46 protein-coding genes and 7 tRNA genes (2 of these 53 cut by a window edge) are annotated in these 57671 nt (G+C 67.3%); 20 read left to right on the top strand and 33 right to left on the bottom strand.

Features of this window, described 5'->3' with window-relative positions; translation table 11 throughout:
- Together tsf and rpsB are read right to left on the bottom strand one after the other, a co-directional pair.
- Positions 1-356, bottom strand: partial view of a translation elongation factor Ts gene (tsf, locus tag CFB47_RS11845; RefSeq protein WP_089440440.1) — the 5' end (the start) only. 526 nt of this gene lie to the left of the window's left edge; the window shows 356 of its 882 coding nt (coding positions 1-356); it begins with the start codon at positions 354-356; its stop codon lies off the left edge, out of view.
- A gap of 162 nt (positions 357-518) precedes the next feature.
- A complete protein-coding gene (rpsB, locus tag CFB47_RS11850; RefSeq protein ID WP_006752149.1) occupies positions 519-1259 on the bottom strand; it encodes a 30S ribosomal protein S2 in 741 nt (246 codons plus the stop codon).
- A 378-nt stretch (positions 1260-1637) separates the two neighbouring features.
- Here rpsB and map point away from each other — a divergent pair, with 378 nt between their 5' ends.
- Genes map through CFB47_RS11865 form a run of 3 tightly spaced genes read left to right on the top strand, consistent with a single transcriptional unit; the run spans position 1638 to position 7098 of the window.
- Positions 1638-2453: a type I methionyl aminopeptidase gene (map, locus tag CFB47_RS11855; RefSeq protein WP_012328760.1), complete on the top strand. Its 816-nt coding sequence runs from the start codon at positions 1638-1640 to the stop codon at positions 2451-2453.
- A gap of 45 nt (positions 2454-2498) precedes the next feature.
- Complete coding sequence (locus CFB47_RS11860; protein ID WP_089440441.1) at positions 2499-5075, top strand: [protein-PII] uridylyltransferase; 2577 nt, start codon at positions 2499-2501, stop codon at positions 5073-5075.
- A gap of 16 nt (positions 5076-5091) precedes the next feature.
- Complete coding sequence (locus tag CFB47_RS11865) at positions 5092-7098, top strand: pseudouridine synthase (RefSeq protein WP_089461233.1); 2007 nt, start codon at positions 5092-5094, stop codon at positions 7096-7098.
- A gap of 90 nt (positions 7099-7188) precedes the next feature.
- On the opposite strand, the gene def is transcribed toward CFB47_RS11865, so the two are convergent.
- The 5 genes from def to CFB47_RS11890 all read right to left on the bottom strand — a co-directional run bounded on the left by def (position 7189) and on the right by CFB47_RS11890 (position 15901).
- Entirely contained in the window at positions 7189-7722 is a 534-nt protein-coding gene (gene def, locus CFB47_RS11870) for a peptide deformylase (RefSeq protein WP_039342702.1), read from the bottom strand.
- Positions 7719-9794 carry an NAD-dependent DNA ligase LigA gene (gene ligA, locus CFB47_RS11875; RefSeq protein WP_089461234.1) on the bottom strand — a complete coding sequence of 692 codons (2076 nt, stop codon included), beginning with the start codon at positions 9792-9794 and terminating at the stop codon, positions 7719-7721. Before ligA ends, def begins: the two co-directional genes overlap by 4 nt.
- Positions 9795-9938: 144 nt before the next feature.
- The gene (locus CFB47_RS11880; RefSeq protein ID WP_089461235.1) at positions 9939-11222 is read right to left on the bottom strand and encodes a cell division protein ZipA C-terminal FtsZ-binding domain-containing protein; all 1284 of its coding nucleotides are present in this window, start codon (positions 11220-11222) and stop codon (positions 9939-9941) included.
- Between the two features lie 85 nt (positions 11223-11307).
- Entirely contained in the window at positions 11308-14820 is a 3513-nt protein-coding gene (smc, locus tag CFB47_RS11885; protein ID WP_089461421.1) for a chromosome segregation protein SMC, read from the bottom strand.
- A gap of 139 nt (positions 14821-14959) precedes the next feature.
- On the bottom strand, positions 14960-15901 hold the full coding sequence (locus CFB47_RS11890; RefSeq protein ID WP_089456429.1) for a DMT family transporter: 942 nt from the start codon (positions 15899-15901) through the stop codon (positions 14960-14962).
- Between the two features lie 159 nt (positions 15902-16060).
- On the opposite strand from CFB47_RS11890, the gene dapC reads away from it, so the two are divergent.
- From dapC to cls, 6 genes are all read left to right on the top strand, one after another.
- Entirely contained in the window at positions 16061-17293 is a 1233-nt protein-coding gene (gene dapC, locus CFB47_RS11895) for a succinyldiaminopimelate transaminase (RefSeq protein ID WP_089456430.1), read from the top strand.
- A 47-nt stretch (positions 17294-17340) separates the two neighbouring features.
- Positions 17341-18168, top strand: coding sequence for a 2,3,4,5-tetrahydropyridine-2,6-dicarboxylate N-succinyltransferase (gene dapD / locus CFB47_RS11900; RefSeq protein ID WP_014896723.1), 828 nt, complete (start codon positions 17341-17343; stop codon positions 18166-18168).
- A complete protein-coding gene (locus tag CFB47_RS11905) occupies positions 18168-18536 on the top strand; it encodes an ArsC family reductase (protein WP_069248286.1) in 369 nt (122 codons plus the stop codon). The genes dapD and CFB47_RS11905 overlap by 1 nt, the downstream gene beginning before the upstream one ends.
- 90 nt (positions 18537-18626) lie before the next feature.
- Entirely contained in the window at positions 18627-19766 is a 1140-nt protein-coding gene (gene dapE, locus CFB47_RS11910) for a succinyl-diaminopimelate desuccinylase (RefSeq protein ID WP_047850710.1), read from the top strand.
- Positions 19767-19777: 11 nt separating this feature from the next.
- Complete coding sequence (gene prmB, locus CFB47_RS11915) at positions 19778-20686, top strand: 50S ribosomal protein L3 N(5)-glutamine methyltransferase (RefSeq protein WP_089440447.1); 909 nt, start codon at positions 19778-19780, stop codon at positions 20684-20686.
- Between the two features lie 108 nt (positions 20687-20794).
- The gene (gene cls / locus CFB47_RS11920; protein WP_089440448.1) at positions 20795-22234 is read left to right on the top strand and encodes a cardiolipin synthase; all 1440 of its coding nucleotides are present in this window, start codon (positions 20795-20797) and stop codon (positions 22232-22234) included.
- Positions 22235-22297: 63 nt separating this feature from the next.
- Here the strand turns inward: cls and CFB47_RS11925 are convergent, their stop codons facing one another.
- On the bottom strand, positions 22298-22777 hold the full coding sequence (locus CFB47_RS11925; RefSeq protein WP_089440449.1) for a glutathione peroxidase: 480 nt from the start codon (positions 22775-22777) through the stop codon (positions 22298-22300).
- A 136-nt stretch (positions 22778-22913) separates the two neighbouring features.
- Here CFB47_RS11925 and CFB47_RS11930 point away from each other — a divergent pair, with 136 nt between their 5' ends.
- Complete coding sequence (locus CFB47_RS11930) at positions 22914-24851, top strand: ATP-binding cassette domain-containing protein (protein WP_089461236.1); 1938 nt, start codon at positions 22914-22916, stop codon at positions 24849-24851.
- A 200-nt stretch (positions 24852-25051) separates the two neighbouring features.
- Here CFB47_RS11930 and CFB47_RS11935 read toward each other — a convergent pair whose 3' ends face one another.
- The 3 genes from CFB47_RS11935 to alr form a co-directional block, all read right to left on the bottom strand.
- A complete protein-coding gene (locus CFB47_RS11935) occupies positions 25052-25318 on the bottom strand; it encodes a DUF2866 domain-containing protein (protein WP_039342663.1) in 267 nt (88 codons plus the stop codon).
- A gap of 146 nt (positions 25319-25464) precedes the next feature.
- Complete coding sequence (gene radA, locus CFB47_RS11940) at positions 25465-26841, bottom strand: DNA repair protein RadA (protein WP_089456623.1); 1377 nt, start codon at positions 26839-26841, stop codon at positions 25465-25467.
- 11 nt (positions 26842-26852) lie between these two features.
- Positions 26853-27923, bottom strand: a complete 1071-nt coding sequence (gene alr, locus CFB47_RS11945) for an alanine racemase (RefSeq protein WP_089440451.1) — start codon at positions 27921-27923, stop codon at positions 26853-26855.
- A gap of 218 nt (positions 27924-28141) precedes the next feature.
- Here alr and lplT point away from each other — a divergent pair, with 218 nt between their 5' ends.
- Positions 28142-29449: a lysophospholipid transporter LplT gene (lplT, locus tag CFB47_RS11950; protein ID WP_089440452.1), complete on the top strand. Its 1308-nt coding sequence runs from the start codon at positions 28142-28144 to the stop codon at positions 29447-29449.
- 58 nt (positions 29450-29507) lie between these two features.
- Positions 29508-30317, top strand: a complete 810-nt coding sequence (gene thiD, locus CFB47_RS11955; RefSeq protein WP_089461237.1) for a bifunctional hydroxymethylpyrimidine kinase/phosphomethylpyrimidine kinase — start codon at positions 29508-29510, stop codon at positions 30315-30317.
- 18 nt (positions 30318-30335) lie between these two features.
- Here the strand turns inward: thiD and CFB47_RS11960 are convergent, their stop codons facing one another.
- From CFB47_RS11960 to tsaB, 4 genes are read right to left on the bottom strand one after another with little or no spacing between them, the layout of a single operon-like run.
- Positions 30336-31301: a DUF1853 family protein gene (locus CFB47_RS11960; RefSeq protein WP_089461238.1), complete on the bottom strand. Its 966-nt coding sequence runs from the start codon at positions 31299-31301 to the stop codon at positions 30336-30338.
- A complete protein-coding gene (locus CFB47_RS11965) occupies positions 31298-32335 on the bottom strand; it encodes a uracil-DNA glycosylase (protein WP_089461239.1) in 1038 nt (345 codons plus the stop codon). Before CFB47_RS11965 ends, CFB47_RS11960 begins: the two co-directional genes overlap by 4 nt.
- A complete protein-coding gene (gene rimI / locus CFB47_RS11970; RefSeq protein ID WP_089440456.1) occupies positions 32322-32822 on the bottom strand; it encodes a ribosomal protein S18-alanine N-acetyltransferase in 501 nt (166 codons plus the stop codon). The genes CFB47_RS11965 and rimI overlap by 14 nt, the downstream gene beginning before the upstream one ends.
- Positions 32819-33586 (bottom strand): tRNA (adenosine(37)-N6)-threonylcarbamoyltransferase complex dimerization subunit type 1 TsaB, encoded by a 768-nt coding sequence (tsaB, locus tag CFB47_RS11975; protein ID WP_089461240.1) that lies wholly within the window; start codon positions 33584-33586, stop codon positions 32819-32821. Before tsaB ends, rimI begins: the two co-directional genes overlap by 4 nt.
- Before the next feature lie 148 nt (positions 33587-33734).
- On the opposite strand from tsaB, the gene CFB47_RS11980 reads away from it, so the two are divergent.
- The 3 genes from CFB47_RS11980 (at position 33735) to aceA (ending at position 37632) form a co-directional block, all read left to right on the top strand.
- Positions 33735-34004, top strand: a complete 270-nt coding sequence (locus CFB47_RS11980; protein WP_031399394.1) for an acyl-CoA-binding protein — start codon at positions 33735-33737, stop codon at positions 34002-34004.
- A 358-nt stretch (positions 34005-34362) separates the two neighbouring features.
- On the top strand, positions 34363-35913 hold the full coding sequence (locus tag CFB47_RS11985; protein WP_089440458.1) for a DEAD/DEAH box helicase: 1551 nt from the start codon (positions 34363-34365) through the stop codon (positions 35911-35913).
- A gap of 411 nt (positions 35914-36324) precedes the next feature.
- Positions 36325-37632, top strand: coding sequence for an isocitrate lyase (aceA, locus tag CFB47_RS11990; RefSeq protein ID WP_089456438.1), 1308 nt, complete (start codon positions 36325-36327; stop codon positions 37630-37632).
- A 199-nt stretch (positions 37633-37831) separates the two neighbouring features.
- Here aceA and CFB47_RS11995 read toward each other — a convergent pair whose 3' ends face one another.
- Positions 37832-38266, bottom strand: coding sequence for a universal stress protein (locus tag CFB47_RS11995; RefSeq protein WP_031399397.1), 435 nt, complete (start codon positions 38264-38266; stop codon positions 37832-37834).
- Between the two features lie 159 nt (positions 38267-38425).
- Positions 38426-39331, bottom strand: coding sequence for a LysR family transcriptional regulator (locus CFB47_RS12000; RefSeq protein ID WP_089461241.1), 906 nt, complete (start codon positions 39329-39331; stop codon positions 38426-38428).
- Positions 39332-39485: 154 nt separating this feature from the next.
- Between CFB47_RS12000 and CFB47_RS12005 the strand changes: the two genes are divergently transcribed.
- Positions 39486-40247: a haloacid dehalogenase type II gene (locus CFB47_RS12005; protein WP_039342629.1), complete on the top strand. Its 762-nt coding sequence runs from the start codon at positions 39486-39488 to the stop codon at positions 40245-40247.
- 67 nt (positions 40248-40314) lie between these two features.
- Complete coding sequence (gene aceB, locus CFB47_RS12010; RefSeq protein ID WP_089440461.1) at positions 40315-41907, top strand: malate synthase A; 1593 nt, start codon at positions 40315-40317, stop codon at positions 41905-41907.
- Between the two features lie 133 nt (positions 41908-42040).
- On the opposite strand, the gene CFB47_RS12015 is transcribed toward aceB, so the two are convergent.
- Positions 42041-42454 (bottom strand): gamma-glutamylcyclotransferase, encoded by a 414-nt coding sequence (locus CFB47_RS12015; protein ID WP_089440462.1) that lies wholly within the window; start codon positions 42452-42454, stop codon positions 42041-42043.
- A gap of 258 nt (positions 42455-42712) precedes the next feature.
- Between CFB47_RS12015 and CFB47_RS12020 the strand changes: the two genes are divergently transcribed.
- Positions 42713-43588 carry a helix-turn-helix domain-containing protein gene (locus CFB47_RS12020; protein WP_089456624.1) on the top strand — a complete coding sequence of 292 codons (876 nt, stop codon included), beginning with the start codon at positions 42713-42715 and terminating at the stop codon, positions 43586-43588.
- Positions 43589-43614: 26 nt separating this feature from the next.
- Here the strand turns inward: CFB47_RS12020 and CFB47_RS12025 are convergent, their stop codons facing one another.
- The 9 genes from CFB47_RS12025 to gltX form a co-directional block, all read right to left on the bottom strand.
- Positions 43615-44079, bottom strand: a complete 465-nt coding sequence (locus CFB47_RS12025; RefSeq protein WP_027787064.1) for a GNAT family N-acetyltransferase — start codon at positions 44077-44079, stop codon at positions 43615-43617.
- A gap of 354 nt (positions 44080-44433) precedes the next feature.
- Positions 44434-44510: transfer RNA gene (locus CFB47_RS12030), tRNA-Asp, on the bottom strand.
- 73 nt (positions 44511-44583) lie between these two features.
- Positions 44584-44659 (bottom strand) — tRNA-Glu (locus tag CFB47_RS12035).
- 66 nt (positions 44660-44725) lie between these two features.
- Positions 44726-44802: transfer RNA gene (locus CFB47_RS12040), tRNA-Asp, on the bottom strand.
- Between the two features lie 78 nt (positions 44803-44880).
- A tRNA-Glu gene (locus CFB47_RS12045) sits at positions 44881-44956 on the bottom strand.
- A gap of 63 nt (positions 44957-45019) precedes the next feature.
- Positions 45020-45096: transfer RNA gene (locus tag CFB47_RS12050), tRNA-Asp, on the bottom strand.
- 79 nt (positions 45097-45175) lie between these two features.
- A tRNA-Glu gene (locus CFB47_RS12055) sits at positions 45176-45251 on the bottom strand.
- Between the two features lie 138 nt (positions 45252-45389).
- Positions 45390-45465 (bottom strand) — tRNA-Ala (locus tag CFB47_RS12060).
- Positions 45466-45593: 128 nt separating this feature from the next.
- Positions 45594-47003, bottom strand: coding sequence for a glutamate--tRNA ligase (gene gltX / locus CFB47_RS12065; RefSeq protein ID WP_089456440.1), 1410 nt, complete (start codon positions 47001-47003; stop codon positions 45594-45596).
- A gap of 279 nt (positions 47004-47282) precedes the next feature.
- On the opposite strand from gltX, the gene CFB47_RS12070 reads away from it, so the two are divergent.
- Positions 47283-48197 carry a patatin-like phospholipase family protein gene (locus tag CFB47_RS12070; protein ID WP_089425949.1) on the top strand — a complete coding sequence of 305 codons (915 nt, stop codon included), beginning with the start codon at positions 47283-47285 and terminating at the stop codon, positions 48195-48197.
- A gap of 150 nt (positions 48198-48347) precedes the next feature.
- On the opposite strand, the gene CFB47_RS12075 is transcribed toward CFB47_RS12070, so the two are convergent.
- From CFB47_RS12075 to CFB47_RS12100, 6 genes are all read right to left on the bottom strand, one after another.
- A complete protein-coding gene (locus tag CFB47_RS12075; protein ID WP_089440464.1) occupies positions 48348-49025 on the bottom strand; it encodes a C40 family peptidase in 678 nt (225 codons plus the stop codon).
- A gap of 128 nt (positions 49026-49153) precedes the next feature.
- Positions 49154-50776, bottom strand: coding sequence for an ABC transporter ATP-binding protein (locus tag CFB47_RS12080; RefSeq protein ID WP_089461242.1), 1623 nt, complete (start codon positions 50774-50776; stop codon positions 49154-49156).
- Positions 50773-51870 (bottom strand): ABC transporter permease, encoded by a 1098-nt coding sequence (locus tag CFB47_RS12085; protein WP_089461243.1) that lies wholly within the window; start codon positions 51868-51870, stop codon positions 50773-50775. The genes CFB47_RS12080 and CFB47_RS12085 overlap by 4 nt, the downstream gene beginning before the upstream one ends.
- Before the next feature lie 48 nt (positions 51871-51918).
- Positions 51919-52962, bottom strand: coding sequence for a microcin C ABC transporter permease YejB (locus tag CFB47_RS12090; RefSeq protein WP_089461244.1), 1044 nt, complete (start codon positions 52960-52962; stop codon positions 51919-51921).
- A gap of 52 nt (positions 52963-53014) precedes the next feature.
- A complete protein-coding gene (locus tag CFB47_RS12095) occupies positions 53015-54886 on the bottom strand; it encodes an extracellular solute-binding protein (RefSeq protein ID WP_089440467.1) in 1872 nt (623 codons plus the stop codon).
- 142 nt (positions 54887-55028) lie between these two features.
- Positions 55029-55394 (bottom strand): hypothetical protein, encoded by a 366-nt coding sequence (locus CFB47_RS12100; RefSeq protein WP_089456444.1) that lies wholly within the window; start codon positions 55392-55394, stop codon positions 55029-55031.
- Positions 55395-55692: 298 nt separating this feature from the next.
- On the opposite strand from CFB47_RS12100, the gene CFB47_RS12105 reads away from it, so the two are divergent.
- Positions 55693-57671, top strand: partial view of an efflux RND transporter permease subunit gene (locus CFB47_RS12105; protein WP_089461245.1) — the 5' portion only. 1240 nt of this gene lie beyond the right edge of the window; only the first 1979 of its 3219 coding nucleotides appear in the window; the start codon lies at positions 55693-55695; its stop codon lies off the right edge, out of view.

Raw genomic sequence — 57671 nt, forward strand, 5'->3', positions numbered from 1 at the left:
GAGCCGTCGAGCGGCAGCGCCGACAGTGCAGCCACGTCGGCCGGGTTTTGCGTCGCGACGAGTTCTGCAACCGTCTTCGAGAATGCGAGGAAGTCGTCGTTCTTCGCGACGAAGTCGGTTTCGCAGTTCAGTTCGACCAGCGAGCCTGCGTTGCCGCCGACGAACGATGCGACGACGCCTTCTGCCGTCACGCGCGATGCCGCCTTGCTCGCCTTGTTGCCGAGCTTGACGCGCAGCAGCTCTTCAGCCTTGGCCAGGTCGCCGTCGGCTTCCGTCAGCGCCTTCTTGCACTCCATCATCGGTGCGTCGGTCTTTGCGCGCAGTTCTGCCACCATGCTTGCGGTAATTGCCGCCATCATTCGCTCCTTGAGTCTGTATTCACAACGCCGCCCGCTTGGACGCGAACGGCCGAGATTCGTTTCCGGACCCGCACCCATTCGGCGCGATCAGGTCCGGCGCACAAGCTTAAAAAAAGGGGGCCTGTTGAGAGCCCCCTTTTTGCGCCGGCTCGGGGCCAGTTACGCGTTTTCCTCGACGTACTCGTCGTCGCCGCGTGCGGCCTGGACCACTTCGTTGACCGCGTTCGCACGGCCTTCGAGGATCGCATCGGCCACGCCTTCGGCGTACAGCGCGACTGCCTTGCTCGAGTCGTCGTTACCCGGGATCACGTAATCCACACCTTCCGGCGAGTGGTTCGTATCGACCACGGCGATGACCGGCACGCCCAGCTTGTTCGCTTCGGTGACAGCAATCTTGTGGTAGCCGACGTCGACGACGAAGATCGCGTCCGGAATGCCGCCCATGTCCTTCACGCCGCCGATCGACTTTTGCAGCTTGGCGATTTCGCGTTCGAACAGCAGTGCTTCCTTCTTGCTCATCTTTTCGAGCTCGCCTGCCTCGACTGCCGCTTCCATGTCCTTCAGGCGCTTGATCGATACCTTCAGCGTCTTGAAGTTGGTCATCATGCCGCCGAGCCAGCGTGCGTTGACGAACGGCATGCCTGCGCGCTGCGCTTCCTGGGCGATCGTGTCACGCGATTGACGCTTCGTGCCGACGAACAGGATCGTGCCGCGGTTCGCTGCCAGCTGGCGCACGTACTTCTGTGCGTCCGTGAACATCGGCAGCGTCTTTTCGAGGTTGATGATGTGAATCTTGTTGCGGTGACCGAAAATGAACGGAGCCATCTTCGGGTTCCAGAAGCGCGTCTGGTGACCGAAGTGGACACCCGCTTCCAGCATTTGGCGCATCGTAACTGCCATGTAAATTCTCCACGAGGGTTGGGTCTTAAGCCGGCCGCCGTACCGCCGCGCGATCCCACCCCGAAGGGCGCGAATGCCGCGCGGCCGGCACCCTGGTTGCGCCGGCTTGCGATTCGACACGTGCAAGCGCCCGTGCCGTAAGCCTTCCATCCACCCTGCCGCCCCAACATGGGGCAAGCGCGGCAATTGGATATCGACTTAGCCAAAGAGTATAGCACGCCGATTTGTCCGCTCTCAAGTCGCTCACCACTTTCGCTTGCCGCGCGGCAGCCGGCCGGACAATCCGCGAAAACCCGCATCCGCACCGCCGGCAGGGGCTGCGACGCCTGCCAGAAGGTGCGATAATCCGTCAATTCACCGCATTCCAGGCATACCTCGATGGCTATTACGCTCAAAAACGAACACGATATCGCCGAGATGCGCGTCGCCTGCCGTCTCGCGAGCGAAGTGCTCGACTTCATCACGCCGCACGTCGTCGCGGGCGTCACGACCGCCGAACTCGACCGCCTCTGCCACGAGTTCATGCTCAATGAACAGGGCACGATCCCGGCGCCGCTGAACTACCAGCCTCCCGGCTACCCGCCGTACCCGAAGGCCACCTGCATTTCGGTCAACGACGTGATCTGCCACGGCATTCCCGGCGAGAAGGTGATCAAGAACGGCGATGCGCTGAACATCGACATCACCGTGATCAAGAACGGCTACTTCGGCGACACGAGCCGCATGTTCATCGTCGGCGAGGGTTCGATTCTCGCAAAGCGCCTCGTGCAGACCACCTACGAATGCATGTGGCTCGGCATCGACCAGGTCAAGCCGGGCGCGCACCTCGGCGACATCGGCTACGCGATCCAGAAGCACGCGGAAGCGCAGGGCTACAGCGTCGTGCGCGAATACTGCGGCCACGGCATCGGCACGGTGTTCCACGAAGATCCGCAGGTCGTCCACTATGGCCGTCCGGGCACCGGCATCGAACTGAAGGCCGGGATGATCTTCACGATCGAGCCGATGATCAACGCCGGCAAGCGCGACATCCGCACGATGCCCGACCAGTGGACGGTCAAGACGCGCGACCGCAGCCTGTCGGCGCAGTGGGAGCACACGGTGCTCGTCACCGAAACCGGCTACGAGGTGCTGACCGTGTCGGCCGGCACGCCGGCGCGCCCGGTGTTCGCGCAACCGGCCGCCGCCGTCTGAGCGCCGTCGCGCCAGCCCGCCCCACCCGCACCTGAACGGCCGCCCATGAGCGCTCACGCAGCCCCCTCGCCCGAAGCGCTGTCGCGGCGCGCCGAATTCAAGGCCGCCAAAGCGGAGATGCTCGAGCGCTTTCGCCGCGCGGCGAACGTCGCGTCGCTGATGCACGCGCTGTCGAAACTCACCGACGAAGCGCTGAAGCGCGTGTGGGACGACTGCGGGCTGCCCGCGACGCTCGCGCTCGTCGCCGTCGGCGGCTACGGGCGCGGCGAGCTCGCGCCCTATTCCGACGTCGACATCCTCGTGCTGCTGCCCGATGCGCACGATCCGGCCCTCGACGCGCGCATCGAGCGCTTCATCGGCATGGCGTGGGATCTCGGCCTCGAGATCGGCAGCAGCGTGCGCACGGTCGCGCAGTGCATCGAGGAGGCGTCGCAGGACGTCACGGTGCAGACCTCGCTGCTGGAAGCGCGCCGCATCGTCGGCAGCACCGCGCTGTTCGAACGCTTCACGGTGCGCTACCACGAGGCGCTCGACGCCCGCGCGTTCTTCACCGCGAAGGTGCTCGAGATGCGCCAGCGCCACGCGAAGTTTCAGGACACGCCTTACAGCCTCGAGCCGAACGTGAAGGAAAGCCCCGGCGGGCTGCGCGACCTGCAGACGATCCTGTGGATCGCGCGCGCGGCCGGTTTCGGCAGCAGCTGGCGAGAGCTCGACACGCGTGGCCTCATCACCGATCGCGAGGCGCGCGAGCTGCGTCGCAACGAAGGTTTCCTGAAAACGCTGCGCGCGCGGCTGCACGTGATCGCCGGCCGCCGCCAGGACATGCTCGTGTTCGACCTGCAGACGCAGGCCGCCGAAAGCTTCGGCTATCGGGCGACGCAGGCCAAGCGCGCGAGCGAACAGCTGATGCGCCGCTACTACTGGGCCGCGAAGGCCGTCACGCAGCTCGCGACGATCCTGATCCAGAACATCGAGGCGCAGCTCTTCCCCGCGACGAGCGGCATCACGCGCGTGCTGTCGCCCGACCGCTTCGTCGAGAAGCAGGGCATGCTCGAGATCGTCGACGACGGCGTGTTCGAACGCCACCCCGACGCGATCCTCGAAGCGTTCCTGTTGTACGAGACGACCCGCGGCGTGAAGGGCTTATCGGCCCGCACGTTGCGCGCGCTGTACAACTCGCGCGAGATCATGAACAACACGTGGCGCCGCGATCCGCAGAACCGCGACACGTTCATGCGGATCCTTCAGCAACCCGAAGGAATCACGCACGCGTTCCGGTTGATGAACCAGACGAGCGTGCTCGGCCGCTACCTGCTGAACTTCCGCCGCATCGTCGGCCAGATGCAGCACGACCTGTACCACGTGTACACGGTCGACCAGCACATCCTGATGGTGTTGCGCAACATCCGCCGCTTCGCGGTGGCCGAGCACGCGCACGAATATCCGTTCTGCAGCCAGCTGATCGGCAACTTCGAGCGCCCGTGGGTGCTGTATGTCGCGGCGCTGTTCCACGACATCGCGAAGGGCCGCGGCGGCGACCACTCGACGCTCGGGATGGCCGATGCGCGCCGCTTCTGCCGCGAGCATGGCATCGCCGGCGACGATGCGGCGCTGATCGTGTGGCTCGTCCAGCATCACCTGACGATGAGCCAGGTCGCGCAGAAGCAGGACACGAGCGACCCGGAAGTCATCAAGCGCTTCGCGGAAGTCGTCGGCAACGAGCGGTACCTCACCGCGCTGTACCTGCTGACCGTCGCCGATATCCGCGGCACGAGCCCGAAGGTGTGGAACACGTGGAAGGGCAAGCTGCTCGAGGATCTGTACCGCATCACGCTCGCGGTGCTCGGCGGAGCCAACCCCGATGCGCATTCGGAGCTGAAGTCGCGGCAGGAGCAAGCGCTCGCGCTGCTGCGTCTCGAGACCGTGCCCGACGACGCGCATCGCGCGCTGTGGGATCAGCTCGATGTCGGCTTCTTCCTGCGTCACGACGCGGCCGACATCGCGTGGCAGACACGCGTGCTGTACCGGCACGTGAATGCCGAAACCGCGATCGTGCGCGCGCGGCCGTCGCCGATCGGCGACGCGCTGCAGGTGCTCGTGTACGTCAAGGATCGCCCCGACCTGTTCGCCGGCATCTGCGCGTATTTCGACCGCAACGGGCTGTCGGTGCTCGACGCACGCGTCAGCACGACGCGGCACGGCTATGCGCTCGACAACTTCATCGTCACGCAGACCGAACGTGACGTGCGGTATCGCGACATCGCGAATCTCGTCGAGCAGCAACTCGCGTCGCGGCTCACCGAAACCGCGCCGCTGCCGGAGCCGTCCAAGGGCCGCCTGTCGAGGCTGTCCCGGACGTTTCCGATCACGCCGCGCGTCGACCTGCGGGCCGACGAGCGCGGCCAGTACTACATCCTGTCCGTGTCGGCCAACGACCGGCCGGGCCTTCTCTATTCGATCGCGCGCGTACTCGCCGAGCATCGGATCGGCGTCCACGCGGCGCGGATCAATACGCTCGGCGAACGCGTCGAGGACATCTTCCTGCTCGCGGGTGCCGGCCTGTCCGACAACCGCCTGCAGATCCAGCTCGAAACCGAATTGCTGCGTGCGATCGCAGTCTGAATGAATCCCAGCGTTTATGCGCACCAAATTAACCGTCAAGAATCCGAAGCCGGCGTCGCCGACCCGCGCCCCTGTCCGCTCCGGCAGCCTCGTCGCCCGCAAGGCGGTGCGTCCCGCCACGCCTCCCGCCGGCGACAAGCCGGCCGGCCCGAAGAAGGCGTCCCCGGCCGGCGCCGGCGAACGCACGTTCAAGCCGCGCGCTCCCGCGGGCGCCGAGCGCCCGGGCGCCGATCGCGCACCGGCCAAGCGTGCGCCGCGTGACGGCGGTGCGGAACGCGGCACGCGCGCCCCTTATCGCGACAACGCGGCCGGGGAAGGCGCGAAGCGCAGCTTCGGCGACCGCCGCACGTCGTCCGATCGTCCGCCGCGCCGCGATGACGACGCGCGGCCGCGTCGTGCAGGTGGCGAAGGCGGCGCACGCGCGCCGTATCGCGACAGCGCAGGCGGTGAAGGTGCAAAACGCGGCTTCGGTGACCGTCGTACGTCGTCGGATCGTCCCCCGCGCCGCGATGACGACGCACGGCCGCGTCGTGCAGGTGCCGAAGGCGGCGCGCGCGCGCCTTATCGTGACAACGCAGGCAGTGAAGGCGCGAAGCGCAGCTTCGGTGACCGTCGCCCGTCGTCGGATCGCCCGCCCCGCCGCGATGACGATGCACGTCCGCGTCGCGCAGGTTTCAGTGAAGGCAACGCACGCGCGCCCTATCGCGACAACGCAGCCGGCGAAGGCGCAAAGCGCAGCTTCGGCGACCGACGCACGTCGTCCGATCGTCCGCCGCGCCGCGATGACGATGCACGTCCGCGTCGGGCAGGTTCCAGTGAAGGCAACGCGCGCGCACCGTATCGCGACAACGCATCTGGCGAAGGCGCGAAGCGCAGCTTCGGCGACCGCCGCACGTCGTCCGATCGCCCGCCCCGCCGTGATGACGACTCACGGCCGCGTCGAGCCGGTTCCAGTGAAGGGAACGCACGCGCGCCTTATCGCGACAAGGCAGCCGGCGAAGGCGCAAAGCGCAGCTTCGGCGACCGTCGCCCATCGTCCGATCGCCCGCCGCGCCGCGATGACGATGCCCGCCCGCGCCGCGCCGGCGCCGACGACGGCAAGCGCCCGTCGTATCGCGACAAGCCTGCCGGCGAAGGTGCGAAGCGCAGCTTCGGCGACCGTCCGGCCCGCCCCGCACGCGACGGCGAGCGCCGCTCGTTCGGCGCCGTCAAGACCGCGCAACCGGTCAAGCGCGCCGCCGCCGACGTCGACTACGGTGACGAATCGGGCCTGATGCGCCTGTCGAAACGGATGTCCGAGCTCGGCATGTGCTCGCGCCGCGAAGCCGACGAATGGATCGAAAAGGGTTGGGTGCTCGTCGACGGCGAACGCATCGACACGCTCGGCACCAAGGTCCGCGCAGACCAGAAGATCGAGATCGACGAACGCGCGAGCGCCGCGCAGGCCGCGCAGGTGACGATCCTGCTGCACAAGCCGGTCGGCTACGTGTCGGGCCAGGCGGAAGACGGCTACGAGCCCGCTGCCGTGCTGATCACGCGCGCGAACCGCTGGAGCGGCGACCATTCGCCGGTGCGCTTCTCGCCGCAGCACTTGCATGCCCTCGCACCGGCCGGCCGCCTGGATATCGATTCGACCGGCCTGCTCGTGCTGACGCAGAACGGCGTGATCGCGAAGCAGCTGATCGGCGAGCAGTCGGACATCGACAAGGAGTACCTGGTACGCGTGCGCTTCGGCGAGCGGCTCATCGACATCGACCAGCACTTCCCCGCGGAGTCGCTCGCGAAGCTGCGCCACGGCCTCGAGCTCGACGGCGTCGCGCTGAAGCCCGCGATGGTGAGCTGGCAGAACGGCGAGCAGTTGCGCTTCGTGCTGCGCGAAGGCAAGAAGCGCCAGATCCGTCGCATGTGCGAGCTGGTGGGCCTCGACGTGATCGGCCTGAAGCGCGTCCGGATGGGCCGCGTGATGCTCGGCGCACTGCCGCAGGGTCAATGGCGCTATCTGTCGGCCGACGAGACGTTCTGATCGCGGGCGGCTACACGTGCACCATGCAATGAGAAAGCCCGCGCAAGCGGGCTTTTTTCTTGTCTGCGAGACGCCGGCAAAGCCGGCCGATCAATCGTCGGAAGCCGGATCGAGCCCCGGGAACAGCACTTCCGTGAAGCCGAAGCGCGTGAAGTCGGTGATCCGCATCGGATACAGCTTGCCGATCAGGTGATCGTATTCGTGCTGGACGACGCGTGCGTGAAAACCGTCGGCCACGCGGTCGATCTTCTCGCCGTACTGGTCGAAGCCGCTGTAGCGCACCTTCGCGTAGCGGCTGACGACGCCGCGCATGCCCGGCACCGACAGGCAGCCTTCCCAGCCCTCTTCCATGTCCGGCGGCAGGTACTCGATCTTCGGGTTGATCAGCACGGTCTCGGGCACCGGCGGCGCGTCCGGGTAGCGGTTGTTGTTGCCGAAGCCGAAGATGATGATCTGCAGCCCGATGCCGATCTGCGGCGCGGCCAGGCCGGCGCCGTTCGCGTGGTGCATCGTCTCGAACATGTCCGCGACGATCTCGTGCAGTTCGGGTGTATCGAACCGCTCGACCGGCTTGGCGACTTCGAGCAGGCGCGGATCGCCCATCTTCAGGATCTCGCGAATCATGGCGTATTACCCTCCAGGAGTTGGTGCAGGCCGTCTTCGTCCAGCACGGGGATGCCGAGTTCCTCGGCCTTCGCGAGCTTGCTGCCGGCTTCGGCGCCCGCGACCACGTAATCCGTCTTCTTCGATACCGAACCGGCCACTTTCGCGCCCGCCGCTTCGAGCATTTCCTTCGCGGCATCGCGCGTAAGCGTCGGCAGCGTGCCCGTCAGCACGACCGTCTTGCCGGCCAGCACGCCCTGCGGCGCCTTCGGCGCGGGCGGCCCTTCCGGCCACGTCACCTTGCCCGGCGCGCGCAACTGCTCGATCACGGTCCGGTTGTGCTCTTCCGCGAAGAACTGATGGAGTGACTCGGCGACGATCGGCCCGACGTCGTTGACCTCGAGCAGCTCTTCGATCGATGCGTCCATGATCGGCGTCAGCGAGCCGAAATGCTTCGCGAGATCCTTCGCGGTCGATTCGCCGACGTGACGGATACCGAGCCCGTAGATGAAGCGCGCGAGCGTCGTGTGCTTCGCCTTCTCGAGCGAGTCGAGCAGGTTCTGCGCCGATTTCTCGGCGAACCGGTCGAGCTCGGCGAGCGTCGCAAAGCCGAGATTGAACAGGTCGGCCGGCGTGCGCACGAGATTCAGCTCGACGAGCTGGTCGATGATCTTCTCGCCGAGCCCGTCGATGTCGAGCGCGCGGCGCTGCGCGAAGTGCCACAGCGCCTGCTTGCGCTGCGCCGGGCAGAACAGGCCGCCCGTGCAGCGCGCGATCGCCTCGTCCGGCAGGCGCTCGATCTTCGAGCCGCACACCGGGCATTCGGTCGGCATCACGAATTCGACGGCATCGGCCGGGCGCCGGTCGAGCAGCGCGCCGACCACCTCGGGGATCACGTCGCCCGCGCGGCGCACGATCACGGTATCGCCGATCCGGATGTCCTTGCGGCGCACCTCGTCCTCGTTGTGCAGCGTCGCGTTCGTCACAGTCGCGCCGCCGACGAACACGGGCTCGAGGCGCGCGACCGGCGTGATCGCGCCGGTGCGGCCGACCTGCACGTCGATCGCGACGAGCCTGGTCAGCGCTTCCTGTGCGGGGAACTTGTGCGCGAGCGCGAAGCGCGGCGCGCGCGACACGAAACCGAGGCGCTCCTGCTCGTCGCGCCGGTTGACCTTGTAGACGACGCCGTCGATGTCGTACGGCAGCGACTCGCGCTTCTCGCCGACCCGGCGGAAGAAGCCGAGCAAGCCTTCGGCCCCGTGCACGACCGCGCGCTCGCGGTTCACGGGCAGGCCGAGCGACTCGTACCAGTCGAGCAGCGCGCTGTGCGTATCGGGCATCGGCATCCCGTCGAGCACGCCGATCCCGTATGCGAAGAACGACAGCGGACGCTGCGCGGTGATCTTCGAGTCGAGCTGGCGCAGGCTGCCGGCCGCCGCGTTGCGCGGGTTCGCGAATTCGCGCTGCTCGGCCGCCCGCTGGCGTTCGTTCAGGCGTGCGAAATCGCGCTTGAACATCAGCACCTCGCCGCGCACGTCGAGCACGGCCGGCACGTTCTTGCCCTTCAGCTTCAGCGGAATCGAGCGGATCGTGCGCACGTTCTCGGTCACGTCCTCGCCCGTGGTCCCGTCGCCGCGCGTCGACGCCTGCACGAATACGCCCTGCTCGTAGCGCAGCGAGATCGCGAGACCGTCGAACTTCAGTTCGCATGCGTATTCGACGGGCTCCGTCACCGAGCCGGCAAGATCGGTCGTCTTGTCGAGCGCGTCGGCGACACGCTTGTCGAATGCGACGATGTCCTCGTCGGCGAAGCCGTTGTTCAGCGACAGCATCGGCGCGTCATGGACGACCGGCGTGAAGCCGCCGGCCGCCTCGCCGCCGACACGCTGCGTCGGCGAATCGGGCGTCACGAGTTCCGGATGGTCGGCTTCGAGCTGCTGCAGTTCGCGGAACAGCCGGTCGTATTCCGCGTCGGGCAGATCCGGCTGGTCGAGCACGTAGTAGGCGTAGTTCGCGCGCTCGAGTTGGTCGCGCAGCCACGCGGCACGCGCGTCGGGCTGGCTGGCTGGCGGTTCGGCTTGGGTTCGGGCCATGCTGGCGGCAGAGTCGTTCTGAAAAATCGGAATTCCGATTATCTCAGTTTGACGCCGGAGCGGGGGCACGCTGCAGTGCACACGAGCACGGTGCATTGCAGCGACGAGCGCCGGCGCCGTAAGCCGTCGCCCGCCGGGCGCGCGTTACTGGCTGAAGAGCCGGCGCGTGACCGGCGAACCGGCCGGGATACCGGCTTCCTCGAGCTTCGCGTACAGCTTCATCAGTTGCTGATCGATCGCGACCAGCGTCGATTCCGGCAGCGGCCGCCGCGAATCGTCGACGACCCGCGCGCCGATCCGCTCGGACAGCGATTTCGCGTAGTCGCACATCAGCCGGAACGGCAGGATGTCCTCTTCGGCGACCGGCACGTCGAGGACCAGCGTGACCATGTTGCCGCCCTTGTACGTGAGGTCGTCGCGCAGGAAGTTCGTGTCGCCGAACTGCAGCATGAACACGGGGTTCTGCTTCGCGTCGAGCTTCACGAAACGCGTGCCGTCGCGCGACAGCAGCAGCCCGTCCTGCGACGCGACCGCCTGCACGTAGTTCGCCGACCACGGCGCGCCGTCCGACATCACGTTGATCGACAGCTGCGCGTCGCACTGCGCGGCAAACGCGTCGAGCTCGCGCGCCATCGCGACCGTTTCCATCATGTCCGGGAATTCCGGCGCGCCGTCGATCGCGTCGGCGAACTGCTGGACGCCCGTCACGAATTCGGAGAACTCGAGCTCGTTCAGCGCACCGCTGCGGTTCGCGAGCTGCGCGGCCGCGCGCAGCTCCTCGTAGCGCACGCCGTTCTGCAGCAACTCCCACTGGCCGCCTTCCGGCTTGCCTTCGATGTGCACGGGCTTGCTGCCCGCGCGGCGCAGCCGCTGCGCGGCCGGCAGGATCTTGTCGCCCGGCAGCGACCCGCCGAGGCGGATCGGCACGATGCAGTCGATCCGGCGGTCGACGATCGCCGGCGGAGCCGACGAGATCGTCGTGGCGGCCGGCAGCACGGGTTCGGCCGGCTCTGCCGGTTCAGCGTGCGTGTCGTGCGCGGCAGCCGGTGCGGCTGCTTCGCCGGCAACCGGCTCGACCGACTCGGCCGGTGCATCGCCGCCGGTCGCTTCGGCCTGCAGATCGGCCGGCGTGTCGGCCGGCGCCGCGCCACCGAACGTCGGCTCGACGCGCGCGACTTCGGCCTGCGCGCCGCCCGTGGCGGCCGCCGGGGCCGGTGCCGCGGGCTCGCGCCGCACCGGCTGGCGCACCGGCTCGATGAACGGCAATTCTTCGTCGCGCTCGGGGCGGTTCATCGCCTCGGCCGCTTCCTCCGGCATCGGGCGCGGCATCCTGCGCCGCACCTTCGCGCCCTGCCATGCGTTGTAGACCACGACGCCGCCCACCACGACGGCGCCCGCGCCGATCAAACCGAGTGTCAACTCGTCCATGCACGCTCCATCAGCAATTCTTGTTCGTCGGAACCGCGAACGGGCGCCCATGCGCCGCGCGAACGCGGTCCGGTTTCGTCAAACGTCAATTCTGGGCAAAACCCGCGGCGGTTTCCATGTCCACCGCAACGATCCGCGACACGCCCTGCTCCTGCATCGTCACGCCGATCAGCTGCTGCGCCATTTCCATCGCGATCTTGTTGTGCGAGATGAACAGGAACTGCGTCTTGTCGGACATCGCGCGCACGAGATTCGCGAAACGCTCGGTGTTCGCGTCGTCGAGCGGCGCGTCGACCTCGTCGAGCAGACAGAACGGCGCCGGGTTCAGCTGGAACATCGCGAACACCAGTGCGGTCGCGGTCAGCGCCTTCTCGCCGCCCGACAGCAGGTGGATCGTCGCGTTCTTCTTGCCCGGCGGCTGCGCCATCACCTGCACGCCGGCATCGAGGATTTCGTCGCCCGTCATGATCAGCTTCGCCTGGCCGCCGCCGAACAGGCGCGGGAACAGGTCGCTGAAGTGACGGTTGACCTCGTCGAAGGTGCCCTGCAGCAGCGTGCGGGTTTCCTGGTCGATCTTGTGGATCGCGTCCTCGAGCGTCGTGATCGCGTCGATCAGGTCGGCCGACTGCGCGTCGAGGAACACCTTGCGCTCGCTCGCGGCCTTCAGCTCATCGAGCGCGGCCATGTTCACCGGGCCGAGCGCGTTGATCGCGTTGTTCAGGCGCGTGACCTCGCCCTGCAGGTACGACGGCTTCAGATCCGGCGTGAGCTTCGCGGACAGCGCCACCTCGTCGACCTCGGCCGTCACGAGCTGCTCGGCGAACTGCTCGACCGACAGGCGCGCGGCTTGCTCCTTCAACTGCAATTCGGTGATGCGGTCGCGCAGCGGCTGCAACGAGCGCTCGGCGACGAGGCGCTGCTCGTCCGACGCACGCAGCTTCGCGGTCAGGTCGTCGAGTTCGATCCGCGCGGCCTGCAACGCCTCTTCCTTCACCGCGCGAATCTCGAGCGCGTCCTGCAGGCCCGTGTGCGCGGTCTGCTCGTTGATCGTCTCGAGCTCGGCGCGTGCGTCTTCGAGCGACGCGGCGACGCGCTCGCTCTGCTCGTGCGCGACCTGGATGCTGCGCTTGAGCTCGTCGATCCGCGCCACGGCATTGCGTGCGGCGAAGCGCGCGTCGGTCGCGCCGCGCTCCAGGTCACGCGCTTCCTGACGCGCCTGCGTCAGCGATTCGTCGAGCGCTTCGAATGCGAGCTGATTGTCCTCGAAGCGCGCCTGCAGTTCCGCCAGTTCGCCGTCGAAACGCTCGAAATTCGCTTCCGATTCCGCGCGCATCGCACGCTGCTCTTCGATCTGCGCGCCGATTTCCTCGAGTTCCTCGCGAATCTGCGTGCTGCGCTGCGTGTAACGTTCGTGCGCCTGGGCGAGCTTCAGCACGTCCATCTGCAGCGCATGCACGCGCTGCGTCGCACGCTCGGCCTGTGCACGCACGTCGCCGAGCGCCTGCGTGGCCTGCGTGTGCGCGGCTTCCGCGCGGACAGCGGCCGTGCGCGCCTCGTCGGCGAGCAGTGCCTGCGCACGCACCTGGCGCGTCAGGTTTTCGATTTCCTGCTGGCGGGCCAGCATCCCGGCCTGCTCCGAATCGGCCGCATACAGCTGCACGCCGACGCGCGTGACGATATGGCCGGCCTTGACGACGAACGCGCCGCCTGCCGGCAGCTGCGTGCGCGTCGCGAGCGCCTGCGCGACGTCGTCGGCGACGTACACGTTGCCGAGCCAGTCGTTCAGCACCGCGCGGATGCCCGCATCGTCGATGCGCACGAGCGACAGCACCGGGCGCAGGCCGGCCACGGCCGCCGGCGGTTCACCGGCCGCGGGCGGCGCATAGAACGCGAGCTTCGCGGGCGGTGCGTCGGTGGCAAAAGCCTTCACCCAGTCGAGATTCGACACTTCGAGCGCGGCCAGGCGCTCGCGCAGCACGGCCTCGAGCGCGGCTTCCCAGCCGGCTTCGACGTGCAGCTTCTTCCACAGACGCGGCAGCGCGCCGAGCTCGTGCTTGTCGAGCCACGGCTGCACCTTGCCTTCGGTCTGCACGTTTTCCTGCAGCTGCTTCAGCGCGGCGAGACGCGCCTCGAGCTGGTGAATCTGCGCGGCTTCGGCCTGCACGCGCTCCTGCGCGGCACGGCGTTCGCCATCGAGGCGCGGCACGGTTTCCTGCGCGTCGGCGAGGCGCGCCTGCGCTTCGGCCAGGATCTCTTCCTGCTCGGCCAGCTGCATGCGCAGCTCCTCGAGCTGCGCCTCGTCCGGCGCATCGAGCCCGCCCGCTTCGCTCTTCAGGCGCTCATGGCGCTGCTGCAGCTGCTGGAGCTGCTGGTCGGCGTTGCGCTGGTGCGCGGCTTCGAGCTTCAGCGACTGTTCGGTCTGCGCGATCCGCGCGCGCTCGTCGTTGAGCTGCGCCTGCGCATCGCGGAATTTCGCTTCGAGCGCCGGCAGCGCATCGTGCTTCGCGGCGGCATTGTCTTCGGCGAGCGCGGCCTTCTCGTCGGCCATCGCGCGCGCTTCCTCGGCTTCCTCGAGTTCGTCCTGCGCCTTCTCGGCCTGCGCGCGCCATTGCTCGCGCTGCGCATTCAGTGCGGCGATCTGCGCCTGCACGCGGTTGCGCGATTCGACGATGAACTTGATCTCGGCTTCGAGGCGGCTCACCTCGGCGTTCGCTTCGTAGAGCGAGCCCTGCGCGCCCTGCATCGCGTCGCTTGCCGAGTAATGCGCGACGCGCAGCGTCTCGAGCTGCGCCTCGACCTCGCGCAGCTTCGCCGTTTGCGCCTCGAGGTCGATCTGCGCCTGTTCGATCGCGCGCTGCTGCTTCTGCTGCTCGCCGGCGGCCTCGTTCTTGCGCAGCAGCCACAACAGGCGCTGCTTCTCCTCGCCGTCGGCGACGAGTTCCTTGTACTTGGTCGCGACGACGGCCTGCGCCTCGAGCTTCTCGAGGTTCGCGCCGAGTTCGCGGACGATGTCCTCGACGCGGGTCAGGTTCTCGCGCGTGTCGTGCAGGCGGTTCTCGGTCTCGCGGCGGCGTTCCTTGTACTTCGACACGCCCGCGGCTTCCTCGAGGAACACGCGCAGCTCTTCCGGCTTCGCCTCGATGATCCGCGCGATCATGCCCTGCCCGATGATCGCGTATGCGCGCGGGCCGAGGCCGGTGCCGAGGAAGATGTCCTGGATGTCGCGGCGGCGCGCCGGCAGGTTGTTGATGTAGTAACTCGACGTGCCGTCGCGCGTCAGCACGCGCTTCACGGCGATCTCGCCGTACTGGCCCCACTGGCCGGCCGCGCGGCCGTCGGAGTTGTCGAAGATCAGTTCGACGCTGGCCCGGCTGCCGGGCTTGCGGGCGGTCGAGCCGTTGAAGATCACGTCCTGCATCGATTCGCCGCGCAGCTCGGAAGCGCGCGACTCGCCGAGCACCCAGCGCACGGCGTCGATGATGTTGGACTTGCCGCACCCGTTCGGGCCCACCACGCCGACAAGCTGGCCCGGAACCTGGAAATGCGTGGGATCGACAAAGGATTTGAAGCCAGCGAGTTTGATCGAGCTCAGACGCACGGCGGTATCGGATGTGAAGAAGGTGTGAAACGGACGGAGCCGCACTGCGCGGGGCCCGACGGCCCATGCGCGCGATGCGCTCCGGAATTCAAAAGCGGGGCCGCGCGCATACAGCGTTGGGCCCCGCAAACGGCTTCCATCATACCATCGCGCGTGCGCCGTCCCGACCGTCGCCGGGTTTGTCCGGTGCCGGCGCGGCACGATGGACCCGGCTCGACAGCAGCGTCGCCAGCACGATGCACGCGCCGCCCGCCCACTCGCGGGCGGTCGGCAGCTCGCTCGCGAACACCCAGGCCGACAGCGCGGTGATCACGATCTCGAACAGCATGATGATCGACGCACGGTTGGCCGGCACGCGCGCCAGCCCGTACTGCACGAGCAGGTTGTTCGACGCCATCGTCACGCCGATCGCGACGATGATCAGCGCGGCCGTGCCGAGGTGGCCGCCCGCCGGCGCGGCCGGGATCCCCTCGAACAGCGATGCGATCGCACCGAACACGGCCGCGCCGCCGAACAGCGTCGCGGTGCGCATCTCGGCACGCATCTCCGGCAACTCGCGACTCGCCTTGATCACGAGCACGTTGCTCATCGCGAAGCTCAACCCGGCCGCGAGCCCGGCCCATTCGGCCGGGGTGGCCGGCAGCGGCAGGCCGAGCGTCGGCGACCACAGCATCAGCATCGCGCCGCCGATCGACAGCGCCGCGAGCCCGGCGCCGGCCCAGGTCAGCCGCTCGCGCAGCAGGAAGTGCGCGTAGATGGCGGTCCATGCGGGGGTCAGGTAGAACAGCAGCATCACGCGCAGCACTTCGCCGTGGATCGTCCCCCACACGAACCCGAGGTTCGTCACGCCGGCCGTCACCGCGATGCCGGGCAGCACCCAGTGCCAGCGCAGCGTCGCGATCGTGCGATGCCGCGCGACGATCACGAACAGGAAGGCGACGAGGCTCGTCAGCGCGCTCGCCAGCGTGCCCGTCACGCCGAGCGACGCCAGGATCCGCAGCGGATACCAGATCAGGCCCCACACCGACGCGCCGATCAGGATGGCCAGCGTCGGCAGGCTGCCGCGTACCGCGTTATTCATTTGGTTCAATACCCTTTATTCGACCGGCTCGGCCGCCGTTCCGGCAGGCCGTGACCGCATTCCGTCACGCTATAATCGTCCGTTGCGACCCGCGCGCCATCGGCGCCCGTTCGCAGCCGTGCGGCGCGCCCGCCGCTTCTTTCGCTCCAACCGGCCGCGATGGCCGCTTCGCCCGTGAACCCTCGACTCGACTCGCTCCAGCCCTATCCCTTCGAAAAGCTGCGCGCCCTGTTCAAGGACGTGACGCCCTCCGGCGCCCTCAAACCGATCAGCTTCGGCATCGGCGAGCCCAAACACGCGACCCCGGCGCTGATCCGCGACGCCGTGGTGGCCGCGCTCGACGGTCTCGCGTCGTACCCGGCCACCGCCGGCTCGGACGCGCTGCGCACGTCGATCGCACACTGGCTCGAGCGCCGCTACGGGCTGCCGGCCATCGATCCGGCCACGCAGGTGCTGCCCGTGTCGGGCTCGCGCGAGGCGCTGTTCTCGCTCGCGCAGACGGTGATCGACGCCCGCCCGTCCGAACAGGGCGAGAAAGCGATCGTACTCTGTCCGAATCCGTTCTATCAAATTTACGAAGGCGCGGCGCTGCTGGCCGGTGCCGAACCCTATTTCGCGAACAGCGACCCGGCCCGCAACTTCGCGTGCGACTACGCGTCCGTGCCCGACGCAGTCTGGGCGCGCACGCAGCTGCTGTACGTCTGCTCGCCGGGCAACCCGACGGGCGCGGTGCTGACGCTCGACGACTGGCGCGAGCTGTTCGCACTGTCCGACCGCCACGGCTTCGTGATCGCGTCCGACGAGTGCTATTCGGAAATCTATTTCGACGAAGCGGCGCCGCCGCTCGGCGGCCTCGAGGCCGCGCACCGCCTCGGCCGCGGCTTCGAGCGGCTCGTGATGCTGTCGAGCCTGTCGAAGCGCTCGAACGTGCCGGGCATGCGCTCGGGCTTCGTCGCCGGCGACGCAGCGCTGCTGAAGAAATTCCTGCTGTACCGCACGTACCACGGCGCGGCGCTGTCGCCGGTCTGGCAGCACGCGAGCATCGCCGCGTGGAACGACGAGGCGCACGTGCGCGAGAACCGCGCGCTGTACCTGCAGAAGTTCAATACAGTCACGCCGATGCTGGCCGACGCGATCGACGTGAAGCTGCCCGACGCGGCGTTCTACCTGTGGGCCAACGTGTCGCGCACCGGGCTGTCGGACACCGAGTTCGCCCGCCGCCTGTACGCCGACTATAATGTGACGGTTCTGCCCGGCTCGTACCTGGCGCGCGATGCGCACGGCACGAATCCGGGCCGCGATTTCATCCGGATCGCGCTCGTCGCGGGCACCCCCGAATGCGTCGAGGGCGCGCAACGCATCGTCGATTTCTGCCGCTCTCTCGCGCGGTAATCAATCGTCCATCCGATCAATTCCATCCATCTCCTGCGAAAACGAACATGTCGCAACAACTTCAGCAAATCATCGATACCGCCTGGGACAACCGCGCCGAGCTATCGCCGAAGGCCGCACCGGCCGACGTCCGCGAAGCCGTCGCGCACGCGATCGAGCAGCTCGACAAAGGCGCGCTGCGCGTGGCCGAGAAGATCGACGGCAACTGGACCGTGCATCAGTGGCTGAAGAAGGCCGTGCTGCTGTCGTTCCGCCTGGAGGACAACGCGCCGATGCCCGCCGGCGGCTACTCGCAGTTCTACGACAAGGTGCCGTCGAAGTTCGCAAACTACACCGCTGAAGATTTCGCCGCGGGCGGCTTCCGCGTCGTCCCGCCGGCGATCGCGCGCCGCGGCTCGTTCATCGCGAAGAACGTCGTGCTGATGCCGTCGTACACCAACATCGGCGCGTACGTCGACGAAGGCACGATGGTCGACACGTGGGCCACGGTCGGTTCGTGCGCGCAGATCGGCAAGAACGTGCACCTGTCGGGCGGCGTCGGCATCGGCGGCGTGCTCGAGCCGCTGCAGGCGAACCCGGTCATCATCGAGGACAACTGCTTCATCGGCGCGCGCTCGGAAGTCGTCGAAGGCGTGATCGTCGAGGAAAACTCGGTGATCTCGATGGGCGTGTACCTCGGCCAAAGCACGAAGATTTACGACCGCGAGACGGGCGAAGTCAGCTACGGCCGCATCCCGGCCGGCTCGGTCGTCGTCGCCGGCAACCTGCCGTCGAAGGACGGCTCGCACAGCCTGTACTGCGCGGTGATCGTCAAGAAGGTCGATGCGAAGACCCGCGCGAAGGTCGGCCTGAACGAGCTGCTGCGAGGCGACTGATGGCAAAGCCGCACACCGTGGTCGTCTACGGCATTCCGAATTGCGACACCGTGAAGAAGGCCCGCGTGTGGCTCGACGATCACGGCGTCGAATTCGAGTTCCACGACTTCAAGAAGCTCGGTGTCAGCGCACCGCTCGTCGAGGACTGGCTGAAGGACGTGTCGCTCGACGCGCTCGTCAACAAGCGCGGCACGACGTGGCGCGGCCTGGACGACGCGATGAAGGCGGCCGCCGAAACGAAGGCCGGCGCGGTCGCGCTGATGATCCACAAGCCGTCGGTCATCAAGCGCCCCGTGCTGGTGGTCAACGGCCGCGTGAAATCGCTCGGCTTCGTGGCCGATCAATACGCGGCGCTGTTTGCCGCATAGGGCTGCCCGCGCTGCGCCTGTCGGCGCAGCCCGACGTCTTGTCGCTGCCGGCCACCGCGCCGGCATTTTTTATCGAAAGTGGTCCGAACCATGTCCGCCACCCTAGCCCTTACCGAACAGCTGATCGCCCGCGCGTCCGTGACGCCCGACGACCAGCATTGCCAGCAGATCATGACCGAGCGCCTCGCGGCGCTCGGCTTCGAATGCGAGACCATCGCGTCGCACGGCGTGACCAACCTGTGGGCCGTCAAGCGCGGCACCGACGGCCGCGACGGCAAGCTGCTCGCGTTCGCGGGCCACACCGACGTCGTGCCGACCGGCCCGCTCGAGCAGTGGAGCTCGCCGCCGTTCATCCCCGCCCATCGCGACGGCAAGCTGTACGGCCGCGGCGCGGCCGACATGAAGACGTCGCTCGCGGCGTTCGTCGTCGCGTCCGAGGAATTCGTCGCAGCGCATCCCGGCCACCGCGGCGCGATCGCGTTCCTGATCACGAGCGACGAGGAAGGCCCCGCTACCGACGGCACCGTGAAGGTCGTCGAGCTGCTCGAAGCGCGCGGCGAACGCATGGACTACTGCATCGTCGGCGAGCCGACGTCGACCACCGAGCTCGGCGACGTCGTGAAGAACGGCCGCCGCGGCTCGATGTCGGGCGAACTCGTCGTCAAGGGCGTGCAGGGCCACATCGCGTATCCGCACCTCGCGAAGAACCCGATCCACCTGCTCGCGCCGGCGCTCGCCGAGCTCGCCGCCGAGCAGTGGGACGAAGGCAACGAGTACTTCCCGCCGACCACCTGGCAGGTGTCGAACCTGCATGCCGGCACCGGCGCGACCAACGTGATTCCCGGCCACGCCGACCTGCTGTTCAACTTCCGCTTCTCGACCGCCAGCACGGTCGAAGGCCTGCAGGCACGCGTGCACGCGATCCTCGACAAGCATGGCCTCGAATACACGCTGAAGTGGTCGGTGAGCGGCCTGCCGTTCCTCACCCCGCGCGGCGAGCTGTCGGGCGCGCTGGAAAACGCGATCCGCACCGAGACCGGCATCACGACCGAGCTGTCCACCACGGGCGGCACGTCGGACGGCCGTTTCATCGCGCGCATCTGCCCGCAGGTCATCGAGTTCGGCCCGCCGAACGGCAGCATCCACAAGATCGACGAGCACATCGAAGTGCGCTTCGTCGACCCGCTGAAGAACGTGTACCGCCGCGTGCTCGAACAACTGATCGCCTGATGGAGCCTCGCATGACGACACCTTTTGCCACTGTTCGCGACCTGCTGCGCTACGCGGTCACGCGCTTCTCGAAAGCGAAGCTCGCATTCGGCCACGGCTCCGACAATGCGTACGACGAAGCGGCCTACCTCGTGCTGCGCACGCTCGACCTGCCGCTCGACACGCTCGAGCCGTTCCTCGACGCGCGATTGCTGCCCGACGAAATCGCGGCCGTGCTCGCGGTGATCGAACGGCGCGCGACCGACCGCGTGCCGGCCGCGTACCTCACGCATGAAGCGTGGATGCACGGCCACCGCTTCTACGTCGACGAACGCGTGATCGTGCCGCGCTCGTTCATCGGCGAACTGCTCGACGACGGGCTGCAGCCGTACGTCGCCGATCCCGAACAGGTCGGCGCGGTGCTCGAGCTGTGCACGGGCTCCGGCTGCCTCGCGATCCTCGCGGCGAGCGCGTTCCCGAACGCCGAGATCGACGCGGTCGACCTGTCCGACAAGGCGCTCGAAGTCGCCGAGATCAACGTGCGTGACTACGGCCTCGAAGACCGCGTCACGCTGCACCACGGCGACCTCTACGCGCCGCTGCCCGCGTTCCGCACCGACCCGGGCGCGCGCTACGACGTGATCCTGACGAACCCGCCGTACGTGAACGCGTCGTCGATGGCAGCGCTGCCGCCCGAGTACCGGCACGAGCCGGAGATGGCGCTCGCGGGTGGCGATGACGGGATGGACATCGTGCGACGTATCGTCGCCGAGGCCCATCGCTGGCTGCACGACGACGGCGTGCTCGTCGTCGAGATCGGCAACGAGCGCGAGCACGTCGAAGCCGCGTTCGGCGGCCTCGAGCTCACGTGGCTGCCCACCAGCGCCGGCGACGACGCCGTGTTCCTGATCCAGGCGTCGGACCTGCCCCGCAAGGCCTGAGCTTTCCCGGCTCGCCCACCGTGCGGTGCACCGTTGCGCCGCACGGTTGGGTAAGATGCGCGTAGGCGGCCGCCCGGCCGCGCGACCTCAGGAGTCCGACACGCGCCCATGACCCTCGACTGGCTACATCTCGGCACCCTGATCCTGACCATCCACGTGCTCGGGATCGTCGCGGCGTTCCACGCGATCATGAATACGCGCACGTCGCAAGGCGCGATCGCGTGGGCCGTCTCGCTCGCGGCCATGCCCTACCTGACGCTCATTCCGTACCTGTTCCTCGGCCGCAGCAAATTCTCCGGCTACGTGGACGCCCGGCGCCACGAGCTGGAAATGTTGCGCATGCACACACCGCGCTCGCCCTGGCTCAGCACCGACGCGACCGACGGGCCGGCCGCCGACGCAATCGGCCAGGCCGCGGTGCTCGCGCTCACGCGGCTCGGCGGCATGCCGTTCCTCGGCGGCAATTCGGTGCGCACGCTCGTGAACGGCGACGCGACGTTCTCGGCGATCCTGGCAGCCATCGACGCGGCGCGCGACTACGTGGTGGTGCAGTTCTTCATCGTGCGCGACGATGCGCTCGGCCGGATGCTGCGCGACTCGCTGCTCGCGCGCGCGGCGGCCGGCGTACGCTGCTGCCTGCTGTACGACAGCATCGGCAGCTTCGACCTGCCGCACAGCTACGTCGACACGTTGCGCCGGGGCGGCGTCGAGGTTCACCCATTCGCAACCAACCGGAAGTTCGTCAACCGCTTCCAGCTCAACTTCCGCAACCACCGCAAGATCGTCGTCGTCGACGGCAATTGCGCGTTCGTCGGCGGCCACAACGTCGGCGTCGAGTATCTCGGCGCGAAGCCGCGCCTGTCACCCTGGCGCGACACGCACATCGAGATTCGCGGCCCGGTGGTCGCGAGCATCCAGTACGTGTTCGCCGAAGACTGGCACTGGGCAACGCAGAAGCTGCCGCCGCTCGCGTTGCCCCCGCCCGCGCAGCCCGGCGACAACATGCATTGCCTCGCGGTACCGATGGGGCCGGCCGACAAGCAGGAGACGGGCTCGCTGTTCTTCGTCGAGGCGATCAATGCCGCGCGCGAGCGGGTCTGGATCACCACGCCGTACCTCGTCCCCGACGAAGCCGTGATCGCCGCGCTGAAGCTCGCCGTGATGCGCGGCGTCGACGTGCGCATCCTGATCCCGAGCCGGCGCGATCATTACGTGGTGTTCGAGGCGTCGAAGCTGTACGCGCGCGACCTGGTCGATGCGGGCGTCAAGGTGTTCCGCTACCGGCCCGGCTTCCTGCACCAGAAGGTCGTGCTGATCGACCGCATCGCGGCAGCGATCGGCAGCGCGAACCTCGACAACCGCTCGTTCCGCCTCAATTTCGAGATCATGGTGCTGACCGTCGATCGCACATTCGCCGACGAAGTCGAGACGATGCTCGATGCCGATTTCGCGCAGGCGTACGAGGTCGATGCGAGCGAATACCGCCAATCGCCCGCCTGGCGGCGCATCGCGATGCACGTCGCGCGGCTGTTCGCCCCGATCCTCTAGCGGCCGGGGCGGCGGCGGCGCCCGTGCGATCCGCGCCGGCGCCGCGAACGCCGCCGGCAGCCGTCACAGCAGCTTGTCGATATCCGCGGCGATTTCGTCCGGCTTGGTCGACGGCGCGTAGCGCTTGACAATGCGCCCTTCGCGATCGACCAGGAACTTCGTGAAATTCCACTTGATCGCCTTGAGACCGAGAATGCCGGGCGCCTCGTCGGTCAGGTAGCGGTACAGCGGATGCGCATGGTCGCCCTTCACGTCGATCTTCGCGAACATCGGGAACGTGACGCCGTAATTGCGCTCGCAGAACGCACCGATCTGCGTGGCGTCGCCGGGCTCCTGCTTGCCGAACTGGTTGCATGGGAAGCCGAGCACATAGAAGCCGCGCGCCGCGTACTGGTCGTACAGCTTCTGCAGGCCCGCGTACTGCGGCGTGAAACCGCACTCGCTCGCGGTGTTGACGATCAGCAGCACCTTGCCGCGATACGCGTCGAGCGAGACCGGCGCGCCGGCAAGCGTCTCTGCGCTGAACGAATACAGGGTGGACATCGGGCACTCCTTTTACGAAACCGGATCGACGTGGAGTCTAGGCGAAATTGCCCCGTTGCGACATCCGCCGAACGGCCAATGCCCGGCGCGAGCGGCGCGCAGTCTAGAATAGCGGTTTTGGCCAGTCATTTCCGCCGTGATCCGTTTCAATCAGTTCAGCCTTGCGCGCGGCACCAAGCCGCTGTTCGAGTCGACCTCCTTCGTGCTCAATCCCGGCGAGAAAGCCGGCCTGATCGGCGCGAACGGCGCCGGCAAGTCGACCCTGTTCGCGGTCCTGCGCGGCGAGCTGCACTCGGACGGCGGCGATTTCTCGATGCCGCCGTCGTGGCGGATCGCCCATGTGTCGCAGGAAACGCCCGCGGTCGACCGCTCAGCGCTCGATTACACGCTCGACGGCGACGCCGCGCTGCGCGAGATCGAGGCCCGCATCGCCGCCGCCTCCGCCGCGCATGACGGCGCCGCCGAAGCCGACGCACACGCGGCGTTCGCCGACGCCGACGGCTACACCGCGCCGGCCCGCGCCGAGGCGCTGCTGCTCGGCCTCGGCTTCACGCTCGCGCAGACGCGCGAATCCGTCGCCAGCTTCTCCGGCGGCTGGCGCATGCGCCTGAACCTCGCGCAGGCGCTGATGTGCCGTTCCGACCTGCTGCTGCTCGACGAACCGACGAACCACCTCGACCTCGACGCGATCGTCTGGCTCGAAGACTGGCTGCACCGCTACCCCGGCACGCTCGTCGTGATTTCGCACGACCGCGAATTCCTCGATTCGATCTGCAATGTCACGCTGCATCTGGAAAACCGCCAGGTGAAGCGCTACGGCGGCAACTACTCGCAGTTCGAAGTGCTGCGCGCGCAGCAACTGGCGCTGCAGCAAAGCGCGTACGAAAAGCAGCAGAAGACGATCGAGCACCTGCAGAGCTTCGTCGACCGCTTCAAGGCCAAGGCGACCAAGGCCAAGCAGGCGCAGAGCCGGATGAAGGCGCTCGAGAAGATGGAGCTGATCGCGCCCGCGCACATCGCGTCGCCGTTCACGTTCGAATTCCGCACGCCCGATGCCGCGCCGAACCCGATGATGGTGATGGAAGACGTCCGCTGCGGCTACCACGCCGACGGCGGAGCGGAAATCCCGATCGTCGAGCGCGTCGCGCTGTCGATCCAGAACGGCCAGCGCATCGGCCTGCTCGGCGCGAACGGCCAGGGCAAGTCGACGCTGATCAAGACGCTGGCCGGCACGCTCGCGCCGCTGTCGGGGCATGTCCGCGACGGCAAGGGGCTAACGATCGGTTATTTCGCGCAGCACCAGCTCGAAACGCTGCGCGAGGACGATTCGCCGCTCGCGCATCTGGCGCGGCTCGCGCCCGACACGCGCGAGCAGGAGCTGCGCGACTTCCTCGGCGGCTTCAACTTCTCGGGCGACATGGCGACCACCCCGGTCGGGCCGTTCTCGGGCGGCGAAAAGGCACGCCTCGCGCTCGCGCTGATCATCTGGCAGAAGCCGAACCTGCTGCTGCTCGACGAACCGACCAACCACCTCGACCTCGAAACGCGCCATGCGCTGACGATGGCGCTCGCGCAGTTCGAAGGCACGCTGATCCTCGTCTCGCACGACCGCCACCTGCTGCGCGCGACGACCGACCAGTTCATGCTGGTGGCGAAGCACCGGCTGCAGCCGTTCGATGGCGACCTCGACGACTACCGCGACTGGCTGCTGCAGCACGCGGCCGAGCAGCGCGCGGCCGCGAAGGCCGACAGCGCGGCCTCTTCGGGTGCAGGTGCAGGTGCCGCGGCCAACCGCAAGGACCAGAAGCGTCAGGCCGCCGAGGAGCGGCAGCGCCTGTCAGTGCTGAAGAAGCCGCTGCAGACGCGCATCACGAAGCTCGAAAAGGAAATGGAGACACTGCACGCGGAGAAGGCGCGCCTCGACGCATTCGTCGCCGATCCGGCGAGCTACGAAGCCGAGCGCAAGGCGGAACTGACCGATGCGATTCGCAAGCTCGGGGACGTCAACACGCGTCTGGAAACGGTGGAGGCCGACTGGCTCGCCGCACAGGAAGAACTCGAGCAGATCGGCTGACCGCCGTCGCGGCGCGGCCGGCCGATACGCCGGCCAGCCCGGCGTGCCGGCTGGCGCCGCACCGCGCCCCGCCCCCCTCGGCATCGCAGCACCTCCACAGGCCATCCGGCCCTCGGCGGGCCCAGATATGACAAGGCCGGGCGCGCCGGCCCGGCCTGTTCATTCATTACCGCAATCACCCGATTCGCCGAGTTGCCGGCTCAGCGTCGCGGCAACGTGTCGCGCGGCATCTGCTCGTCGTCGCCCATCAGGTGCCGGCGCCCTTCGGTCGGCCGCCGGATCGCCGCGGCGACTTCCGCTTCCGTCACGTCCTCGGACACGACCTTGCGCGCCAGGCGCCCCTCGTCGTCGATCCATTCGACGATCCGGCATCCGCCGCCCCAGGGCTGGCGAATCGGCTCCGACACGCGGCAGCCACGCAGGTTGTAAAGGCGTCCGCTCGGCGCTTCCCCATACGATTTCAACATAGGATCCCTTCGCATTGCGCGGTTCGACAATCCGGCAAAGGATAGGGAAAAGCGATGTCCGTCGGGTTACATAACCCTACATCTTCTTTACAGCGAATTACGTGACAGATCGTCCGCACGCATGGCCCGGGCGGCTGCCGGGCCGGTCACTCGAGATCGCGCACGCGATCGATCGCCTGTTCGAGCCGATCGACGGCCATCACGTTCAACCCTTCGATCGGCTGCTTCGGCGCATTCGCCTTCGGGATCAGCGCGGACGTGAAACCGAGCTTCGCCGCCTCGCGCAGCCGCTCCTGCCCACGCGGGGACGGCCGGATCTCGCCCGCCAGCCCGACTTCGCCGAACACGATCAGCCCCTTCGGCAGCGCCTTGTTGCGCATCGACGAATGGATCGCCAGCAGCACCGCGAGGTCGGCGGCCGGCTCGGTGATCTTCACGCCGCCCACGGCATTGAGGAACACGTCCTGGTCGAAGGCCGCGATGCCCGCGTGCCGGTGCAGCACCGCGAGGAGCATCGCGAGCCGGTTCTGCTCCAGGCCGACCGCGAGCCGGCGCGGGTTCGGCACGTGCGCCGTATCGACGAGCGCCTGGATTTCGACGAGCAGCGGGCGCGTGCCTTCCTGCGTGACGAGCACGCACGAGCCGGGCACGACTTGCTCGTGCTGCGACAGGAACAGCGCGGACGGATTCGCGACGCCGCGCAGCCCGCGCTCGGTCATCGCGAACACGCCGAGCTCGTTGACCGCGCCGAAGCGGTTCTTGAACGCGCGCACGAGCCGGAACGACGAATGCGTGTCGCCTTCGAAGTACAGCACCGTGTCGACGATGTGCTCGAGCACGCGCGGGCCGGCCAGGTTGCCTTCCTTGGTCACGTGCCCGACCATGATGATCGCGGTGCCCGACTGCTTCGCGATACGCGTGAGCTGCGCCGCGCACTCGCGCACCTGCGCGACCGAGCCCGGCGCCGACGTGAGCGCTTCCGAATAGACGGTCTGGATCGAGTCGATCACGGCCACGTCCGGCCGTTCCGTGTCGATCGCGGCCTGGATCTTCTCGAGCTGGATCTCGGCGAGCAGCTTCAGCTCATCCGCCGGCGCACCGCCGTCGAGCAGCGCAAGCCGTTGCGCGCGCAACGCGATCTGCGCGGCCGATTCCTCGCCGCTGATATAGAGCGCGCGCCGCTCGCTCGCGATGTCCGCGAGCGACTGCAACAGCAGCGTCGACTTGCCGATGCCCGGATCGCCGCCGATCAGCACGACGCCGCCCGGAACCAGCCCGCCGCCGAGCACGCGATCGAATTCGCCGATGCCGGTCGAGAAGCGCGGCACGTCGGCCGCTTCGATGTCGACGAGACGCTGGACGGGCGCCCGCTTCGCAAGCGACTGGAATCGGTGGGCCGACGGCGATTCGGCAGCCGACTCAACCAGCGTGTTCCAGGCCTGGCACGACGGGCATTGCCCCTGCCACTTCGGGGTCTGTCCGCCGCACTCGCTGCAGACGTATACGGTTTTCTGTTTGGCCACGCGCAACGCCCTTATTCCGCTCGCACGGGCACGCGGCCGGCAACCGCGCACATCAGCTCGTAGCCGATCGTGCCGCAATGGCGGGCGACGTCGTCGATCGGCAGCGCGTTGCCCCACAGCTCGACGCGCGCGCCGACGCCGGCCTGCGGGCACGGGGTCAGGTCGACGGTGATCATGTCCATCGATACGCGACCGACGATCCGCGTGCGGATGCCGTCGACAATCACGGGCGTGCCTTCGGGCGCGACCCGCGGATAGCCGTCCGCGTAACCGCACGCGACCACGCCGATCCGCATCGGCGCCTGCGCGGAGAACGTCGAGCCGTAGCCGATGGCCTGGCCCTTCCCGATCGTCTGCACCGCGATCAGCTCGGACGCGAGCGTCATCGCGGGCTTCAGCCCGGTATCGGCGATGTCGGACGACAGCCCGGACGGCGACGCGCCGTACAGCACGATCCCCGGGCGCACCCAGTCGAAGTGGGTATCCGGGTGCCACAGCACGGCCGCGGAGTTCGCGAGGCTGCGCGCGCCGGCAATGCTTTGCGCGCCGCGCTCGAACGTCGCGAGCTGCTCGGCGACGCCGCGTTCGTTGTCCGCATCCGAAAAATGGGTCATCAACGTGATCTGGCCGATGCCGGGGCACGCGCGGGCGCGCTCCCATGCGGCGCGGTATTTTTCCGGCACGTAGCCGAGCCGGTTCATCCCGCTGTTCATCTTGAGCTGCACGTTGACGGGCTTCGACAGCCGCGCCGTTTCCAGCATCCGCATCTGCTCGTCGTTGTGGACGGTCGTCGTCAGGCTGTAGCGGTCGATCACGTCGATGTCGGTCGAGCGGAAGAACCCTTCGAGCAGCAGGATCGGGCCGGCCCAGCCGAGCTCACGCAGCTTGACGGCCTCGTCGAGGTCGAGCAGGCCGAAGCCGTCGGTGCCGCGCAGGCCGGGAAACACGCGCGCGAGCCCGTGACCGTACGCGTTGGCCTTGACGACCGCCCAGACCTTGGACGGGCCGGCAAAGCGGCGGACGACGGAGAGATTGTTCGCGAGAGCGGCGGTATGGATGGTGGCGGAGATCGGGCGCGGCATGGGAAATTTACGTAAAGACGCTTGCGAATCATCAGCTTACCGCGCCTTTTGAGCACTGAAGCCGACAATTTGCGGAACGATCGGGGAATCTTGCTAGTCCGAATTGGCGTATTTTCATGTTATAAAGCCGTGCGCACAACCCATTTCGAACGGAATAAGCCGATCGCATACCAGGCGGCCTACGCGGCCCTGCCGCAGCGACGAAAGCATCGCATCAGATGAAAAAAGGTTTTTACACCATCATGGCCGCGCAGTTTTTCTCGTCGCTGGCCGACAATGCGCTCCTCATCGCCGCCATCGCCCTGCTGAAAGACCTCCACGCCCCCAACTGGATGACACCGCTGTTGAAGCTGTTCTTCGTGTTGTCCTATGTGGTGCTGGCGGCCTATGTCGGCGCCTTCGCGGATTCGCGCCCGAAGGGCCGCGTGATGTTCATCACCAACTCGATCAAGGTCGTCGGCTGCATGATCATGCTGTTCGGCGCCCATCCGTTGATTGCGTACGGGATCGTCGGGTTCGGCGCGGCGGCCTACTCGCCCGCGAAATACGGCATCCTCACCGAGCTGCTGCCGGCCGACCGGCTGGTCGCCGCGAACGGCTGGATCGAAGGCACGACCGTCAGCTCGATCATCCTCGGCACCGTGCTGGGCGGGGCGCTGATCAGCCCGCACATCGCATCGCACGTGATCGCGCACACGCCGGCCTGGATCGGCACGCCCGCCGAAGCGGCGATGGCGATCATCATGGCGATCTACGTGATCGCCGCGCTGTTCAACCTGCGCATCCCCGATACGGGCGCCCGCTACCCGAAGCAGGAACGCGGCCCGGTCAAGCTCCTCACGGATTTCGCCGACTGCTTCATGGTGCTGTGGCGCGACAAGCTCGGCCAGATCTCGCTGGCGGTCACGACGCTGTTCTGGGGCGCGGGCGCGACGCTGCAGTTCATCGTGCTGAAGTGGGCTGAAGTGTCGCTCGGCATGTCGCTGTCGGAAGGCGCGATCCTGCAGGCCGTGGTCGCCGTGGGCGTCGCGGCCGGCGCAATCGCTGCCGCCGCCCGAATCCCGTTGAAGAAGTCGCTGACCGTGCTGCCCGTCGGCATCATCATGGGCATCGCGGTGATGCTGATGGCGTTCTACACGCGCGACCTGTTCCCGTCGCACTGGGCCGTGCACTTCGGCCACCTGCGCATGCCCGTGTACCTGATCATCGCGTACATCTTCCTGATGTGCGTCGGCGCGTTGTCCGGCTACTTCGTCGTTCCGATGAACGCGCTGCTGCAGCATCGCGGCCACGTGCTGCTGTCGGCCGGCCACTCGATCGCGGTGCAGAACTTCAACGAGAACCTGTCGGTGCTCGTGATGCTGTGCCTGTATGCGGTGCTCGTGTGGCTCGACGTGCCGGTCGGCGTCGTGATCGTGCTGTTCGGCACATTCGTCTGCCTGACGATGTGGCTCGTGATGCGCCGTCACCAGGCGAACCAGCGCCAGTTCGACTCGGTCGCGCTGATCGGCGAATCGCGGCACTGACGCTACACTTCCCGTTTCCGTCTGCCGGCGCCGGTCTTCGAACCGGCGCGTTGCCCTCATGACGCACCCGATACCCAACCTCCTGACGATCGCCGGCTCCGATTCGGGCGGCGGCGCCGGCATCCAGGCCGACCTGAAGACCTTCTCCGCGCTCGGCGCGTACGGCGCGAGCGTGATCACCGCGCTGACCGCGCAGAACACGCGCGGCGTGACGGGCGTGCATGCGCCGGACGCGGCGTTCGTGACCGCGCAACTCGACGCGGTGTTCGGCGACATCCGCATCGATGCGGTCAAGATCGGGATGCTCGCGAACGCGGCGATCGTGCACGCGGTCGCCGACGCGCTGCGGCGCTACACGCCGCGCTTCGTCGTGCTCGACACGGTGATGATCTCGAAGAGCGCGCACGCGCTGCTCGCACCCGATGCCGTCGACGCGTTGCGCGATGCGCTGCTGCCGCTCGCGACGGTCGTGACGCCGAATCTGCCCGAAGCAGCCGCGCTGCTGAACGATGCGCCCGCAACCACGGAAGACGACATGGTCCGGCAAGGTCAGGCACTGTTACAGACGGGGGCGCGCGCCGTGCTGATGAAAGGCGGCCACCTGCCCGACGCGTCCGCGAGCCCCGACTGGCTCGTCGAAGCGACCCGCACCGTGCGGCTCGACGGCGCACGCGTGCCTGTCAGCAATACGCACGGCACGGGTTGTACGTTGTCGTCGGCGATCGCCGCACTGCTGCCGCAGCAGCCCGACCTCGAAAGCGCGGTGCGCGAAGCCAAGACCTACCTGACCGGCGCGATCGCCGCGAGCGGCCACCTCGACGTCGGTCACGGCGTCGGCCCCGTCCATCACTTCCATCGCTGGTGGTGAGCGCCTGCTGACGCGGCGTCAGTGATCCTGCGCCGCGAACGCCTGGGCGCGCACCGGCCAGTCGTCCGGCACGACGAAGCCGCGCGCCGTCTCGCGCCACGTGCCGTCACTACCCTTTTCATGGATGCCGATCAGCGCAGGCGCCTCGCGCGTCGTCAACACCGGCGGCAATTCCAGCGTGGCCGCCAGCATGTCGGGTTCGAATCCGCTACCGGCGGCAGCCCGTCGCGGCGCCAGCCACGCAAGCCGCGGCAACACGCTCCATGCAACGTCGGCACCCTGCTCGGCCGCCCAGGCCGGCCACTGCGCGTGGGTGAGCCAGAAACCGTGCGGGTGATCCGGCGCGATTTCCGCGGACACCGGCGGCAGCGGCGCGCCGTGCGGATAGAACAACCAGCCCTTGATGAACATCTGCGCATCGGACGGCGCGCCGTAGCCGAGGCGCGCAAACCCGTCGCGATCGCCGAGCCGCAGCTGGTGCTCGAGCAACCGGCGGCGCTTGCGGTCGAACCGGTCGACGAGGTTCGGGCCGACGAAATCGGCAAGCGACGCACCGGCTTGCACCGGCGCGCACAGGTAGCACTTCACCGCGAGTTCCCAGTGCAGGCGCTGCCCGTCCGGTGCATCGACGAGAAAATCGACTTCGCCGAGCGTCTTGCCGTTGCTGCGCAGCGGCAGATTGGCCGCGACGAGCCGCAGCGACGGCCCATGCGTCAGGAAATAGTCGAGCAGGCATTCGGCGTAACGGCCGAGCCGGGTGGGCCGGAATCCGTCGAGCGCGCGATGCAGCGGCTCGGGCTGCGCATCGAGCGCGGCGAGCCATGCTTCGACGGCCGACTGTCCGGCTGGATCTAGCCACGGGCGCGCCAGCGGCGCGTCCGGCACCGCGGTGAGCAGGCTCGGGCTGGCCAGCAGCCAGCCCAGATCCCGAACCGCGACGTCGTGCAGCGTATCGACGAATGCGCACGCCGCGCCGGTCGTCATTGCCCGGCCGGCCCGTTCGCGCCGCCGCCTTCTGCGCGCCGGAACGTGTCGCGCGCGAGGCACAGGTCGGCCCACGCCTTCGACTTGTCCTGCAGGCTGCGCAACAGGTACGCAGGATGGTAGGTCACGATCACCGGCACGCCTTCGTACGCATGCACGCGGCCGCGCAGCGACGCAATGCTCGCGTCCGTCTTCAGCAGCGTCTGTGCGGCGAAGCGGCCGAGCGCGACAATCAACTTCGGCTTCACGAGCGCGACCTGGCGCTGCAGATAAGGCTCGCAGCTCGCGACCTCGTCCGGCTCCGGATTACGGTTGCCGGGCGGCCGGCACTTGATCACGTTCGCGATATACACGTTGTCGCCGCGCTTGAGCGACAGCGAATGCAGCATGTTGTCGAGCAGCTTGCCGGCCTGGCCGACGAACGGCTCGCCCTGCTTGTCCTCGTTCTCGCCCGGCGCTTCGCCGATCAGCATCCAGTCCGCTTCGCGGTCGCCGACGCCGAACACGGTGTTGGTCCGCTTCTCGCACAAACCGCACAGCGTGCAGTTGGCCACGCGCGCGGCCAGCGCATCCCAGTCGAGCGCGGCAACCGGCGTACCGACGGAACGCGATTCGGCCATCGGCACGGGATCGCCCGGCGGCGCCGCGTCGAACCACGCGAAATCGTCGGGTCCGGCAGGCGGCATGTCGTCCAGCGGCGGCATCGTGTTGGCCGACGCGACCGGCGTCACCGGTGCGGGCGCGCGTTCGCCGCCGTCGACGCGCCGCGACGGGGCGGCGGCCGGCGTGCGAGCCGGCGACGCATCGGCGCTCCGCGCCACTGCCGGCGATGCGTCGTCCTGCACCGGCGGACGCGCAGTCCGCGCAGGTCGCCCGGTCGCGGCGGCCGGTGCGGCGTCCACCGCGCCGGTTTGCGCGGCGGCGTGCGCTTCGGCTGCCGCGCCCTCGTCCGTGCCTTCACCCGCGCCTTGCCCGCGCCGCACCCAGATCTGCGCGAGGCCCATTTCCTCGAGCGCCGCTTCAGCCCATGCCATGCGCGTCCCCTTCGTCCTTGTTCAGCGTCAGACGCATCACGATCGCGTCCTCCCGGCTGCGATGCTTCGCCGGGTAATAATTCTTGCGCCGGCCGATCGTCACGAAGCCGAAACGCTCGTACAGATGGATCGCGCGCGGATTGGACGGCCGCACCTCGAGCAGCACGCCGTCGAGCCCTTCCGCGCGCGAAATGCGCACGGCCTCGCGCAGCAGCGCCAGGCCCGCGCCCGCGCACTGCGCGGCCGGCGCGACGCACAGATTCAGCAGGTGCATCTCGTCGACCACGGGCATCAGCACGCAATAGCCGATCAGCGAACCCGTCACGTGCCGCAGGCACACGCCCAGATAGCCGTTGCGCAACGAATCCTCGAAGTTGCCGCGGCTCCACGGGAATTCGTACGCGACGTGCTCGATCGCGACGACCTCGTCGAGATCGGCATCCGTCATCGGCGCCAGATAGCGGTCGCTCAGCAGTACGCCCGTCATCCCTTCGCTCCGCCCGCCTGCGCGGCCCGCGCCGCGACGCGCTCGGCGGTGGTCTGCGCGACCTTGTCGCGCACGTACTCCGGCGCGGCCTGATCGGCCGGCACCGCGCGGCCGGCGCGGAACGCACGCAGCGCGGCATGGGCGACCGCCAGCGCGTGCGGCATCGCGTCGCTGTCGATCACGGCCGCGCGCGCCGCAGCCGGCAATTGCGCGCCGAACGCGGCGGCCGCATTGCCCGCGAGCGTGAACGGCACATCGGGCACGCCGACGGCGCCCGGCGCATCGAGCGAAGCCGGATGCAGCGTGCGCCAGTCGCCGGTGCTGTCGTCCCACGCGAAATCCGCCCAGTAGGCTTCATCCATCCGCGCATCCAGCGCGGTCAGCACGCGGGTCGTGCCAGGCGCGCGCAGCCGCGCGTGCTCGGCGCACGCGAGCAGCGTGCCGATCGGCACGACCGGCAGCCCGCGCCCGAACGCGAGACCCTGGGTGATGCCCGTCGCGGTACGCAGGCCCGTGAACGAGCCGGGGCCCGCGCCGAACGCGATCGCGTCGCAATCGGCGAGCGTCAGCCCCGATTCGGCGAAAAGGTCCTGGATGGCCGGCAGCACGCGCGTGCTCGACACGGCGCCCGTCAGCTCGTGGCGGACCCAGGTTTGCGGGGTGGAAACGGCGTCATCGGCATGGGCCGAGCGCAGCAGCGCGACCGAGCAGTATTCGGTCGACGTATCGATGGCGAGGAGCACTGTTTGCGTCATGGGCGACATTGTAATGCGGCGCCCCGCTCCCACGGGCGATCGGGCCCGATCCGTGCATGCGCGCCGCACCGGGCGGCGGTTTGGAAGGATCGCTCGACCCCGCGCGGCGGTCCGCTTGTTAAGATCGCCCGACCTGAAACCCTTACGGAGACACCCGATGAGCGACCTCACCGCCCAATTCGACCAGGCCCAGATCGACGTCAAGCAACTGACGGAACGTCCGGGCAACCTGACCCTGCTGCGCCTGTACGCGCTCTTCAAGCAGGCGACCGACGGCGACGCCCATGGCGACAAGCCGGGCTTCACCGACATCGTCGGCAAATACAAGTACGACGCCTGGGACGCGCTGAAGGGCACGTCGCAGGATGCGGCGAAGCAGCAGTACATCGAACTCGTCGAATCGCTGAAGAACGGCACGGCTTCCTGACCGAATCGCCCCCTGCCGCAATAGGCAATCAAATCAGTGGCGCAGCGCAGCAAATCTCTTTATAATGCTGCCTGCGTCATCTTCCGCGCTCGGCTCGCAAGCCGTTCCGGCCTGACGCCTCGTAGCGTTAAGCTCCAATCCGGTTTAGAACCTGTCCCCTCCTGCTTCGACCCTTGCGGTCGTCAACTAGGCTGGCGGCCTCGCTCCAGAAGCGCGCCGCACCCAAAACAGCTTCTAATGCCTCATCCGCCGAAGGTTCGGCGGATTGCACCCGTTTCCCGATTTGCTCGCTGAATCCGACGACTTGGGTATGCGCGATTGGCGCCGACGTTTCACCCACTGTGTTTCAAGGATTGTTATGACTTCGAGCATCAACTCCAGCCCGCTCAACGCGATCGCCGACCAGGCGCTCGGTCTCGACGACGCCGCCGTACCGGCCGCGGTCGAACCGGCGTCGGACGAGCCGAACTTCGCGTCGCTCGGGTTGTCGCCGGAGATCGTCTCCGCGCTGCAGGCCGCCGGCTACGTGAAGCCGACGCCGGTCCAGCAGCGCGCGATTCCGGCCGGCATCGCCGGCCGTGACCTGCTGGTCTCGAGCCCGACCGGTTCGGGCAAGACCGCCGCATTCATGCTGCCCGCGATCGAACGTTTCGCGCAGCTTCAGAAAGCGCAGGCGCAGCAACCGCGCGCGCCGCGCGAACCGAACCAGGGCGACCGCCGTGCGCGCCGCCCGCAACCCGTCGCGCGCCCGGGCCTGCTCGTGCTGACGCCGACCCGTGAACTCGCGATGCAGGTCACCACGGCCGCAACGACCTACGGCAAGCACCTGAAGCGCCTGCGCACGGTCAGCATCCTCGGCGGCGTCGCCTACGGCCAGCAGCTGATGCTGCTCGCGAAGAACCCGGAAATCCTGGTCGCCACGCCGGGCCGTCTGCTCGACCACCTCGAGCGCGGCCGCATCGACCTGTCCGAGCTGAAGATGCTCGTGCTCGACGAAGCCGACCGCATGCTCGACATGGGCTTCATCGACGACATCGAAACGATCGTCGCCGCCACGCCCGAGTCGCGCCAGACGATGCTGTTCTCGGCCACGCTCGACGGCAAGATCGGTTCGCTGACGAGCCGCCTGCTGAAGGATCCGGAACGTATCGAGATCCAGCAGCGCCTCGAGTCGCGCGCGAACATCGCGCAGACCGTGCACTACGTCGACGACCGCGACCACAAGGATCGCCTGCTCGATCACCTGCTGCGCGACGGCGCGCTCGACCAGGCGATCATCTTCACGGCGACCAAGATCGACGCCGACCAGCTCGCCGGCCGTCTCGCCGACGCAGGCTTCGAATCGGCCGCGCTGCACGGCGACCTGCCGCAAGGCGCGCGTAACCGCACGATCCGTGCGCTGCGCGAGCGCCGTGTGCGCGTGCTGGTGGCCACCGACGTCGCGGCACGCGGCATCGACATCCCGGGCATCACGCACGTGTTCAACTACGACCTGCCGAAGTTCGCGGAAGACTACGTGCACCGTATCGGCCGTACGGGCCGTGCAGGCCGTTCGGGCACGGCAGTGAGCCTCGTGCACCACGCCGAGCAAGGTGCGCTCAAGCGCATCGAGCGTTTCGTGCGCGCGCCGCTGCCCGTCAACGTGATCGAAGGCTTCGAGCCGCGCAAGGCGCCCCCGCGTAACGGCGGCACCGGCGGCCGTGGCCGTCCGGGCGGCGGCAATGGCGGTCGTCGTTTCGGCGGCAAGCCGGGCGGCGGTTATGGCGGCAACGGTAACGGCAACGGCCGCAGCTACGGCGGCGGCAATGGCGGCGGCTGGAGCGGCAAGCCGGGCGGCAGCCGTGACGGCGGCCCGCGTCGCGACGGCCAGCGCAGCGGCGGCCCGCGTCGTAGCAACTCCGCGTCGTAAGGACGCACGGGCGGCCATCGGCCGCCCCACGAAGGGCAGACTTGCGGAACACCGCCCTGCCCATCCAGCCAACCGGCGCATCCGCGCCGGTTTTTTTTCGTCCCGCTTCTCATTTCACGATGCGGAAAATTTTTTTGTGTCGTAAAAAATCATGCTGCGCGGCACAACCGGGGCGATTGCGGGATGGAAAAAAGCATTTCTTATCCCGAAATTGTTATTTCAAGATATTGATTTAAAACGACTAAAAATTTATCCCACCCGTCAGCCCGCCCCCTGTCCTGCTCCAGTCGATTTGCCTAGACTCTTATACAAGACCTCACGAACCGGAACGCACCGCTCCCGGCTTCGAGAACAGCCTCAACACCGTCAGAGTCAACCCATCAGGCATCGCACCGCATCAAGGAGCTCATCATGTCGCGACAGCAACAGGCACAGGAACTGCAGCAGCAATGGGAAACCGATCCGCGCTGGAAGGGCATCAAGCGCAGCTACTCGGCCGAGGACGTGGTCCGCCTGCGTGGTTCGATCCCGATCGAGCACACGCTCGCGAAGCGCGGTGCGGAAAAACTGTGGAGCCTCGTCAACAACGAGCCGTTCGTCAACGCACTCGGCGCACTGACCGGCAACCAGGCGATGCAGCAGGTGAAGGCCGGCCTGAAGGCGATCTACCTGTCCGGCTGGCAAGTGGCCGGCGACGCGAACGTCGCGGGCGAAATGTACCCGGACCAGTCGCTGTACCCGGCAAACTCGGTGCCGCTCGTCGTGAAGCGCATCAACAACACGCTGACGCGCGCCGACCAGATCCAGTGGTCGGAGGGCAAGAACCCGGGCGACGAAGGCTATGTCGACTTCTTCGCACCGATCGTCGCCGATGCGGAAGCCGGTTTCGGCGGCGTGCTGAACGCGTTCGAACTGATGAAGGCGATGATCGAAGCCGGCGCGTCGGGCGTGCACTTCGAGGACCAGCTCGCTTCGGTGAAGAAGTGCGGCCACATGGGCGGCAAGGTGCTGGTGCCGACGCGTGAAGCGGTCGCGAAACTGTCGGCAGCGCGTCTCGCGGCCGACGTGATGGGCACGTCGACCGTGCTGGTCGCCCGCACCGACGCGGAAGCAGCCGACCTGATCACGTCCGACGTCGACGACAACGACAAGCCGTTCCTGACGGGCGAGCGCACGGTGGAAGGCTTCTTCCGCACGAAGCCGGGCATCGAACAGGCAATCTCGCGCGGTCTCGCGTACGCGCCGTACGCCGACCTGGTCTGGTGCGAAACGGGCAAGCCGGATCTCGAGTACGCGAAGAAGTTCGCGGAAGCGATCCACAAGCAGTTCCCTGGCAAGCTTCTGTCGTACAACTGCTCGCCGTCGTTCAACTGGAAGAAGAACCTCGACGACGCGACGATCGCGAAGTTCCAGAAGGAGCTCGGCGCGATGGGCTACAAGTTCCAGTTCATCACGCTGGCCGGCTTCCATGCGCTGAACTACTCGATGTTCAACCTCGCGCACGGCTATGCCCGCACGCAGATGAGCGCGTTCGTCGAACTGCAGCAGGCCGAGTTCGCGGCAGCGGACAAGGGCTTCACGGCGGTCAAGCACCAGCGCGAAGTCGGCACCGGCTACTTCGACGCCGTGACGCAGACGGTCGAGCGCGAAGCATCGACCACCGCGCTGCACGGCTCGACCGAAGACGAGCAGTTCTTCGACGGCAAGAAGGTCGCGTAAGCCGCAAAGCACGACGCGCCACGCGTCATGCCGATGCCCGCCCCGTCTCGCGACGGCGCGGCATCGGCCACCGAACAACAATCAGGGAGGAGACGGCAGGCGCGCGATACCGATCGCGCGACCGGCCGCGCGGCCTGCGGGCCGCCAGCAACGACGCGCGCCGGCTCCGTCCGGCGCGCCCTTTTTCCAGGGCGCCGCCCTACCGATACACGATCACCGGAATTTTCGTATGGGTCAGCACGCGCTGCGTCTCGCTGCCGATCAGCAAGCTGCCGAGCCCGCGGCGTCCGTGGGACGCCATGAAGATCACGTCGCAGCCGCCGCGTTCGGCCGCCTCGATGATGCCGAGATACGGCGACGGATGCACGCTCGTCCAGGTGTCGCAATCGACGCCGGCCGCCTTCGCGGCCGATTCGACCTCGTCGAGGTGCGCACGCGCCTCGCGCTCACTGCGCGCCCGGAAATCGGCGGGCGGCTCGATGATCACTTCGGAAAACGGCGAGTACGGATACTGCGGCAGGCACGCGTAGGCCGTGACCCGCGCACCGACCGCGCGCGCCAGGTCGATCGCGCCGTCGATCGCCTTCTGCGACAGTTCGGAACCGTCGGTTGGAACGAGGATGTGCCGGAACATCGCGCCCTCCTTCGTCAATCGCACTCCGCGCGCCGCGCTTCCGGGCGGTCCGGCTGCGTCGCGTGGGGCATGCCTGTTTCGATTGTAGGACGTGAAAGCACGCGGCCGGGCTGCGCAGCGGGTTCGCCCTCATATCGGAAACACGCGGGCACGCGCGGCCTACTCGCCCCAATATCCGGGCTGCTCGTACGTGTGCTTCAGGTAATCGAGAAACAGCCGCACGCGCAACGGCAGATGCCGGCGCTGCGGAAACACCGCGTGAATGCCGATCGGCGGGGCCGCAAATGCGTCGAGCACGCTGACGAGCCGGCCCGCCGCGATGTCCTCGCCGACCTCCCACCACGAACGCCACGCCAGGCCGTGGCCCGCGAGGCACCACTCGTGCAGCACCGCGCCGTCCGAGCATTCCATCGTGCCGTTCACGCGGATCGACACGACCTTGCCGTCCTCCTGGAATGTCCAGCCGCGTTGCTGGTTCGCGTTTGCCGCGAGCGCGAGGCAGTTGTGCCGCGCCAGATCGGCGAGCGTGACCGGCGTGCCGCGTCGAGCCAAATACGCGGGCGAAGCGACACACACGCGGCGATTCTCGCCGAGCTTCAGCGACACGAGCGACGAGTCGGGCAGCTCGCCGAGCCGCACCGCGCAATCGAACCCCTCGTTGACGAGGTCGACCATGCGGTCGGACAGGTCGAGCGTGACCGATACATCCGGATGCCCGACGCTGAATTCGGGCACGAGCGGCGCGACGTGCCGTCGGCCGAAGCCGGCCGGCGCCGAGATGCGCAGGTGGCCGCTCGCCTTGACGCCGCCGGCGGACACGCTCGCCTCCGCGTTCTGCATGTCGTTGATGACGCGTTGGCAATCCTCGAGGAACGCCGAACCCTCGAACGTCAGCGTGAGCTTGCGCGTCGTGCGCACCAGCAGCTTCACGCCGAGCCGCTCCTCCAGCGCGTCGAGCCGGCGGCCGATGATCGCCGGCGCGACACCTTCCGCGTGCGCGGCCGCCGACAGGCTGCCCTTTGCCGCGACCGCGGCGAACGTTTCGATCTGCTTGAACCGGTCCATGACTCGCACGGGCGGCGCCGCCACCCTTCAACTAGCTTAAACCGCTCAAGATTAGGTAGATAAAAGTAAAAGATCAAGTGATGTTTAGCGTCTTTTTTAGCACATACGATCACGAATAGAATTCACCTGACCTCTGAAACTGGAGCGCAAGGCTATGTCGGCCACAACGACACTCTCCTCTCCCGACGCCATCCTCTTCGACGCATTCGGCACGTTGTTCGACGTGCGTGCGGTCCTGGCCGCGGCGGAACAGATGTTTCCCGGTCACGGGGAACGGTTGTCGCAGTTGTGGCGACGCAAGCAAATCGAATACTCGCAACTGCGCACGCTCGCCGATCCGGCCGGCGCCCGCTATCGCCCGTTCCGGGACATCACGCTCGACGCGCTGCGGTTCGCCGCGCGCCGGCTCGGGCTCGCGCTGAACAGCGCGGCCGAGAAGCGGCTGATGGACGAATACGCGTGCCTGTCCACCTATCCCGATACGGTGCCGGCGCTGCGCAAGCTGCGCGCGCTCGACCCGCGCCCGCCGCTCGGGATCCTGTCGAACGGCACGCCGCAGATGCTCGACATCGCGATCAAGAGCGCCGGCATGTCCGGGCTGTTCGATCGCGTGCTGTCGGCCGACACCGTGCGCGCGTACAAGCCGAGCCCGGCCGCCTACGCGCTCGGCACCGACGCGTTCGGACCGAACCGGCGCGGCATCGTGTTCGTGTCGTCGAACGCGTGGGACGTCGCCGGCGCCGTCTGGTTCGGCTACACGACGTTCTGGCTCAACCGCACGGGCGCGCCCGCCGAGGAACTCGGCGCGCCGCCCGACGGCACCGGCACCGGCATGGCCGACCTGCTCGCATTCCTCGCCACCCCGGCTCCGTCCGGCAGACCCGCAAACCGCACGCGCCCCGGCCCGGGTGCATGACGTTCGCAGCGCTGCCGCCTTCCCCCTTCACCGAAACCGCAACTGACCGACCAAGGAGATGAGACTCATGAGCACCCCGATCACGCTGCCGCAAGGCATGGCGATCACCGGCGAAATCAAGCCGGGTTACGAAGCAATCCTGACGCCTGAAGCGCTCGCACTCGTCGCCGCGCTGCACCGCACGTTCGAGCCGCGCCGCCAGGCGCTGCTGCAGGCGCGCGTCGAGCGCACGAAACGCCTCGACGCGGGCGAGCGCCCCGACTTCCTGGCCGAGACGAAGGCGATCCGCGAAGGCGACTGGAAGGTCGCGCCGCTGCCGGCCGACCTGCAATGCCGCCGTGTCGAGATCACCGGCCCCGTCGAGCGCAAGATGATCATCAACGCGCTGAACTCGGGCGCCGATTCGTACATGACGGACTTCGAGGATTCGAACGCGCCGAGCTGGACGAACCAGATCGACGGCCAGATCAACCTGAAGGACGCGGTGCGCCGCACGATCTCGCTCGAGCAGAACGGCAAGTCGTACCGGCTGAACGACAAGGTCGCCACGCTGATCGTGCGTCCGCGCGGCTGGCACCTCGACGAGAAGCACGTGACGGTCGACGGCCAGCGCGTGTCCGGCGGCATCTTCGATTTCGCGCTGTTCCTGTTCCACAACGCGAAGGAACTGCTCGCGCGCGGCTCGGGCCCGTACTTCTACCTGCCGAAGATGGAAAGCCATCTCGAGGCGCGCCTGTGGAACGACATCTTCGTCGCCGCGCAGGAAGGCGTCGGCGTGCCGCGCGGCACGATCCGCGCGACGGTGCTGATCGAGACGATCCTCGCCGCGTTCGAGATGGACGAAATCCTGTACGAACTGCGCGAACACAGCTCGGGCCTGAACGCCGGCCGCTGGGACTACATCTTCTCGGCCATCAAGAAGTTCAAGAACGACCGCGACTTCTGCCTCGCCGAGCGCTCGAAGATCACGATGACGGTGCCGTTCATGCGCGCGTACGCGCTGCTGCTGCTGAAGACCTGCCACAAGCGCAACGCGCCGGCGATCGGCGGGATGAGCGCGCTGATCCCGATCAAGAACGATCCCGAAGCGAACGACAAGGCGATGGGCGGCGTGCGCTCGGACAAGCAGCGCGACGCGACCGACGGCTACGACGGCGGCTGGGTGGCCCACCCGGGCCTCGTGCCGATCGCGATGGAAGAGTTCGTGAAGGTGCTCGGCGACAAGCCGAACCAGATCGCGAAGCAGCGCGACGACGTGCAGGTCGAAGGCAAGAACCTGCTCGACTTCCAGCCGGAAGCGCCGATCACCGAAGCCGGCCTGCGCAACAACATCAACGTCGGCATCCACTACCTCGGCGCATGGCTCGACGGCAACGGCTGCGTGCCGATCCACAACCTGATGGAAGACGCGGCCACGGCCGAAATCTCCCGTTCGCAGGTGTGGCAATGGATCCGCTCGCCGAAGGGCGTGCTCGACGACGGCCGCAAGGTCACCGCCGAACTCGTGCGTGAACTCTCGAAGGCCGAGCTCGACAACGTGAAGCGCTCGGTCGGCGGCAACACGCAGCCGTACGAGCGCGCCGCGGCGATCTTCGAGCAGATGTCGACGTCGGAAGGCTTCACCGAATTCCTGACGCTGCCGCTGTACGAGGAAATCTGACGTCGCTGCCCGCCTCGACCGGGGCCGGCCCTGCGTCGGCGCCGGTCGCATGCGATGACGGCATCAAAAAAACGCCCCACGGGGCGTTTTTTCTTTTTGCGGCAGGCCGCTACCGCGGCTGCCGCGCAACCGGTCAGACGGCTTCCCGCTCGCGCCGGTGCTGAACCCAGTCGCCCGACGCAATGCGCGGACGCCCGGCAATCGCGTGCGCGGCGACCGGATAGTAAAGGCACGCGTACTGCCGCCCGCCGAGCTCGACGGTCACGTCTTCCGGCTTGAACAGCGAGTCGACGCCCGGATAGACGCGCTCGATCTCGTCGAGCACGGGAACGAGCCGGTCGTCGACCTCGTAGACGTCGCCCCACACCAGCGACTTGCCGGCCGACCCGGCAATCATTCCCGGATATGTACCGAAATCGTACAGTTCGCCCGGCAGCGCGGCGGCACCGAGCAGCGTCGGCGCGGCAATCCCGTGCCTGGCGGCCGCGTGGCCGATGTCGTTGGCCTCCCCGTTTCTCAGGGTGCCGTAGACGAATACGTAGCGCATCGTGGTTCTCCTCTTTGATTCGTAGGGTGCCGTGTTCGCAGGCGATGCGTGGCGATATCGCCCGCGCATCGATAGACCACGATACCGGCCGGATGGTTCGAGCCCGCCAGCGCGCCCGGCCCCGGGGAAGTCCGGAAATCGCCGGAGCCCCACACAAAGTTCATTTGAACGCGGCATGATCGCCCGACAAACCGCCGCATGCACTTTCGCGGCGCCTTCTACAATAACGGCATCGCCGCCGCGCTGCCCGAATCGTCCATGAACCCGCCGTTCCAAGCCGACGTACCGAACCCGTACGTCATCGACATTCCGCCCGAATTCGCGCCGACCGCCGTCCATCCGATGCGCGTGCGCGCGCGGCAGGTCGATACCGGCCACCGCATCCCGCTGCATACGCATGCGTGGGCGCAGCTCGCGTACGCGTCGCGCGGCGTGTTGCGCGTCGCGACGACCGGCACGACCTGGATGGTGCCGCCATCCCGCGCGATCTGGGTGCCGCCGAGCGTGACGCACGAGGTCGTGATCGTCGAAGAGGCGTATTTGCGCACGCTGTATATCGACGCGTCGATCGTGCCGGACGGGCTCGACGCGTGCCGCGTCGTCGAAGTGACGGGGCTCCTGCGCGAACTGATCGTCGCACTCGACGCGCGCGACCTGAGCACCACGCGCGAGCGCCTGCTGTGCGGGCTCGTGCTCGATGAGCTGAGTCACGCCGAGCCGCTGCCGCTCGCGGTGCCGATGCCCGACGAAAAAAGGCTGCGCATGCTGTGCGAATCGGTCCTCGCGCATCCGGCCCATGCGGAGTCGCTCGAGCACTGGGCCAGCGAGGTCGGCGCGAGCACGCGCACGATTTCGCGGCTCTTCAAGCAGGAACTGGGGGTGAGCTTTTCGCAGTGGCGCCAGCAGGCGCTCCTCGCGCGAGCCATTCCGCTGCTGAACCAGGGGCGCCCGCTGTCGCATATCGCGCGCGAACTCGGCTACCAGAGCCAGAGCGCGTTTTCGGCGATGTTCCGGCGTGCATTCGGCGAAAGCCCGCGCGCATTCATGCTGCGCGGCTATGAGCACCGCGGCCCGGAAGGCAGCCGCGCGGACGACGAAACCCCGGACGACGACGCGATCGACGCTGCCCGCTGAACGCGTCGCTTCATGTCGTCAGGACTTCAGACCGGTCGCACCATGTGGCGGATCGAGCCCAGTTGCGCGAGTCGCGACCCGGCAACCTGATAGCCCATGCGCAGGTAGAGCCGCGCGGCCGGATTGTCGACGAACACGCGCAGTTGCAGTTCGTGCAGCCCGCGCGCACGCGCCCAGCGGTGCGACATGTCGAGCATGTAGGTGCCGGCGCCCTGCCCGCGATGACCGGCCGCGATCTGCACGTCGCGGATGTGCAGCGAGTCGCCTTCCTCGGTCACGCGCAGCACGCCGATGCGCTCGCCATCGGCCTCGAGGATGAAGTTCTCGGACTCGCGCCAGCTCGCGTAGAACAGGTCGCTGCGCCACACGAGCCCATGGCGCTTGTAGTAGCCGCCCATGTTGCCGTGCGTCAGCGCCTCGGCAAACGGAAAATCGCCAGCCTCCGCGGGCCGGAGCTGATACAGGAGTCGCAGGTCGGTCGGATCGAGCATCGCGCAGGGGTCAAGAACGCATCCCGCCACGATAGCGCAGTCGCGTGCGGATGCAATCGCGGATTTCTCGTAGCGGCTCGACGCCGGATGACCGGAGGTTACGCGCCCACAAGCGGGAGCAACGGACGATGCAAATGAAAAAGCCCGCACAGGGCGGGCTTCTTCATTTTTTGGCGGAGCGGACGGGACTCGCCTACATCCTGCAGGCCGCGGCTGCGCTTGCAAGCGCAGCCCTTCGAGTCCCGCCGGAAGCTGCGCAGGCAGCTTCCTCCACTCCGCAGTCACGCGCCCGCAAGCGGGCGCAACAGACGATGCAAATGAAAAAGCCCGCACAAGGCGGGCTTCTTCATTTTTTGGCGGAGCGGACGGGACTCGAACCCGCGACCCCCGGCGTGACAGGCCGGTATTCTAACCGACTGAACTACCGCTCCAGTCTTGCTACTTGCCTGGCAGGCGTCGGTTACTTCCTGCCGGCGCATCGTTTGTTCGAACGACGCCGAAATCTGGCGTCCCCTAGGGGATTCGAACCCCTGTACTCACCGTGAAAGGGTGATGTCCTAGGCCTCTAGACGAAGGGGACAACGTACTGCTTACATCTTTAATGCAAAAGCCCGTTCAAAAATCGTTCTTTGAACGGGCTTCGTTCTGGCGGAGCGGACGGGGCTCGAACCCGCGACCCCCGGCGTGACAGGCCGGTATTCTAACCAACTGAACTACCGCTCCAGCTTTCTTGCTCACACCTGCAGGACATCGTCACGTTCCTGAAGGTGTTGCGACACTTCGATGAAACGCCGCTGAATCTGGCGTCCCCTAGGGGATTCGAACCCCTGTACTCACCGTGAAAGGGTGATGTCCTAGGCCTCTAGACGAAGGGGACAACGTACTGCTTACATCCTTAATACAAAAGCCCGCTCAAAAACGTCTTGAACGGGCTTCGTTCTGGCGGAGCGGACGGGACTCGAACCCGCGACCCCCGGCGTGACAGGCCGGTATTCTAACCGACTGAACTACCGCTCCAGCTTTCTTACCCTCACCCGCAGGACGTCGGTTACGTTCCTGCAAGCGTTGCGACATTTCTACGAAACGCCGCTGAATTTGGCGTCCCCTAGGGGATTCGAACCCCTGTACTCACCGTGAAAGGGTGATGTCCTAGGCCTCTAGACGAAGGGGACAAAATCTGTTCAGATTTGTCTGACTTTCGCTACTCACTTTTCAATCAACAGCGAAGGCCGAAATTCTAACTGCTTTAAATCATTTTGTGAAGCATTTATTACTACCCGTGCTTCGCAAATCAACTCAGCTTGTTCTGATGGTGGAGGTAAGCGGGATCGAACCGCTGACCTCTTGCATGCCATGCAAGCGCTCTCCCAGCTGAGCTATACCCCCTTGCAGAACAGAAATGAGATTATATGGAGCTACTTTGAACTTGTAAATACCCTTTTTGCGATTCGAGCGAAATTTTTTGCGAAGCTGCCGCGATGTCACGCACGGGCAGCTTCGCTCGCCCTAGAACCTCAGGCCAGCGCCGCCTCGATGCGCGACACCACGACATCGCGGCCGAACAGCACGAGCACCGCATCGATCGACGGCGTATGCGTCGTACCCGCCACCAGCAGACGCACCGGCATCGCCAGTTGCGGCATCTTCAGCTTGTGCGTGCCGAGCGTCGACTTCAGCGCGGCGGACACGGCCTCCTTCGTCCAGTCGGCCGCCTTCAGCGCGGCGACGAGATCGGCCAGCGCCGGACGCACCGCATCGGTCACGTGCTGCGCGAGCGCATCGGCTTCCGGTGCCGGCACACGATAGAACATCGCGGCGCCTTCCGCGATCTCCTTGACCGTCGTCGCACGATCCTTCATCAGCCCGACCACCGCTTCGAGCGCAGGGCCCGTCGCGATCGCCGCATCGTCGATGCCGAGGGCGGAGAGGAACGGCTTCGCCAGTTCGGCGAGGCGTGCGTTGTCGGCTTCCTTGATGTAATGCGCGTTCAGCCAGCTCAGCTTGCTGTGGTCGTACTGCGCGGGCGATTTGCCGAGATGCTCGAGATCGAACCATTCGACGAACTGCTCGCGCGAGAAGATCTCCGCGTCGCCGTGCGACCAGCCGAGGCGCGCGAGATAGTTGACGACGGCTTCAGGCAGGAAGCCCGCGTCGCGATACGCCATCACGCTCATCGCGCCATGCCGCTTGCTCATCTTCTCGCCCTGCTCGTTCAGCACGGTCGGCAGGTGCGCATAGACGGGCGGCTCGCCGCCGAGCGCATTCAGGATGTTGATCTGGCGCGGCGTGTTGTTCACGTGGTCGTCGCCACGGATCACGTGCGTGATGCCCATGTCCATGTCGTCCACCACCACGCAGAAGTTGTAGATCGGCGTGCCGTCCGGGCGCGCGATCACGAGGTCGTCGAGCTCCTCGTTCGAGATCTCGACACGCCCCTTCACCGCGTCGTCCCACACGACCGTGCCGGTCAACGGATTGCGGAAACGCAGCACCGGCTTCACGCCGGCCGGCGGCTCCGGCAGCACCTTGCCGGGTTCCGGACGCCACGTGCCGTCGTAGCGCGGCTTCAGGCCGGCCTCGCGCTGGCGTTCGCGCAGCGCGTCGAGCTCCTCGGCCGACATGTAGCACGGGTACGCGAGACCCTTCTCGAGCATCTGCGCGAGCACCTCGCGATAGCGGTCCATCCGCTGCATCTGGTAGATCGGGCCTTCGTCGAAATCCAGGCCGAGCCATTGCATCCCTTCGAGAATTGCATCGACCGCTTCCTGCGACGAGCGCTCGACGTCGGTATCCTCGATGCGCAGCACGAACGTGCCCTTCATCTTGCGGGCGAACGCCCACGGATAGAGTGCGGAGCGGATGTTGCCGAGGTGGATGAAGCCGGTGGGGCTCGGCGCGAAGCGGGTACGGACAGGACGGGTCATAAACGGTAACTCGAACGCCTGGGGCGCATGAATGATTCGACGCGGGATCGACGGCGGCAGCCCGGACAGCAACGGGGCCGGCGACGCCCGGAACGGGAAAGAAGCCGGAATTATACTCGCGCCGGACATCGCGCCAAGCGCGCCGCTTGCTTTATGATGTGCGCGCCGCGGCCGCCAGCCGGCGCGGCGCCGGCCGCACGGAACCGCTGCGCGGCCGCTCGGAACCTATCGCCGCCGCGGGCCGTGACACCCGCCGCCAAGCCGCCGGAGAACCATTCGATGTCGTCCCCTCGCCTGTCGCGCCGCCACTTCACGATCGCCGCCGCGTCCGCCAGCCTCGCCGCCTGTACGTCGTTCGGCGACAAATCCCGCCCCGGCGCCGCACTGCCACAGGAAAAGCCGGTGAAGATCGGCATCGCCCTCGGCGGCGGCGCCGCGCGCGGCTTCTCGCACATCGGCGTGCTGAAGGCGCTCGAGGCGCGCGGCATCCCGATCGAGATCGTCGCGGGCACGAGCGCGGGCTCGGTGGTCGGCGCACTCTATGCATCGGGCATGAGCGCCCTTCAGATCAACAAGATCGCGCTCGACATGGACCAGGCGGCGATCAGCGACTGGGCGCTGCCGTTCCGCTCGCGCGGGCTGCTGCAAGGCGTGGCGCTGCAGAACTTCCTGAACAAGACACTCAACAACCGGCCGATCGAGAAGATGGCGAAGCCGCTCGGCATCGTCGCGACCGATCTGCAGAACGGCCAGCCGATCCTGTTCCAGCAAGGCAACACGGGGCTCGCGGTGCGCGCATCGTGCAGCGTGCCGTCGGTGTTCGAGCCGGTGAAGATCGGCAACCGCGAGTATGTCGACGGCGGCCTCGTGAGCCCGGTGCCGGCGTCGTATGCGCGCAAGATGGGCGCGAGCTTCGTGATCGCGGTCGACATCTCGTCCCGGCCGGACGGCGCGGCAACCAACAACCCGATCGAGATGCTGCTGCAGACCTTCACGATCATGGGCCAGACGATCAAGACCTACGAGCTCGACAAGTACGCGGACGTCGTGATCCGCCCGAACCTCAACGCGATGGGCGGCAGCGACTTCAACCAGCGCAACGCGGCGATTCTCGCGGGCGAGGAAGCCGTCGCGCGGATCATGCCGGAACTGCAGCGCAAGCTCGCGGCTGCACGCGGCGTGGCGGCCGCGTAACGCACGCGACGCGCAGGCCGGCGCGCGTCGCCGGCCCGCCAACGGCGCAACGGTTTTCAGCCGGCCGTTCGCGCCGCCCCAAAACAAAAAACCCTGCCGCCTTTCGGTGACAGGGTTTTTTTTCGATCCGGCCGGACCGGCCGTCGAACGTCAGTTGTTGCCGTTCGCCGAATCGTCGCCGATCGTCGCGCGCACGCGCTGACGCAGGTCCTCCGGCTTCATCGGGAACTCCGATTCGAGCCGGCGCGCGCCGGTGAAACGCTTTTCCCAGTAGCCGCTATCGAGATCGTCGACGCGGATCGTGCTGCCCGTCGACGGCGAGTGCACGAACTTGTTGTCGCCGATGTAGATGCCGACGTGCGAGAACGTACGGCGCATCGTGTTGAAGAACACGAGGTCGCCCGGCTTGAGGTTGCTCATGCTCACCTTCTCGCCGACGCGGCTCATCTCTTCCGCACGACGCGGCAGCGACATGCCGAGGGTGTCCTGGAACACGTAGCGCACGAAGCCGCTGCAGTCGAGGCCCGAATCCGGCGAGTTGCCGCCCCAGCGATAACGCACGCCGATCATGTTCAGCGCGCCGACGACCACGTCGCCCGCCTTGCCGGCCATGCCCGCGAGGAACGACTTCGCGCCGCCGCTCGACGACGGCTGTGCGCTGGTCTGCTGGAGGGAGGCACTCGACGCGTTCTGCGTCGAATTCGTGACATTCTGGTTAAAACTGCTGACTTCGTCGGCGAAAGCGCCGGGTGCTGCTGCGAACAGGGCGCCGATGAACAGCCCGGCGATGGTGCGCGCGCATGCCTGGGTCAGGGATCGATGCTGCATTGGTCGATGGAATGTGCTTAAAAATCAGCTGATTGGCGGAAAATTTCGGTCGATACTAGCCAGCGCGTAATCGTTTGTCAAAACAAATTAATAAATACAATCGAGATAGTCAGACCATTGGCCGCCTATCACGCTTTCCAGACCGCTTTCAACAGCTTTTGTGTGTAAGGATGTGACGGTCTGGCGAAGATGTCGGCCACCTCCCCTGACTCGACGACGGCCCCGTCCTGCATCACCGCGACGCGGTGCGCCATCGCCCCGATCACCTCCAGGTCATGGCTGATGAAGACATAGCCGAGGTTGTATTTCTGTTGCAAATTCGCGAGCAGTTTCAGCACCTGCTGCTGGATCGACACGTCGAGCGCGGACGTCGGCTCGTCGAGGATCAGGATGCGCGGCTCCAGCACCAGCGCCCGCGCGATCGCGATCCGCTGGCGCTGCCCGCCCGAGAATTCGTGCGGATATCGGTGCAGCACCGTGCGGTCGAGGCCGACTTCGCGCAGCACCGCGAGCGACTTCTCACGCCGCGCGTCGGGTGTCATGTCCGGGCGATGCAGCTCGAGCCCCTCGCCGACGATCCGCTCGATCGTGTGACGTGGCGAAAGCGAACTGAACGGATCCTGAAAGACGACCTGCATGTTCGAGCGCAGCGCGGTCTGTTCGCGGCCGCGATAGGTCGACAGCGCGCGCCCCTGGAATTCGATCGTGCCGCCGGCCGTCTTCTGCAGGCCGAGCAGCGCCATCGCGAGCGTCGACTTCCCCGATCCCGATTCGCCGACGATGCCGAGCGTCTCGCCCTGCCGCACCGACACCGACACGTCGGCTACGGCCGTCACCGGCACCGAGCCGAACCATCCCGCGATGCCCGGCCGCTTGCGTGCGAACTGCACGCTCACGTGCTGCGCGTCGAGCACGACGGGCGCGATCGGCATCACCGGCGTGACCGCGCGTTGCGGCCGGCTGTTCAAGAGCCGCTGCGTGTACGGATGCTCGGGTTCCGCGAAGATCCGTTCGACGGGCCCGCTCTCGACGAGCCGGCCGTGCTCCATCACCGCGACACGATCCGCGAAGTGCCGCACGAGATTCAGGTCATGCGTGATCAGCAGGATCGCCATTCCGCGCTTTTCCGCCTCCTCGCGCTGCAGTTCCAGCAGCAGGTCGACGATCTGCGCGCGGATCGTCACGTCGAGCGCGGTGGTCGGCTCGTCGGCCAGCAGCAGCCGCGGCCGGCAGGCGAGCGCCATCGCGATCATCGCGCGCTGGCGCTGACCGCCCGACAACTGGTGCGGATAGCTGTCGACGCGCTTCTCCGGCTCCGCGATGCCCGTGCGCGCGAGCAACGCGATCGCGCGCTTGCGCGCCTCGACCGCCGAGACGCCGTCGTGCAGCACGATCGTCTCGCCGATCTGCACGCCGATCGTATACAGCGGGTTGAGCGCGGTCATCGGCTCCTGGAAGATCATCGCGATGTCCGAGCCGCGCAACCCGCGCATCTCGCGCTCGCTCTTGGTCATCAGGTCCTGCCCCGCGAAGCGGATCGCGCCGCTCACGTCGGCGTCGCGCAGCAGCCGCAGGATCGACAACGCGGCCACGCTCTTGCCCGACCCCGACTCGCCGACCAGCGCGACGCGCTCGCCGCGGCCGATCGCGAGCGTCACGTCGTCCACCGCGACCGTGTCGCCGAAGCGCACATGCAGATGCTCGAGCGCCAGCAGCGGCTCGCGCTGCGTCGATACGACCGGTTCGCTCATCGCTGGCCTCCCGCCGCGCGCACCGAATCGGCGATCCGCGTGTCGAGTGCATTGCGCAGCGCATCGCCCATGAAGGTCAGCAGCAGCAGCGTCGCGACCAGCACGCCGAAGGTCGACAGCGAGATCCACCACGCGTCGAGGTTACCCTTGCCCTGCGCGAGCAGTTCGCCCAGGCTCGGGGTCGGCGGCGGCACGCCGAGCCCGAGGAAATCGAGGCTCGTGAGCGCGAGGATCGAACCGCTCATCCGGAACGGCAGGAACGTGATCACCGGCGTGAGACTGTTCGGCAACACGTGGCGCCAGATGATCTGCCAGTTCGTGAGGCCCATCGCGCGCGCCGCGCGCACGTAGTCCTGCGTGCGGTTGCGCAGGAATTCCGCGCGCACGTAGTCGGCGAGTCCGATCCAGCCGAACAGCGACAGCAGCACGATCAGCAGCAGGAAGCTCGGCTCGAAGATCGACGCGAAGATAATCAGCAGGTACAGCTCCGGCAACGAACTCCAGATTTCGATCAGCCGCTGCCCGACGATGTCGATGCGCCCGCCGAAGAAGCCCTGCACGGCGCCCGCGGCGATCCCGAGCAGCGTGCCGATCACGGTCAGGATCAGCCCGAACTCGACCGACACGCGGAACCCGTACACGAGCCGCGCGAGCAGGTCGCGCCCCTGCGCGTCGGTGCCGAGCCAGTTCGCGCGGGACGGCGGCGCGGGGTTCGGCACGTTCGAGAAGTAGTTCAGCGTGTCGTAGTAGTAACGGTTCGGCGGGTAGACGACGAAGTTGCCGGGCGCCTCGAGCCGCTTGCGCACGTATGGATCGAGATAGTCGGCCGGCGTCGGGAAGTCGCCGCCGAAGGTCGTCTCCGGATACGCGTGGAACAGCGGGAAATAGGTCTGGCCGTCGTAACGCACGACGAGCGGCTTGTCGTTCGACCACAGCGGCGCCGCCACGCTCGCGGCGAAGGCCACGAAAAAGATCACGAAGCTCCAGTAGCCGAGGCGTTGCTGCCTGAAGCGCTGCCATACGCGGCGTGCGGGCGACGGCGACACGCGGGCGCGCGCCGCGTCGATGCGGGAGGACACGACGGCCCGGTTCATCGCGCACCTCGCCCGGTGACGCCGGGCATGCAGACGGACGGTTTCATGTCAGCGCTCCAGGGTGTCGAATTGAATGCGCGGATCGACCCACACATAGCAGAGATCGGAGATCAGCTTGGTCGTGAGCCCGATCAGCGTGAACAGATAAAGCGTGCCGAGCACGACCGGATAGTCGCGCCGCACGACCGACTCGTACGACAGCAGCCCGAGGCCGTCGAGCGAGAACAGCGTCTCGATCAGCAGGCTGCCGGTGAAGAACGCGCCGATGAACGCGGCCGGAAAGCCGACGATCAGCGGCAGCATCGCATTACGGAACACGTGCTTCCACAGCACGTTGCGCTCGGAGAGCCCCTTCGCGCGCGCGGTCAGCACGTATTGCCGGCGGATCTGGTCGAGGAACGCGTTCTTCGTGAGCATCGTGACGACCGCGAAGCTGCCGACGACCGACGCCGTGATCGGCAGCGCGATGTGCCACAGATAGTCGAGCACCTTGCCGACGAGCGACAGCTGCGCGAAGTTGTCCGACGTGAGCCCGCGCAGCGGGAACAGCTGCCAGAACGAGCCGCCGCCGAACAGCACGAGCAGCAGCACGCCGAGTACGAAGCCCGGAATCGCATAGCCGACGAGCACGACGAGGCTCGTCGCGACGTCGAACGGCGAACCGTTGCGCACGGCCTTTGCGATGCCGAGCGGCACCGATATCAGGTACGTGAGGAAGAACGTCCACAGCCCGATGCTGATCGACACGGGCAGCTTCTGCACCACCAGCGACCACACGCTCTGGTGGCGAAAGTAGCTGTCGCCGAGATCGAAGCGCGCGAAGCGCTTGAGCATCAGCCAGTAGCGCTCCAGCGGCGGTTTGTCGAAGCCGTACAGCGCCTTGAGCTGCGCGAGCTGCTGCGCGTCGACGCCGGTGTGCGCACGCATCCCGAACGGCACCGCGCCCTGCTCCGTCGCGCCCTTGCGCAATTCCTGCACGGCCTGTTCGACGGGGCCGCCCGGCACGAACTGGATCACCGCGAACGTGAGGGTCAGCACGCCGATGAGCGTCGGGATCATCAGCAGCAGGCGTTTGAGGATGTAGCTCCACATAGGGCGTCGACTCGCGATCGGTAGGCGGGATGGGACGTCAGGGCGGCGTGGTTCAGTGATCGGGCTTCGCCCACCACGTCGACACGACCCAGCCCTCGGCCGAATAGTACAGCGGCAGCGTCTGCGGATAGGCAAGCGTGCGCTTGTACGCGACCCGGTGCGTCGTGCTGTACCACTGCGGGACCGCGTAGTAGCCGTGCATCAGCACGCGGTCGAGCGCGTGCGTCGCGTCGAGCAGGTCTTCGCGCGTCTGCGCGGTACCGAGCGCGTGCAGCAGCGCGTCGACGGCCGGCGACTTCAACCCGATGAAGTTGTCGGAGCCCGGCTCGTCGGCGAACTTGCTCGCGTAACGCGAGTATTGCTCGGCGCCCGGCACCTGCACGCCCGGCAGGCGGATCGTCGTCATGTCGTAGTCGAACGCGTCGAGACGCTTTTGCAGCAGCGCGAAATCGGCCGTGCGAAAACGTGCGTCGATGCCGAGCTTCGCCAGATTGCGCTGGTACGCCGCCACGATCCCTTCCATTGCCGCGCCGGAATCGTCGAGTATCTCGAACGTGAACGGCTCGCCCTTCGCGTTGCGCAACGCGCCGTCCCGATAGGTCCAGCCGGCCTGCGCGAGCAGTGCGCGCGCCTTCAACAGGTTCGCGCGCAGCGAGCCCGGCGGATTCGTGTTCGGCTGCGTGACCACCGGACCGAACACGGCCGGGTCGAGCTGCGCGCGCAGCGGCTCCAGCAGCTTCAGCTCGCCGGGGCCCGGCGTGCCGGTCGCCTGCAGGTCGGTGTCGGCGAAGTAGCTGTTCATCCGCGTGTAGGCGCTGTAAAACAGCTGGCGGTTCAGCCATTCGAAGTCGAACGCGAGGTCGAGCGCCTGGCGCACGCGCACGTCGCGAAACAGCGGCCGGCGCAGGTTCATGAAGAAGCCCTGCATGCCCGCGCCGTTATGCTGGCGGAATTCCCGCTTGACGAGCTCGCCGTTGTCGAAGCGCTTGCCGACGTCGCGGCGCGTCCAGTTGCGCGCGATGTACTCGACGAGCACGTCGTATTCGCCGGCCTTGAACGCCTCGAGCCGCGCGACGCCGTCGCCGTACAGTTTGTAGACGATCCGCTCGAAGTTGTTGGTGCCCACCCGCACCGGCAGGTCGGCGCCCCAGTAGGCCGGGTTGCGTCGGTAAGTGATCGTCCGGCCGTTGTCGTAATGGTCGATCAGGTACGGGCCGCTGCCGATCGGCTGCTCGAACGCGAGCTGGTCGAACGGGATGCGCGAGCCGTCCGCGCGCAATCCCCACTTGCGGGAAAACACCGGCACGCCGCCGGCGATCAGCGGCAGTTCGCGGTTCGCGCTGCGGAACTCGAAGCGCACGGTGGCCGGATCGACGACCACGGCCTTCGCGATCTCCGCGAAATACGCGGCGAACTGCGGCGCGGCCTGCTTGCTCTTCAGCGTGTCGAACGAGAACTTGACGTCGTCGGCGGTGACGCGCTCGCCGTTCGAGAAGCGCGCGCGCGGATTCAGGTGGAACGTGACCGACCGGCGATCCGGCGCGATGTCGATGTCGTCGGCGAGCAGCCCGTACGCCGAGGCCGGCTCGTCCGAGCTGCCGGTCGCGAGGCTCTCGAACAGCATGTCGATGCCCGGCGCCGGGTTGCCGCGCATCGTGAACGGGTTGAACTTGTCGAACGAGGTCAGCCGGTTCGGGTTCGCCAGCACGAGCGTGCCGCCCTTCGGCGCATCGGGGTTGACGTAGTCGAAATGCTTGAAGCCCGGCGGATACTTCGGCTCGCCGTACTGCGCAATGGCGTAGGCCGCGTGCGCAGCAGTCGCGGCCAGCACCGCTTGCAGCACGAACACCGCGGCCGTGCGGCCGGCAGTTCGTACCGCACGGCGGACGCGCGCGGCGGCGGCCCGGGGCGAACCCTTCGTCATAGAGGCCCTGTCGGTCGAATGAGGGGAGTAACGAGGGACGATTCTACCCATTCAAGCCGGCGAGCCAAAAGAAAACCGCCACGCGGGCGGTTTCTTCACGAGCGGGATCGGGGGCGCGCATCAGGCGGGCGCGCCCTGCCGATCAGTGCCAGCCGTTGTGGCGGCCGTTGTCCCAGTGGCCGCGATCGCCGCGATCGCCCCAGCCGCGGCCGTGATGGCGGTACCACTCGTCACGGCCCCAGTAGCGGCGGCCGTCCCAGTAGCGGTCACCGTGCCAGCCGATCACGATGGCCGGTCCCGGTGCGTACACCGGGGCGGGCGCGTAGACCGGCGCAGGCTGATAGACGACCGGCGGCGGAGGCGGCGGCGCATACACGGGTGCGGGCGCGACGTAGACCGGCGCCGGAACGCCGAGATTGATCCCGACATTGACTCCCGCCATTGCTGCGCCCGACACGAGCAACGCCGTCATACCGGTCAAGAGCGAGGCAACACGCAAGGTCTTCATGGATTCCTCTTCTGGTTGTTTCATGTGTGATTCGACTATAACGGCAAGCGCCGTCTCCACATATTTCCACTTTGTAAGAACTGATGCGCCGCGTCGCAACGGTAAGCCCGCGCTAACGTCTTGTAACAATCGACGCCCGCCCCGCCCCCTCACGCCCCGTTCCTAAAACATCTTTCATCCTGCGCCGCGCCCCGCGTTAAGCGGCGCCACGCACACTGCGCGAGCCGAACCGGGCGCCCCGCCGCGCTTCGGCACTTCGCTGACAGGCCGGCGCCCCGCGCCGGCGGAGACCTCGCCGATGCTGAAACTCGTCCGACTCGCGCTTGCGCGCCCCTATACATTCATCGTCCTCGCGTTGCTGATCCTGATCGCGGGGCCACTCGCGGCGCTGCGCACGCCGACCGACATCTTCCCCGACATCCGGATTCCGGTCATCAGCGTGGTGTGGAACTACGCGGGCCTGCAGCCGGCCGACATGGCCGGGCGCATCGTCACCTACTACGAGCGTACGCTCGGCACGACGGTCAACGACGTTGCGCACATCGAGTCGCAATCGTTCCGCAGCTTCGGGATCGTCAAGATCTTCTTCCAGCCGAGCGTCGACATCCGCACCGCGACCGCACAGGTCACGTCGATTTCGCAGACCGTGCTCAAGCAGATGCCGCCGGGCACCACGCCGCCGCAGATCCTCAACTACAACGCGTCGACCGTACCCGTGCTGCAGCTGGCGCTGACGAGCGACACGCTGAACGAACAGCAGCTCGGCGACTACGCGACCAACGTGATCCGGCCGCAGCTGCTGTCCGTCGCGGGAGTCGCGATTCCGTCGCCGTACGGCGGCAAGGTGCGCCAGGTGCAGATCGATCTCGATCCGCAGGCGCTGCAGGCCAAGGGGCTGTCCGCGCAGGATGTCGCGACCGCGCTGGCGCAGCAGAACCAGATCATCCCGGCCGGCACGCAAAAGATCGGCGGCTTCGAGTACAACATCCGGCTCAACGACAGCCCGCTGACCATCGACCAGCTCAATGCGCTGCCGATCCGGAGCGTGAACGGCGCGGTGATCTTCATGCGCGACGTCGCGCACGTGCGCGACGGTTATCCTCCGCAGGGCAACATCGTGCGCGTCGACGGCCGGCGCGCGGTGCTGATGAGCGTGCTGAAAAGCGGTTCGGCGTCGACGCTCGACATCATCTCGGGCGTCAAGGCGCAGTTGCCGCGCATCGAGGCGACCCTGCCGCCTTCGCTCAGGCTCGTCGTGATGGGCGACCAGTCCGTGTTCGTCAAGGGCGCCGTCAGCGGCGTGGCCCGTGAAGGCCTGATCGCCGCCGCGCTCACGTCCGCGATGATCCTGCTGTTCCTCGGCAGCTGGCGCTCGACGCTGATCATCGCCGCGTCCATTCCGCTCGCCGTGCTGGCCGCGATCGCGGCGCTCGCGGCCGCGGGCGAGACGCTCAACGTGATGACGCTCGGCGGGCTCGCGCTCGCAGTCGGCATTCTCGTCGACGATGCCACCGTCACGATCGAGAACGTGAACTGGCACCTCGAACAGGGCAAGGCAGTGCGCGATGCGATCCTCGACGGCGCGTCGCAGATCGTCGCGCCGGCCTTCGTGTCGCTGCTGTGCATCTGCATCGTGTTCGTGCCGATGCTGCTGCTCGACGGCGTGGCCCGCTTCCTGTTCGTGCCGATGGCCGAAGCCGTGATCTTCGCAATGATCGCGTCGTTCGTGCTGTCGCGCACGTTCGTGCCGATGATGGCCCGCTACCTGTTGAAACCGCATGCCGCGCATCCGGTGGCCGCGCTCGCGCCGCACGGCGCGCCGTTCCCGCCGCCACGTGCGCGCAATCCGCTCGTCGCGTTCCAGCAGGGGTTCGAGCGTCGCTTCGCGGCTCTTCGCGCCGGCTACCGCGTCGTGCTCGGCCTCGCACTCGTCCACCGTGCGCGCTTCGTCGCGCTGTTCCTCGCGGCGGTGGCCGTGTCGTTCGTGCTGGTGCCGTGGCTCGGCCGCAATTTCTTTCCGTCGGTCGACGCAGGCGAAATCGCGATTCACGTGCGCGCACCGATCGGCACGCGCATCGAGGAAACGGCCGCGCTGTTCGACCACGTCGAGCAGACGGTGCGCGGCGTCGTGCCGCCGCACGCGATCGCGAGCATCGTCGACAACATGGGACTGCCGAACAGCGGGATCAACCTCACGTACAGCAACAGCGGCACCATCGGCCCGCAGGACGGCGACATCCTCGTGTCGCTCACGGGCGACCACGCGCCGACCGCTGA

It is taken from the genome of Burkholderia sp. AU27893, from assembly GCF_002223205.1.
Taxonomy (GTDB): domain Bacteria; phylum Pseudomonadota; class Gammaproteobacteria; order Burkholderiales; family Burkholderiaceae; genus Burkholderia.

What these genes read in the sequence shown, in the direction of transcription:
- rpsB (WP_006752149.1), bottom strand. Translation starts at nt 1,259, where the DNA reads ATGGCAGTTACGATGCGCCAAATGCTGGAAGCGGGTGTCCACTTCGGT.
- map (WP_012328760.1), top strand. Translation starts at nt 1,638, where the DNA reads ATGGCTATTACGCTCAAAAACGAACACGATATCGCCGAGATGCGCGTC.
- CFB47_RS11860 (WP_089440441.1), top strand. Translation starts at nt 2,499, where the DNA reads ATGAGCGCTCACGCAGCCCCCTCGCCCGAAGCGCTGTCGCGGCGCGCC.
- CFB47_RS11865 (WP_089461233.1), top strand. Translation starts at nt 5,092, where the DNA reads ATGCGCACCAAATTAACCGTCAAGAATCCGAAGCCGGCGTCGCCGACC.
- def (WP_039342702.1), bottom strand. Translation starts at nt 7,722, where the DNA reads ATGATTCGCGAGATCCTGAAGATGGGCGATCCGCGCCTGCTCGAAGTC.
- ligA (WP_089461234.1), bottom strand. Translation starts at nt 9,794, where the DNA reads ATGGCCCGAACCCAAGCCGAACCGCCAGCCAGCCAGCCCGACGCGCGT.
- CFB47_RS11880 (WP_089461235.1), bottom strand. Translation starts at nt 11,222, where the DNA reads ATGGACGAGTTGACACTCGGTTTGATCGGCGCGGGCGCCGTCGTGGTG.
- CFB47_RS11890 (WP_089456429.1), bottom strand. Translation starts at nt 15,901, where the DNA reads ATGAATAACGCGGTACGCGGCAGCCTGCCGACGCTGGCCATCCTGATC.
- dapC (WP_089456430.1), top strand. Translation starts at nt 16,061, where the DNA reads ATGGCCGCTTCGCCCGTGAACCCTCGACTCGACTCGCTCCAGCCCTAT.
- dapD (WP_014896723.1), top strand. Translation starts at nt 17,341, where the DNA reads ATGTCGCAACAACTTCAGCAAATCATCGATACCGCCTGGGACAACCGC.
- CFB47_RS11905 (WP_069248286.1), top strand. Translation starts at nt 18,168, where the DNA reads ATGGCAAAGCCGCACACCGTGGTCGTCTACGGCATTCCGAATTGCGAC.
- dapE (WP_047850710.1), top strand. Translation starts at nt 18,627, where the DNA reads ATGTCCGCCACCCTAGCCCTTACCGAACAGCTGATCGCCCGCGCGTCC.
- prmB (WP_089440447.1), top strand. Translation starts at nt 19,778, where the DNA reads ATGACGACACCTTTTGCCACTGTTCGCGACCTGCTGCGCTACGCGGTC.
- cls (WP_089440448.1), top strand. Translation starts at nt 20,795, where the DNA reads ATGACCCTCGACTGGCTACATCTCGGCACCCTGATCCTGACCATCCAC.
- CFB47_RS11925 (WP_089440449.1), bottom strand. Translation starts at nt 22,777, where the DNA reads ATGTCCACCCTGTATTCGTTCAGCGCAGAGACGCTTGCCGGCGCGCCG.
- CFB47_RS11935 (WP_039342663.1), bottom strand. Translation starts at nt 25,318, where the DNA reads ATGTTGAAATCGTATGGGGAAGCGCCGAGCGGACGCCTTTACAACCTG.
- alr (WP_089440451.1), bottom strand. Translation starts at nt 27,923, where the DNA reads ATGCCGCGCCCGATCTCCGCCACCATCCATACCGCCGCTCTCGCGAAC.
- lplT (WP_089440452.1), top strand. Translation starts at nt 28,142, where the DNA reads ATGAAAAAAGGTTTTTACACCATCATGGCCGCGCAGTTTTTCTCGTCG.
- thiD (WP_089461237.1), top strand. Translation starts at nt 29,508, where the DNA reads ATGACGCACCCGATACCCAACCTCCTGACGATCGCCGGCTCCGATTCG.
- CFB47_RS11960 (WP_089461238.1), bottom strand. Translation starts at nt 31,301, where the DNA reads ATGACGACCGGCGCGGCGTGCGCATTCGTCGATACGCTGCACGACGTC.
- CFB47_RS11965 (WP_089461239.1), bottom strand. Translation starts at nt 32,335, where the DNA reads ATGGCATGGGCTGAAGCGGCGCTCGAGGAAATGGGCCTCGCGCAGATC.
- rimI (WP_089440456.1), bottom strand. Translation starts at nt 32,822, where the DNA reads ATGACGGGCGTACTGCTGAGCGACCGCTATCTGGCGCCGATGACGGAT.
- tsaB (WP_089461240.1), bottom strand. Translation starts at nt 33,586, where the DNA reads ATGTCGCCCATGACGCAAACAGTGCTCCTCGCCATCGATACGTCGACC.
- CFB47_RS11980 (WP_031399394.1), top strand. Translation starts at nt 33,735, where the DNA reads ATGAGCGACCTCACCGCCCAATTCGACCAGGCCCAGATCGACGTCAAG.
- CFB47_RS11985 (WP_089440458.1), top strand. Translation starts at nt 34,363, where the DNA reads ATGACTTCGAGCATCAACTCCAGCCCGCTCAACGCGATCGCCGACCAG.
- aceA (WP_089456438.1), top strand. Translation starts at nt 36,325, where the DNA reads ATGTCGCGACAGCAACAGGCACAGGAACTGCAGCAGCAATGGGAAACC.
- CFB47_RS11995 (WP_031399397.1), bottom strand. Translation starts at nt 38,266, where the DNA reads ATGTTCCGGCACATCCTCGTTCCAACCGACGGTTCCGAACTGTCGCAG.
- CFB47_RS12000 (WP_089461241.1), bottom strand. Translation starts at nt 39,331, where the DNA reads ATGGACCGGTTCAAGCAGATCGAAACGTTCGCCGCGGTCGCGGCAAAG.
- CFB47_RS12005 (WP_039342629.1), top strand. Translation starts at nt 39,486, where the DNA reads ATGTCGGCCACAACGACACTCTCCTCTCCCGACGCCATCCTCTTCGAC.
- aceB (WP_089440461.1), top strand. Translation starts at nt 40,315, where the DNA reads ATGAGCACCCCGATCACGCTGCCGCAAGGCATGGCGATCACCGGCGAA.
- CFB47_RS12015 (WP_089440462.1), bottom strand. Translation starts at nt 42,454, where the DNA reads ATGCGCTACGTATTCGTCTACGGCACCCTGAGAAACGGGGAGGCCAAC.
- CFB47_RS12020 (WP_089456624.1), top strand. Translation starts at nt 42,713, where the DNA reads ATGAACCCGCCGTTCCAAGCCGACGTACCGAACCCGTACGTCATCGAC.
- CFB47_RS12025 (WP_027787064.1), bottom strand. Translation starts at nt 44,079, where the DNA reads ATGCTCGATCCGACCGACCTGCGACTCCTGTATCAGCTCCGGCCCGCG.
- gltX (WP_089456440.1), bottom strand. Translation starts at nt 47,003, where the DNA reads ATGACCCGTCCTGTCCGTACCCGCTTCGCGCCGAGCCCCACCGGCTTC.
- CFB47_RS12070 (WP_089425949.1), top strand. Translation starts at nt 47,283, where the DNA reads ATGTCGTCCCCTCGCCTGTCGCGCCGCCACTTCACGATCGCCGCCGCG.
- CFB47_RS12075 (WP_089440464.1), bottom strand. Translation starts at nt 49,025, where the DNA reads ATGCAGCATCGATCCCTGACCCAGGCATGCGCGCGCACCATCGCCGGG.
- CFB47_RS12080 (WP_089461242.1), bottom strand. Translation starts at nt 50,776, where the DNA reads ATGAGCGAACCGGTCGTATCGACGCAGCGCGAGCCGCTGCTGGCGCTC.
- CFB47_RS12085 (WP_089461243.1), bottom strand. Translation starts at nt 51,870, where the DNA reads ATGAACCGGGCCGTCGTGTCCTCCCGCATCGACGCGGCGCGCGCCCGC.
- CFB47_RS12090 (WP_089461244.1), bottom strand. Translation starts at nt 52,962, where the DNA reads ATGTGGAGCTACATCCTCAAACGCCTGCTGCTGATGATCCCGACGCTC.
- CFB47_RS12095 (WP_089440467.1), bottom strand. Translation starts at nt 54,886, where the DNA reads ATGACGAAGGGTTCGCCCCGGGCCGCCGCCGCGCGCGTCCGCCGTGCG.
- CFB47_RS12100 (WP_089456444.1), bottom strand. Translation starts at nt 55,394, where the DNA reads ATGAAGACCTTGCGTGTTGCCTCGCTCTTGACCGGTATGACGGCGTTG.